General features: G+C 71.0%; 50 protein-coding genes, 1 tRNA gene and 1 other RNA gene (1 of these 52 only partly in view). 17 read left to right on the top strand and 35 right to left on the bottom strand.

The genetic code is table 11. From position 1 onward, the window contains the following. Positions 1-118 precede the first annotated feature (118 nt). The 10 genes from H563_RS0111395 to ffs all read right to left on the bottom strand — a co-directional run bounded on the left by H563_RS0111395 (position 119) and on the right by ffs (position 13864). Positions 119-1834, bottom strand: a complete 1716-nt coding sequence (locus tag H563_RS0111395; protein WP_022882735.1) for a choice-of-anchor G family protein — start codon at positions 1832-1834, stop codon at positions 119-121. Then, positions 1831-2625 (bottom strand): hypothetical protein, encoded by a 795-nt coding sequence (locus tag H563_RS18110; protein WP_162138948.1) that lies wholly within the window; start codon positions 2623-2625, stop codon positions 1831-1833. The genes H563_RS0111395 and H563_RS18110 overlap by 4 nt, the downstream gene beginning before the upstream one ends. A gap of 10 nt (positions 2626-2635) precedes the next feature. Next, positions 2636-3181 carry a signal peptidase I gene (locus H563_RS16355; RefSeq protein WP_022882737.1) on the bottom strand — a complete coding sequence of 182 codons (546 nt, stop codon included), beginning with the start codon at positions 3179-3181 and terminating at the stop codon, positions 2636-2638. 10 nt (positions 3182-3191) lie between these two features. Further along, positions 3192-3890, bottom strand: coding sequence for a SipW-dependent-type signal peptide-containing protein (locus H563_RS0111410; RefSeq protein ID WP_027479373.1), 699 nt, complete (start codon positions 3888-3890; stop codon positions 3192-3194). A 420-nt stretch (positions 3891-4310) separates the two neighbouring features. Next, positions 4311-4910, bottom strand: coding sequence for a recombination mediator RecR (gene recR, locus H563_RS0111415; protein ID WP_022882739.1), 600 nt, complete (start codon positions 4908-4910; stop codon positions 4311-4313). Then, a complete protein-coding gene (locus H563_RS0111420) occupies positions 4910-7558 on the bottom strand; it encodes a DNA polymerase III subunit gamma and tau (RefSeq protein WP_022882740.1) in 2649 nt (882 codons plus the stop codon). The genes recR and H563_RS0111420 overlap by 1 nt, the downstream gene beginning before the upstream one ends. 112 nt (positions 7559-7670) lie before the next feature. Beyond that, complete coding sequence (locus tag H563_RS0111425; RefSeq protein WP_022882741.1) at positions 7671-8858, bottom strand: acetate/propionate family kinase; 1188 nt, start codon at positions 8856-8858, stop codon at positions 7671-7673. 135 nt (positions 8859-8993) lie between these two features. Continuing rightward, positions 8994-11129 (bottom strand): phosphate acetyltransferase, encoded by a 2136-nt coding sequence (gene pta / locus H563_RS0111435; protein WP_022882742.1) that lies wholly within the window; start codon positions 11127-11129, stop codon positions 8994-8996. Positions 11130-11142: 13 nt separating this feature from the next. After that, on the bottom strand, positions 11143-13584 hold the full coding sequence (locus H563_RS0111440; protein ID WP_022882743.1) for a phosphoketolase family protein: 2442 nt from the start codon (positions 13582-13584) through the stop codon (positions 11143-11145). Positions 13585-13767: 183 nt separating this feature from the next. After that, an RNA gene (gene ffs / locus H563_RS17720) (signal recognition particle sRNA small type) lies at positions 13768-13864 on the bottom strand. A 222-nt stretch (positions 13865-14086) separates the two neighbouring features. Here ffs and H563_RS0111445 point away from each other — a divergent pair. From H563_RS0111445 to H563_RS16360, 3 genes are all read left to right on the top strand, one after another. Beyond that, positions 14087-14171: transfer RNA gene (locus H563_RS0111445), tRNA-Ser, on the top strand. Between the two features lie 210 nt (positions 14172-14381). Then, the gene (locus H563_RS17980) at positions 14382-14576 is read left to right on the top strand and encodes a hypothetical protein (RefSeq protein WP_155865205.1); all 195 of its coding nucleotides are present in this window, start codon (positions 14382-14384) and stop codon (positions 14574-14576) included. Further along, positions 14573-15088: a hypothetical protein gene (locus tag H563_RS16360; RefSeq protein ID WP_022882744.1), complete on the top strand. Its 516-nt coding sequence runs from the start codon at positions 14573-14575 to the stop codon at positions 15086-15088. Before H563_RS17980 ends, H563_RS16360 begins: the two co-directional genes overlap by 4 nt. A 180-nt stretch (positions 15089-15268) precedes the next feature. On the opposite strand, the gene H563_RS0111455 is transcribed toward H563_RS16360, so the two are convergent. From H563_RS0111455 to H563_RS0111485, 7 genes are all read right to left on the bottom strand, one after another. Further along, positions 15269-15475 carry a DUF4177 domain-containing protein gene (locus H563_RS0111455; RefSeq protein WP_027479374.1) on the bottom strand — a complete coding sequence of 69 codons (207 nt, stop codon included), beginning with the start codon at positions 15473-15475 and terminating at the stop codon, positions 15269-15271. A 106-nt stretch (positions 15476-15581) separates the two neighbouring features. Continuing rightward, positions 15582-15857: an acylphosphatase gene (locus tag H563_RS0111460; protein WP_022882746.1), complete on the bottom strand. Its 276-nt coding sequence runs from the start codon at positions 15855-15857 to the stop codon at positions 15582-15584. 84 nt (positions 15858-15941) lie between these two features. Beyond that, positions 15942-16463: a hypothetical protein gene (locus H563_RS0111465; protein ID WP_022882747.1), complete on the bottom strand. Its 522-nt coding sequence runs from the start codon at positions 16461-16463 to the stop codon at positions 15942-15944. Between the two features lie 2 nt (positions 16464-16465). Further along, positions 16466-16633: a hypothetical protein gene (locus tag H563_RS17985; protein WP_022882748.1), complete on the bottom strand. Its 168-nt coding sequence runs from the start codon at positions 16631-16633 to the stop codon at positions 16466-16468. Between the two features lie 147 nt (positions 16634-16780). After that, the gene (locus tag H563_RS0111475; RefSeq protein ID WP_022882749.1) at positions 16781-18046 is read right to left on the bottom strand and encodes a multidrug effflux MFS transporter; all 1266 of its coding nucleotides are present in this window, start codon (positions 18044-18046) and stop codon (positions 16781-16783) included. A 276-nt stretch (positions 18047-18322) separates the two neighbouring features. Further along, positions 18323-19501, bottom strand: a complete 1179-nt coding sequence (locus H563_RS0111480; protein ID WP_022882750.1) for an ROK family transcriptional regulator — start codon at positions 19499-19501, stop codon at positions 18323-18325. A gap of 23 nt (positions 19502-19524) precedes the next feature. Further along, positions 19525-20934 (bottom strand): GH1 family beta-glucosidase, encoded by a 1410-nt coding sequence (locus tag H563_RS0111485; protein ID WP_022882751.1) that lies wholly within the window; start codon positions 20932-20934, stop codon positions 19525-19527. A gap of 215 nt (positions 20935-21149) precedes the next feature. Between H563_RS0111485 and H563_RS0111490 the strand changes: the two genes are divergently transcribed. From H563_RS0111490 to H563_RS16380, 5 genes are read left to right on the top strand one after another with little or no spacing between them, the layout of a single operon-like run. Further along, on the top strand, positions 21150-22748 hold the full coding sequence (locus H563_RS0111490) for an ABC transporter substrate-binding protein (RefSeq protein WP_027479376.1): 1599 nt from the start codon (positions 21150-21152) through the stop codon (positions 22746-22748). Beyond that, positions 22748-23845: an ABC transporter permease gene (locus H563_RS16365; RefSeq protein WP_022882753.1), complete on the top strand. Its 1098-nt coding sequence runs from the start codon at positions 22748-22750 to the stop codon at positions 23843-23845. Before H563_RS0111490 ends, H563_RS16365 begins: the two co-directional genes overlap by 1 nt. Further along, positions 23842-24768 (top strand): ABC transporter permease, encoded by a 927-nt coding sequence (locus tag H563_RS16370; protein ID WP_022882754.1) that lies wholly within the window; start codon positions 23842-23844, stop codon positions 24766-24768. The genes H563_RS16365 and H563_RS16370 overlap by 4 nt, the downstream gene beginning before the upstream one ends. Next, on the top strand, positions 24765-25616 hold the full coding sequence (locus tag H563_RS16375; protein WP_051142740.1) for an ABC transporter ATP-binding protein: 852 nt from the start codon (positions 24765-24767) through the stop codon (positions 25614-25616). The genes H563_RS16370 and H563_RS16375 overlap by 4 nt, the downstream gene beginning before the upstream one ends. Then, complete coding sequence (locus H563_RS16380; protein ID WP_033210632.1) at positions 25616-26404, top strand: ABC transporter ATP-binding protein; 789 nt, start codon at positions 25616-25618, stop codon at positions 26402-26404. The genes H563_RS16375 and H563_RS16380 overlap by 1 nt, the downstream gene beginning before the upstream one ends. Here the strand turns inward: H563_RS16380 and H563_RS0111515 are convergent. Beyond that, positions 26401-27111: a type 1 glutamine amidotransferase gene (locus H563_RS0111515; protein WP_022882755.1), complete on the bottom strand. Its 711-nt coding sequence runs from the start codon at positions 27109-27111 to the stop codon at positions 26401-26403. The genes H563_RS16380 and H563_RS0111515 overlap by 4 nt on opposite strands. Before the next feature lie 64 nt (positions 27112-27175). Here H563_RS0111515 and H563_RS0111520 point away from each other — a divergent pair, with 64 nt between their 5' ends. Further along, positions 27176-28159, top strand: a complete 984-nt coding sequence (locus H563_RS0111520; protein WP_022882756.1) for an acetylxylan esterase — start codon at positions 27176-27178, stop codon at positions 28157-28159. A gap of 38 nt (positions 28160-28197) precedes the next feature. Then, complete coding sequence (locus H563_RS0111525) at positions 28198-29178, top strand: NAD-dependent epimerase/dehydratase family protein (RefSeq protein WP_022882757.1); 981 nt, start codon at positions 28198-28200, stop codon at positions 29176-29178. A 41-nt stretch (positions 29179-29219) separates the two neighbouring features. On the opposite strand, the gene araA is transcribed toward H563_RS0111525, so the two are convergent. From araA to H563_RS0111555, 6 genes are all read right to left on the bottom strand, one after another. Then, the gene (gene araA, locus H563_RS0111530) at positions 29220-30737 is read right to left on the bottom strand and encodes an L-arabinose isomerase (protein ID WP_022882758.1); all 1518 of its coding nucleotides are present in this window, start codon (positions 30735-30737) and stop codon (positions 29220-29222) included. Further along, positions 30734-31423 carry an L-ribulose-5-phosphate 4-epimerase gene (locus H563_RS0111535; RefSeq protein WP_022882759.1) on the bottom strand — a complete coding sequence of 230 codons (690 nt, stop codon included), beginning with the start codon at positions 31421-31423 and terminating at the stop codon, positions 30734-30736. Before H563_RS0111535 ends, araA begins: the two co-directional genes overlap by 4 nt. Next, the gene (locus H563_RS0111540) at positions 31420-33033 is read right to left on the bottom strand and encodes a xylulokinase (RefSeq protein WP_022882760.1); all 1614 of its coding nucleotides are present in this window, start codon (positions 33031-33033) and stop codon (positions 31420-31422) included. Before H563_RS0111540 ends, H563_RS0111535 begins: the two co-directional genes overlap by 4 nt. A 72-nt stretch (positions 33034-33105) precedes the next feature. After that, a complete protein-coding gene (locus tag H563_RS0111545; RefSeq protein WP_022882761.1) occupies positions 33106-34125 on the bottom strand; it encodes a LacI family DNA-binding transcriptional regulator in 1020 nt (339 codons plus the stop codon). A gap of 20 nt (positions 34126-34145) precedes the next feature. Further along, positions 34146-35687 (bottom strand): arabinosylfuranosidase ArfA, encoded by a 1542-nt coding sequence (gene arfA / locus H563_RS0111550; protein ID WP_022882762.1) that lies wholly within the window; start codon positions 35685-35687, stop codon positions 34146-34148. A 90-nt stretch (positions 35688-35777) separates the two neighbouring features. Further along, on the bottom strand, positions 35778-36791 hold the full coding sequence (locus H563_RS0111555; protein WP_022882763.1) for a LacI family DNA-binding transcriptional regulator: 1014 nt from the start codon (positions 36789-36791) through the stop codon (positions 35778-35780). Between the two features lie 162 nt (positions 36792-36953). On the opposite strand from H563_RS0111555, the gene H563_RS0111560 reads away from it, so the two are divergent. The 3 genes from H563_RS0111560 to H563_RS0111570 are packed head-to-tail and all read left to right on the top strand — an operon-like array spanning position 36954 to position 40222. Continuing rightward, positions 36954-38294: an extracellular solute-binding protein gene (locus tag H563_RS0111560; protein WP_022882764.1), complete on the top strand. Its 1341-nt coding sequence runs from the start codon at positions 36954-36956 to the stop codon at positions 38292-38294. A gap of 52 nt (positions 38295-38346) precedes the next feature. Further along, on the top strand, positions 38347-39306 hold the full coding sequence (locus H563_RS0111565; protein ID WP_155865208.1) for a carbohydrate ABC transporter permease: 960 nt from the start codon (positions 38347-38349) through the stop codon (positions 39304-39306). A 1-nt stretch (position 39307) separates the two neighbouring features. Next, the gene (locus tag H563_RS0111570; RefSeq protein WP_022882766.1) at positions 39308-40222 is read left to right on the top strand and encodes a carbohydrate ABC transporter permease; all 915 of its coding nucleotides are present in this window, start codon (positions 39308-39310) and stop codon (positions 40220-40222) included. A 55-nt stretch (positions 40223-40277) separates the two neighbouring features. Here H563_RS0111570 and H563_RS16385 read toward each other — a convergent pair whose 3' ends face one another. Both H563_RS16385 and H563_RS0111580 read right to left on the bottom strand, forming a co-directional pair. Further along, on the bottom strand, positions 40278-41459 hold the full coding sequence (locus tag H563_RS16385) for an IS30 family transposase (RefSeq protein ID WP_022882767.1): 1182 nt from the start codon (positions 41457-41459) through the stop codon (positions 40278-40280). A 137-nt stretch (positions 41460-41596) separates the two neighbouring features. Continuing rightward, positions 41597-41965 (bottom strand): VOC family protein, encoded by a 369-nt coding sequence (locus H563_RS0111580; RefSeq protein ID WP_022882768.1) that lies wholly within the window; start codon positions 41963-41965, stop codon positions 41597-41599. Positions 41966-42027: 62 nt separating this feature from the next. On the opposite strand from H563_RS0111580, the gene H563_RS0111585 reads away from it, so the two are divergent. Then, a complete protein-coding gene (locus H563_RS0111585) occupies positions 42028-42486 on the top strand; it encodes a MarR family winged helix-turn-helix transcriptional regulator (protein WP_022882769.1) in 459 nt (152 codons plus the stop codon). A 159-nt stretch (positions 42487-42645) separates the two neighbouring features. Here H563_RS0111585 and H563_RS16390 read toward each other — a convergent pair whose 3' ends face one another. Next, entirely contained in the window at positions 42646-44154 is a 1509-nt protein-coding gene (locus H563_RS16390; protein ID WP_022882770.1) for a basic amino acid/polyamine antiporter, read from the bottom strand. Positions 44155-44253: 99 nt separating this feature from the next. On the opposite strand from H563_RS16390, the gene H563_RS0111595 reads away from it, so the two are divergent. Further along, positions 44254-45735: an aldehyde dehydrogenase (NADP(+)) gene (locus H563_RS0111595; RefSeq protein WP_022882771.1), complete on the top strand. Its 1482-nt coding sequence runs from the start codon at positions 44254-44256 to the stop codon at positions 45733-45735. A 40-nt stretch (positions 45736-45775) separates the two neighbouring features. On the opposite strand, the gene H563_RS0111600 is transcribed toward H563_RS0111595, so the two are convergent. The 8 genes from H563_RS0111600 to H563_RS0111635 form a co-directional block, all read right to left on the bottom strand. Then, positions 45776-46870, bottom strand: a complete 1095-nt coding sequence (locus H563_RS0111600; protein WP_022882772.1) for a Gfo/Idh/MocA family protein — start codon at positions 46868-46870, stop codon at positions 45776-45778. Beyond that, on the bottom strand, positions 46863-47693 hold the full coding sequence (locus H563_RS16395; protein WP_022882773.1) for a ThuA domain-containing protein: 831 nt from the start codon (positions 47691-47693) through the stop codon (positions 46863-46865). The genes H563_RS0111600 and H563_RS16395 overlap by 8 nt, the downstream gene beginning before the upstream one ends. Further along, on the bottom strand, positions 47686-48702 hold the full coding sequence (locus H563_RS0111610) for a sugar phosphate isomerase/epimerase family protein (protein WP_022882774.1): 1017 nt from the start codon (positions 48700-48702) through the stop codon (positions 47686-47688). Before H563_RS0111610 ends, H563_RS16395 begins: the two co-directional genes overlap by 8 nt. Then, on the bottom strand, positions 48699-49856 hold the full coding sequence (locus H563_RS0111615) for a Gfo/Idh/MocA family protein (RefSeq protein WP_027479380.1): 1158 nt from the start codon (positions 49854-49856) through the stop codon (positions 48699-48701). The genes H563_RS0111610 and H563_RS0111615 overlap by 4 nt, the downstream gene beginning before the upstream one ends. Positions 49857-50117: 261 nt before the next feature. Beyond that, positions 50118-52562, bottom strand: a complete 2445-nt coding sequence (locus H563_RS0111620) for a beta-xylosidase/alpha-l-arabinosidase (protein WP_022882776.1) — start codon at positions 52560-52562, stop codon at positions 50118-50120. Next, positions 52559-53440: a carbohydrate ABC transporter permease gene (locus H563_RS0111625; RefSeq protein ID WP_022882777.1), complete on the bottom strand. Its 882-nt coding sequence runs from the start codon at positions 53438-53440 to the stop codon at positions 52559-52561. The genes H563_RS0111620 and H563_RS0111625 overlap by 4 nt, the downstream gene beginning before the upstream one ends. Continuing rightward, a complete protein-coding gene (locus tag H563_RS0111630) occupies positions 53440-54456 on the bottom strand; it encodes a carbohydrate ABC transporter permease (RefSeq protein ID WP_022882778.1) in 1017 nt (338 codons plus the stop codon). Before H563_RS0111630 ends, H563_RS0111625 begins: the two co-directional genes overlap by 1 nt. Before the next feature lie 9 nt (positions 54457-54465). Continuing rightward, entirely contained in the window at positions 54466-55758 is a 1293-nt protein-coding gene (locus H563_RS0111635) for an ABC transporter substrate-binding protein (protein WP_027479381.1), read from the bottom strand. 148 nt (positions 55759-55906) lie between these two features. On the opposite strand from H563_RS0111635, the gene H563_RS0111640 reads away from it, so the two are divergent. Together H563_RS0111640 and H563_RS16400 are read left to right on the top strand one after the other, a co-directional pair. After that, on the top strand, positions 55907-56935 hold the full coding sequence (locus tag H563_RS0111640; protein ID WP_022882780.1) for a LacI family DNA-binding transcriptional regulator: 1029 nt from the start codon (positions 55907-55909) through the stop codon (positions 56933-56935). 78 nt (positions 56936-57013) lie between these two features. Then, on the top strand, positions 57014-57054 hold the 5' end (the start) of the coding sequence (locus tag H563_RS16400; RefSeq protein ID WP_022882781.1) for an endo-1,4-beta-xylanase. It continues 1225 nt past the right edge of the window; 41 of the gene's 1266 nt are visible here — the first part of the coding sequence; its start codon is at positions 57014-57016; the stop codon falls past the right edge of the window.

The raw sequence follows: 57054 nt of genomic DNA on the forward strand, positions 1-57054 counted from the left end.
GCCGCTGCGCGGCTGAGTCGACCAGCGGAGGGGTGGGCCGCTGCGCGGCTGAGTCGACCAGCGGAGGGGTGGCACCCCGCCGGTCGACTCACGCGGAGCGTGAATGGAGACCCGGGGGTCAGGTGGCGGGCGGCATCGTGACGGGGCCCGCCGAGGCGGTGGCCAGCGTCAGCGTCAGGGTCTGGGCCTGATCGACGACGCCGATGCGCAAGGCCGACACCTCGTACTCGGCCGTCGCGTCGTCGGTGGCGGCGACGAACGTCGATCTCGCGGGCGCGCCGGGCTGGTCGGGCTGCACGTTCACCATCAGAGTGAGCAGGTGATCCTCGCTCAGCGGCGCGAGCACCGTGGCGAGGGTCGAGACCACGGGCGCGGTGATACCCGACAGCGTGGTGCCGAGTGTGTCCACCTGATCGAGGAGCCCCTGCAGCAGTGGGGCGACGGTCGTGCTCAACCCGCTGATCAGCCCGCTCACCAGGGTGCCCGCGTCGAGGCTGATCCCGAGGGGGAGGGAGAACGTCGCCGTCACCGCGCTGGTCGGCACAGTGCCGGCGATGATGTCGCCGACGGATGCGTTCAGCCCGATCTCGACGCTGCCCACGTTGCCGAGCACGGAGGTGAGCGCCACGCTGACGTGCGCCACGAGGGTCGCGTTCTTGATCGCCGTCGTGAGCGCATCGGTCACGCTGGTGGTCCAGGTGTTGAGCAGCGACTCGACGCGCCCGACGAGCGCATTGACCACGTCTGCGTCGAGCGCGAGCTCCGTGTTGGGATCCAGATCGTTCAGCCCGTCCGGGTGGTCCATGAGCGCCGCCAGGTCGGCGTAGATGTGCCCGGTGGAGAGGTCGATGGTGACGACGCCGTCGCTCAGCGGCTCCGTCAGCAGCGGATCCACGGCGCCTGCCAAGTCGAGGTTCGAGATCGACACGGTGGTGGAACTCACCTTCACGCCCAGGGTGGACAACAACGAGCCCAAAACGCTCGTGGTCAGGCCGTTCAACGCCGTGGCGATCGCTCCGTTCGAGCCGACCAGCCCGTTCACGGTGGCGTTCAGGCCGTCCACGGCCGAGTCGACGGTGGGCACCAATGTCGCGAGCGGCGGCGCATCGACTCCGAGACCCAGGCTCGCGATGCCGTAGTCGCGCTGCGCCGTGGCCGAACCGTCGCCCCACAGAGCGGACTCCAGCACGTCGCATCCGTCGACGATCGAGCTCGCCGCGACCGCGCCGATCTCGAGCTCGACGTTCGCCACGGTGTCGGCGACGACGGGAAGCAGCGTGCCGAGGCCGATCGTCGCGACGTCGGGCGGCTCGGCGGAGCCCGTGGTCGGGGTCACTCCGATGCCGCCGGAGTTGTCGACCAGCCCGGAGGCCCCGGCCGCCGTTCCCGTGGTCGACGCCTGCACCCACTGGTTGAGCGCGCCGGCCTTCCCGGCCTCGAGGCCCGTGTTGAGGCCGCTGAGATCGACCGCGACGACCCCGTCGAGCGCGGTGACGTTCAGCGGATTCGCGTACGTCGGCGGGTCGTCGACGAGCTGCTGCGCCGTGGCGGGGTCGACCGTCGCCGTTCCCGACGAGTCGAGGTCGAGGGTGACGCCGGAGACCTCGGCGGCCTGGTCGAGGTCGCCGCCGAGCAGCGAGCCGGAGACGAACCGGCCCGACGCCGTCGAGGTGTACCCGGTGTCGGTGCCGCAGTCGAACGACGACGTCGAAACGCCGGAGCCGCTCACCCACTCGCCGTCGGTCCAGGACGCCTGGGACGGGACGATCAGCAGCGGCGCCGCCACCGCTGCGGCGGCGGCGACGGCGGTGACGACGCGGCGGCGGATTTTCATCGTCGGGCCTCGTCGACGCGGCGGGCGGGCAGCGCGCCGCCGTCGGGCAGTGCGCTGCCGGCGGGCGCACGGCGGGCGCGCGCCACGAACCCGGCGCCGAGCAGCACCGCCGTCAGAGCCACGAACAGGGCGAGGCGCGGCAGGTCGCGGCCGGTGGATGCGAGAGCATCCGACCTCGCCGCGCCGTTCTCCTGCGGCGCACCGCCCGAGCCGTCGCCGAAGGCGACCTCGAGCGGCTCGTCGTCGGCGGTGGCCGTCAGCCCGACTCCGAAACGTGCCGTGAGGCCCGCCGGCAACGCATCCGCCGCCGCAGGCAAGGCGAGCGTGACCAGCAGGTTCTCGGACCGCGCCGGCGTCAGTGGCCGGAACTCGAATGACGAGGTGATCGTCTGCCCCGCTGTCGCCGGGGTGCCGGTGCCGACCTGGCGCGCACCCGTGGCGCACTGCGGGGTCGCCTCGCCCGTCCAGCTCGCGTCGCATTCCCGCACCGTCATGGTGAGGCCGAGCGGATGCTGCGCCAGCGCTCCCTCCGTGCGCAGCTGCAGGCTCAGCCGCGCTTCGTCGACGCCCTCGAGCCGGGCGGTCACCCGCCAGTAGCTCGGCTCGCCCGCCGTCAGAGTGAAGTCCGCCGGATCGGGGTCTGCCGACACCACGAGGCGGCGCGGATCATCCGAAGACGCCGCCGTGAGCGCGGCAGCCGGCACGTGAGCCGACGCCGCGGGGGCGGCGGCGAGCACAGCGGCGCCCACGACGGTCAGAGCCGCCGTCGCCAGCACCGCTCGCCGGAGCACGGCTCCTCCGCTAGCCACGAGCGAGGACCCGCGCCGGCGCGCGACCACGGCGCGGTGCGGTCGGCCACAACCCCCACGCGACGATCAGCGCCAGCAGCACGACGCCCGTCACGCTCACGACCGGAGTGCGCGCCCACAGCAGCACCGCTCCGACCCCGGGCACCGACGCCACGACGCGCGGAGTCTCGTGCACGACATACGTCTGGGTGTCACGGGATGCGTTGTCGTCGCCCTTCAGGCGCAGCATCCGTTCGTCGGCCGTCGCACCTGCCTCGATCTCGACGATGCGGTGCGTGACCGGTGCGCCGTCGTGCGCGCGGGGCACGGTCACGACGTCGCCGACGCGCAACTGCTGCGCCGGCACGACGTGGGTCACCGCGAGGGTGCCGGTGGGCATGGTCGGGGCCATCGAACCGGTGACCAGCACCGTGAGGTGCAGCGCGAAGATCCACGACGCCACCAGCCAGAGCACGGTCGCCGCGCCGAGCACGCCGATCGTGGTGACCGCGACTTCGCGCAGCACCGCGACCGCCGCGGTGGCGGGCCGAGTCGTCACGGCGCCGCCCCTAGGACGCGGAGCTGACGGACGTGAACTCCCACTCGGGCTCGACGCCAAGGCCCATGTAGTCCTGCTCGGTGTACCCCGTCGCCGGGGTGAAGTCGGCCGGCAGCGTGATGGCGAAGCAGTAGTACTGGGTCGAGCCGCTCGCGGCCTCGAGGTGCTGCGAGGCCGTCGCGCCCGGGCCGGCGAGCGCACCGCTGACGATCGAGGTCGTCGTCGTTGACGTGAGGGCGGCCTTGTTGCAGGTGAACTCGGCGGAGCTCGTCACGACCTGCAACTGCAGCGCGTTGAACAGGAGGCCGTCGGGGTCGCTCGAGGTGTCGTGCTCCTCCGCGGCACCCAGGGTCACGTCGCCGGCGATGGAGTCCGAAGTGGTCTGCAGCGCGACGGATGCGTACGCGGTGGAGCCCGGCGCGAGCGCGCCGGTGTCGGCGGTGAAGGTGATGCTGCCGGGGTCGTCCTCCGACTCCCTGTCAGTCCACGCGCCGTCTGTGCCGGTGTTCTGCTGCACCTCGAACGTCGAGGTGCTGATCGGTCCGAGGCCATCGCCGTTCTGCGCCTGGCCGAACACCCACTCGTTGTCGGTCCACGCCGCGAGCGACGCCGTCAGCCCGACTCCGAGCGCTGCCAGTGCACCGACGATGGCGAACGTGCGCCGCCGCCGAGTCTTGCGCTGAATCGCGCCCTCTACCATCTCGGACATTCGTCCTCCCCCTTGGCCGGGGCTGAGGCTCTGAGCCTCGACGGGTCCCCCGCACCCCTCAGGGGAAGCGTTATCGACGGCCTATGAAGCGTCAATGAGCCGGCAGTTTTTCACCCCCATATTGGGGGAGAAACCGGCTTCTAGAGGCTCGGTTGGTCGGCTCACGAGCAGCGTGAATGGAGCGCTGCGCGCGCATCGCTGGAGCGGATTCGTGCCCGGCGGAACGCCGGATCGGGCTTTCGGGGTGCCCCTTGTGATTAAGAGTGCCCCTCGTGATCACGCAGGCCTCCATTCAGCCACTGTGCGGCTGAGTCGACCAGCGGAGGGCGTGGGCCGCTGCGCGGCTGAGTCGACCAGCGGAGGCGGCCCGCCGGTCGACTCGCGCAATGCGCGAATGGAGACCAGCGGCCGGCTGCCGCGTCAGCCGACGACGACGCGGCGGCCCTCGAAGGCGCGGCCGAGGGTGACCTCGTCGGCGTACTCCAGGTCGCCGCCGACCGGCAGCCCCGAGGCCAGCCGGCTGACCTTGATCTCGAGGGTCTTCAGCAGGCGGCTCAAGTACGTCGCGGTCGCCTCGCCCTCGAGGTTCGGATCGGTGGCGATGATGACCTCCTCGACGGTGCCGTCGGCGAGCCGCTGCATGAGCTGGCGGATGCGCAGGTCGTCAGGCCCGATGCCGTCGATCGGGCTGATCGCCCCGCCGAGCACGTGGTACAGGCCGCGGAACTCGCGGGTGCGCTCGATCGCCACGACGTCCTTCGCTTCTTCGACGACGCAGATCAGGCTCTGGTTGCGGCGCGGGTCGCGGCAGATCGAGCAGCGGTCCTGCTCGCTGACGTTGCCGCAGATCTCGCAGAATTTCACCTTGTCGCGCACCGCCAGCAGCGTCTCGGCGAGCTTCGTGACGTCGAACGACTCGGTCTGCAGGATGTGGAACGCGATGCGCTGCGCCGACTTCGGACCGATGCCCGGCAGCCGACCCAGCTCGTCGATCAGGTCCTGGACGATGCCCTCGTACATCAGCGGCCCCCGCTCTCAGGCAGCTGCTGCTCCTCGATGAAGCGCGCGTTCAGGATCTCGCGCACCACGGCCTCCCCGTAGCGCTTGGGCTGCTCGCTCGAGAACGTCGGGCCCCTGCGCGGGGCGGGCCGATTGTCGACGGATGCCTCGGGGGCGGGGCTCTTCGCGGGTGTCCCGGTCTCGATACGCGCCTGCGGCGCTACTCGACCAGCGGGGGTCGGCTGCTGCGGCGCTACTCGACCAGCGGGGGCGGGGGGTGCGGCGGGCGGCGCAATCCGTCCGGCGGGGGCCGCGGGAACCGCGTCGGGGTCGTCCTCGAAGGACGGCGCGTCGTCATCGCCCGGCACGTACTCGTCATCGGCGGGCGCGACGGTCGACCAGCCGTCGTCATCGGTGGCGGCCGCGGCGACGGGTGCCGCCTCGCCCTCGACGCGGGCCGGAGCGGCCTCGGCCTCGACGAGCCGGGGGACCGCCTGCAGCTTCGGTCGCGGGGCCGGCTCGGGTTCGACCTCGGGCTTCGCCGCCGCGGCCGCTCCCCCGCTGCCCGGGATCGCCGCGACCGCCCAGCTCGTCACCGGGGTCGACGGTGCACCGCTCTTCGGCGCCGGAACCGCGGCCACGCTCGCCGACGACGGATGCGACTCACCCTGCCCCTCGCGGACGGGAGCCTGCGAAGCGGGCGTCGGACCGCTCGCATTCGGGCGCGCCCCACTTCCCGACCCGACCGTAGGCCGCTCGTCATCGGCCGGAGACCGGGGCGCCGTCGGCGCCGCGGGCATGGCCTGAGGCGCTTCGGCCGCGGCCGGCCGCGCCGGCGGCGTCACCCCGAAACCCTCGCCCTTGAGGCTCTGCGCGAAGTCGGCCGCGGTCTTCGCCACGAACTTCACCCGCACGCCCAGCACCTTCTGGATCGCCTCGCGCAGCACATCGCTCACGTTCTGCGTCGCACCCGGCTGCGGCCGGAAGCTCGCGATGTCGTTCTCGCTCGGGAAGGTCAGCGTCAACACGTCGTTCTCGAACTTGCGCACCGTCGCCGTGACCACGACCATCCAGGCCGTCATCTTCACCGACTTCACCGTGTCGAGGATCTGCGGCCACGAATCCTTGATCTGCTGCACCGTGAGCGGACCGACCGGCTGCGGCGAGGCGGGCGCGGCCGGTTGCGCCGGCTTCGAACCCTGCTGCGCGGGCACGGATGCGCCGGGCGCCGGCTCGTCGTCGTATCCGGTGACCCCCGGGGTCGCCCAGCCGGCGGTGGCCGGGGGCTTCGAGACGGCGCTGCGCGCCTCCTCAGCCGACGGGGTGCGAGCGCTACGCGCCTCCTCAGCCGACGGGGTGGCTGGCACGGCGGGCTTCGAGACGGCGCTGGGCGCCTCCTCAGCCGACGGGGTGCGAGGGACGGCTGGCTTCGAGACGCCGCTGCGCGCCTCCTCAGCCAGCGGGGCGGGAGCGGCCGACCGCGGTGAGGCGGCGGCGGGTGAGGCATCCGTCACGCCGACGCGGCGCTCGAGCCGCTCGACGCGCGCCAGCGAACCCGCCTCGTCGGCGGACGGCACGAGGGCGCGGGCGATCATCAGCTCGAGGTGCAGGCGCGGCGACGTCGCGCCGGACATCTCGGTGAGAGCGTCATTGACGATGTCTGCGATGCGGGAGAGCTCGGCCGCGCCGAAGGAGCGCGCCTCGAGGCCCATCCGCTCGAGCTCGTCGGCGGGGGTGCCGCGCAGCACGGTGGCCGCCCGCTCGGGACCGGCCGCCGCGATGATGATGAGGTCGCGCAGGCGCTCGAGCAGGTCTTCGACGAAGCGGCGGGGGTCTTGCCCGGTCTGGATGACCCGGTCGACCTGCTCGAACGCGCTCGATGCGTCGCGGGCGGCGAGCGCCTCGACCACGTCGTCGAGAAGCGCCGAGTGCGTGTACCCGAGCAGGGCGACGGCCCGCTCATAGCTGATCTCGTCACCCTCGGAGCCGGCGATGAGCTGGTCGAGGAGCGACAGCGTGTCGCGCGGCGACCCGCCGCCGGCGCGCACCACGAGGGGCAGCACGCCGGGGGCGACGCGCATGCCCTCCTCCTCGGTCAGCTTCTGCACGTAGTCGAGCATCAGCGCCGGCGGCACCAGCCGGAACGGGTAGTGGTGGGTGCGCGAGCGGATCGTGCCGATGACCTTCTCGGGCTCGGTCGTCGCGAAGATGAACATGACGTGCTCGGGCGGCTCTTCGACGATCTTGAGCAGGGCGTTGAAGCCCTGCGGCGTCACCATGTGCGCCTCGTCGAGGATGAAGATCTTGTAGCGGTCGCGCGCGGGCGCGAAAATCGCCCGCTCGCGGATGTCGCGGGCGTCGTCGACGCCGTTGTGGCTCGCCGCGTCGATCTCGACGACGTCGAGCGAGCCCTGACCCCCGCGGCCCAGCTCGATGCAGCTGGGGCACTTGCCGCACGGGGTGTCGGTGGGGCCCTCGGCGCAGTTGAGGCAGCGCGCCAGGATGCGGGCGCTCGTGGTCTTGCCGCAGCCGCGCGGACCGGAGAAGAGGTAGGCGTGGTTCACCCTGTCGGTGCGCAGCGCCGTCATCAGCGGCTCGGTCACCTGAGACTGGCCGATCATCTCGGCGAAGGTCTCAGGCCGGTAGCGGCGATAGAGGGCGGTTACCACTCGTCAATGCTAACGGCGGGGTGCGACATCCCGGCCCGCCCGCGCAGGGGTGTGGAATCGGCGCGCGGCGGGGTGTGGAAACGGCCGCAGACGGGACTCAGCGCGCGCCCGCTCAGAGACCGGAGATCACGGAGAGGGTCTGCCGGGCGATCTCCAGCTCCTCGTTCGTCGGCACGACGAGCACGGTGACGGGCGAGGCATCCGTCGAAATCACCCGCGTCTCGTGCGAGCGCACCGCGTTGCGGGCCGGGTCGAGCTCGATGCCCAGCCGCTCCAGTCCGGCGACCGAGAGGGCACGCAGCTCGGCGCTGTTCTCCCCCACTCCCGCTGTGAAGGAGAGCACGTCGAGGCCGCCCAGCACCGCCAGATAGGCGCCGATGTAGAACCGGATGCGGTGGGCGTAGACGCGCTGCGCCAACTCGGCGCGCTCGTCCCCCTCCGCCGCGGCCTGCTGCATGTCGCGCGAATCCGCGTGGCCCGACAGCCCGAGCAGGCCGCTCCTCCTGTTCAGCAGGTCGTCGAGCTCGCGGAAGTCGAGGTGGCCGCGCCGGGCGAGGTGCAGCAGCACCGACGGATCCACGTCGCCGGAGCGCGTGCCCATCACGAGCCCCGCGAGCGGCGTCATGCCCATGCTCGTCTCGACGGACTTGCCGCCGTCGATCGCGCAGGCGCTCGCCCCGTTGCCGAGGTGCAGCACGATCTGCTTCAGCTCCGCAAGCGGCCGGTCGAGGAACGCCGCCGCCTGCTCGGAGACGTACTTGTGCGAGGTGCCGTGGAAGCCGTAGCGCCGCACCCGGTAGCGCTGCGCCACCTCGGTGTCGATCGCGTAGGTATATGCCTCCGGCGGCATGGTCTGGTGGAACGCGGTGTCGAAGACGGCCACCTGCGGCAGCCCGGGGAACGCCTTCTCAGTCGCCTCGATGCCCTGCACCGCCCCGGGGTTGTGCAGCGGCGCGAGCTCGGACAGGTCGGAGATGTTGATCTTCACCAGGTGGTCGATCAGCGTCGGCTCGAAGAACCGCGCCCCGCCGTGCACCACGCGGTGGCCGACCGCGGCGAGCGCGTCCAGCGACGGCCCGTGCTCGCCGAATGCGTCGCGCATCACCGCCGAAGCCGCCTCGTGGTCGGCGACGTCGACGTCGCGCTCGAAGGTCTCGCCGCCCGCCGTGTGCTTCGCGTGGCCGTCGGGCAGGCCGATGCGCTCGATGAGGCCGCTCGCCTGCGTCTGCTCGCTGTCGGTGTCGATCAGCTGGTACTTCAGCGAGGACGAACCGCTGTTGACGACGAGGATCATGGGCATCGGATGCTCCGTTCCGTCGCGGCTTCGAGACGCGCTGCGCGCTCCTCAGCTATCGGGGGCGTCACGGCTTCGAGACGCGCTGCGCGCTCCTCAGCCACCGGGGGTGCGCCGGCTTCGAGACGCGCTGCGCGCTCCTCAGCCATCGGCGCCGACCGCCTGCGCCTGGATCGCGGTGATCGCGATGGTGTTCACGATGTCGTCGACGAGCGCCCCGCGGGAGAGGTCGTTCACCGGCTTGCGCAGCCCCTGCAGCACCGGTCCGATCGCCACGGCGCCCGCCGAGCGCTGCACTGCTTTATAGGTGTTGTTGCCGGTGTTGAGGTCGGGGAAGATGAACACGGTCGCGCGGCCGGCGACCTTCGAGCCGGGCATCTTCGCCGCCGCCACGACCGCGTCGGCGGCGGCGTCGTACTGCAGCGGCCCCTCCACGAGCAGTTCCGGCGCGCGCTCGCGCACCAGCTCGGTCGCCGCCCGCACCTTCTCGACGTCGGCCCCCGAGCCCGACTCGCCGGTCGAGTACGACAGCATCGCCACGCGCGGTTCGATGCCGAACTGCTCGGCGGTCGCGGCCGAGGAGACGGCGATGTCGGCGAGCTGCTCGGCGGTCGGGTCGGGGATCACCGCGCAGTCGCCGTAGACGAGCACCCGGTCGGCAAGCGCCATCAGGAACACGGAGGAGACGACCGACACGCCTGGCTTCGTCTTGATGATCTCGAACGCCGGCCGGATCGTGTGCGCGGTCGTGTGCGCGGCACCCGAGACCATGCCGTCGGCGAGGCCGAGCTGCACCATCATGGTGCCGAAGTACGAGACATCCGTCACCGTGTCGAGGGCGCGCTCGAGCGTCATACCCTTGCTCGCGCGCAGCCGCGTGTACTCCTCGCCGAAGCGCTGCCGCAGCTCGGAGCTCACCGGGTCGATCACCGCCGCGGCGTCGAGGTCGAGGCCGAGCGCCGAGGCACGCCCGCGCACCGCGTGCTCGTCGCCGAGGATGGTCAGCTGCGCGATGTCCCGCTCGATCACCCGCGACGCGGCGTGCAGGATGCGGTCGTCGCCGCCCTCGGGCAGCACGATGTGCCGGCGCTGCGCCCGAGCCCGCTCGATCAGCCGGTACTCGAACATCAGCGGGGTGACCACCGGCGAGGCCTCGACCTCGAGGGCGTCGAGCAGCTCGATGTGGTTCACGCTGCGGTCGAACAGGTCGATCGCGCGCTGCTGCTTGCGCGGCGAGTCGGCGCCGAGCCGCGTGCGCGACTGGTTCACCCGCACGGTCGTGTCGTAGGTGCCCCACGGCGCCTCGATGATCGGCAGCGGCGATCCGATGCCGGCCAGCAGCCGGCGCATCGCCTCGCTGAGCGCGAAGCCGCCGTTCATCACGATCGCGCTCACGGAAGGGAAGGTGCCCGCCTGGTAGGCCGATAGCACCGCGAGCAGCACCTCGCTGCGATCGCCGGGGACGACGACCACGGCGCCCTCGATGAGCCGGGTGAGCACGTTCTCCATCGACATGCCCGCGACCACGACGCCGAGCACCTCGCGCTCGAGCAGCTGCGGGTCGCCCGAGATGAGCCGGCCGCCCACCGAGGCGAGCACGGCCTGCACCGTCGGGGCGACCAGCAGCGGGTCCTCTGGCAGCACCCACACGGGCCGCGCGGGCAGGCCGGCCGCGTCCGGCGACGAGCCGACGGATGCCTGCACGGCGGCTCGGATCTGCGTCAGCTGCTCGGGGTCGGCCCGGTTCACGACGAGCCCGAGCAGCGCGGCGTGCTCCTGCTTGAGCTCCCCCATCGCCACCTCGGCCAGCTGCCGCACCTGCGCGGGCGTGCGCGCCGACGACGTGCCGAGCAGGTCGCCCTCGGCGGCGCGGCCGCCGACGACGAGCAGCACCGGGGCACCGAGATTGGCGGCGATGCGGGCGTTGTAGCTGAGCTCGGTCGGCGCCCCGACATCCGTGTAGTCGCTGCCCACGATCACGACCGCGTCGCAGCGCGCCTCGACCGCTTTGTAGCGCGCGACGATGCGGGAGAGCGCCGACTCGGGGTCGGCGTGCACCTCGTCATAGGAGACCCCGACCGCCTCGTCGTAGCCGAGCTCGGCCGTCTGATTGGCGAGCAGCCACTCTAGCACGTAGTCGCGCTCCGCGGTCGAGCGGGCGATGGGGCGGAACACCCCGACCCGCGCGACCTGCCGGGTCAGGGCGCGCAGCACTCCGAGCGCGACGGTGGACTTGCCCGTGTGGCCCTCCGCCGAGGTGATGTAGACCTGCTTCATCCGGCGGTGCGGCCTACTCGTTGTCGCCGCCGGTGTCGTTGGTCGCCGCCTTCGTGCTGCCCTTCCACGACCAGGTCGCGACCTCCGGGATGTCCTCGCCGTGCTCGCGCGTGTACAGCCGGGCCTTGAGGCGCGTGTCGATCATCTCCTGCCGCAGCGCGCCGTAGCGGCCCGCGAGGCCCGGCACCCGATCGATCACGTCGATCACCAGGTGGTAGCGGTCGAGGTCGTTGAGCATCACCATGTCGAACGGGGTCGTGGTGGTGCCGTTCTCCTTGTATCCGCGCACGTGCAGGTTGACGTGGCCGCGCCGACGGTAGGTGAGCCGGTGGATCAGCCACGGGTAGCCGTGGTAGGCGAAGATGACCGGTTTGTCGGTGGTGAACAGCGCGTCGAAGTCGGCGTCGGAGAGCCCGTGCGGGTGCTCGTGCTCGGGCTGCAGCTTCATCAGGTCGACCACGTTGATCACGCGGATCTTCAGCTCGGGGATGCGCTGCTGCAGCAGCTCGCTGGCCGCGAGCACCTCGAGGGTCGGGATGTCGCCGGCCGCGGCGAGCACCACGTCGGGCTCCTCGCCGGGCACCTCGGTGCCGGCCCACTCGAAGATGCCGAGGCCGCGCGTCATGTGCGCCACGGTCTCCTCGACGGTGAGCAGGTTGGGCTGCGGCTGCTTTCCGGCGACCACCACGTTGACGTAGTTCACCGACCTCAGGCAGTGGTCGTAGGTCGACAGCAGCGTGTTCGCGTCGAACGGCAGGTACACGCGCACCACGTCGGCCGACTTGTTCACGACGTGGTCGATGAAGCCCGGATCCTGGTGGCTGAAGCCGTTGTGGTCCTGCCGCCAGACGTGGCTGGAGAGCAGGTAGTTGAGGCTCGCGATCGGCCGGCGCCACGGGATGTGCCGGGTGACCTTCAGCCACTTGGCGTGCTGGTTGAACATCGAGTCGATGATGTGGATGAACGCCTCGTAGCTCGTGAACAGCCCGTGCCGGCCGGTGAGCAGGTAGCCCTCGAGCCACCCCTCGCACTGGTGCTCGGAGAGCACCTCCATCACCCGCCCCACCCGGGCCAGGTGCTCGTCGATGGGGCGGATCTCGCCCGCGAACTGCTTGTCGGTGACCGAGTAGACCGGCGGCGCGAGCCGGTTCGAGGCGGTCTCGTCGGGGCCGAAGATGCGGAAGTTGTGCGGGTTGTCCTCGATCACCGTGGCCAGCCACTCGCCGAGCACGCGCGTTGCCTCGCTGTTCGTCGCGCCCGGGCTCGGCACGTCGACGCCGAACTCGCGCCAGTCGCGCAGTTTGAGATCCTTGCGCAGCAGGCCGCCGTTGGTGATCGGATTCGCGGACATGCGGCGCGTGCCGGAGGGGGCGATCGCCGTGGCATCCGCCACCGGCTTGCCGGCCTCGTCGAACAGTTCCTCCGGCTTGTACGAGCGCAGCCACGCCTCGAGCAGCGCGGTGTGCTCGGCCGTGTCACGCGCGTTGGCGAGCGGCACCTGGTGCGCGCGCCAGGTGTTCTCCACCGGCAGGCCGTCGATCTCGGGCGGGCAGGTCCAGCCCTTGGGGGTGCGGAAGATGATCATCGGCCACTTCGGGCGGCCCTCGAGCGTGCCATCCGCCGCCTGCTGTTTGATCTCGGCGATCTCGTTCAGCACCTGGTCGAGCACCTCGGCGAACCGCTTGTGCACCGCGATCGGGTCTTCGCCGTCGAAGCCGCCCTCGACGAGGTACGGGTGGTGCCCGTAGCCGCGCATCAGGTCGAACAGCTCCTCCTGCGGGATGCGGTCGAGCACGGTCGGGTTGGCGATCTTGTAGCCGTTCAGGTGCAGGATCGGCAGCACCACCCCGTCTTGCAGCGGGTCGACGAACTTGTTCGAGTGCCAGCTGGTCGCCAGCGGCCCCGTCTCGGCCTCGCCGTCGCCGACGATCGCGGCGACGAGCAGGTCGGGGTTGTCGAAGGCGGCGCCGTAGGCGTGGCTGAGCGAGTAGCCGAGCTCGCCGCCCTCGTGGATGGAGCCGGGGGTCTCGGGCGCCACGTGGCTCGGGATGCCGCCGGGGAAGGAGAACTGCTTGAAGAGCTTCTTGAGGCCCGCCTCCGACTGGTCGATGTCGGAGTACACCTCGGAGTAGGTGCCGTCGAGGTAGGCGCTCGCCACCAGGCCCGGGCCGCCGTGGCCGGGGCCGGTGACGTAGATGGTGTTCAGATCGCGCTCCTGGATGGCGCGGTTCAGGTGCGCGTAGAGGAAGTTCAGACCGGGCGTGGTGCCCCAGTGGCCGAGCAGCCGGGGCTTGATGTCGTCGATCGAGAGGGGGCGGCGCAGCAGGGGGTTGTCCAGCAGGTAGATCTGGCCGACGCTCAGGTAGTTCGCCGCCCGCCACCACGTGTCGATCAGGCGGATCGTCTCATCCGAGACGGGAGCCGGCTCGCGAAGCTTCCAGGCTGATTCAGACATTGACGTCCTCCCCTTGAGGAAGGCACCGTCGACCGGCGGCACCATCGCCAGCCTAGGGAGGCGCGAGAGGCGGGCGCTAGTGATTTCTGGCCCGCCCGACCCGGGCTCGAATGTGATAACGGATGCCTCGTGCCGGGGTTCCTGGGCGCGGTCAGCGCTGCGGTCGCGCAGCGGCCGGCGCAAAGAAAAGACCCCTCGCGCACCCGCCAGAGCCCGGTTACCCTTGCTGCGTTTCCGCCCTGGGGGAGTTGGCCTGGATGGCGCCACGCGAGGAGCCGAAGACCATTGTACGGGACGTGCGGCGGGCTGCACGCTTGGGGCGATTGCGCTACTCGCACCGACACCCGCTACCGCCACAGCAGTCGCGCGTGTCCGAATGAGTAGCGCAACGTCTCCGCGGGTCGACTCGCGCGCAGCGCGAAGGGAGACCGCGACCGGGGGCGGGCGGGAGCATTCGAATCGTCCGGTAGAATCGTCGGGTTGCCCGCCGCGGCGGGTGCACGGAGGATTCGCCTAGTGGCCTATGGCGCACGCTTGGAAAGCGTGTTGGGTGAAAGCCCTCGGGGGTTCGAATCCCCCATCCTCCGCCGAATACTTCTTTGACCGCCTGCGCGCTACATCGACCCGTGCGGCCGCGAGAAGCGCGGCCCCGACAGCGGCGCTACTTCAGACAGTGGCTGCTTGGGCAGGGCACAGTTCCCACCTTGCGCCTCGCGATCGCTTCGCGTCTCCCCCGCACCGCGCACGCCTCGTACTGGGGCTACAACCGCAATGTTGCACGGCGCTACAAACGTTAGTTGGGGCTCGACAGAGCACCCGGCACCCCCGCGCTCGCCACCGCACTGGCAGCACTCGTCGACCCGGACGTCCACATCGTCGCCGGCTTGGTCGATGCGCGCGAACGCGCCGCGCTCGGCAACGGCCCTCGCGTGGACAAGGCGTGCCGATTTCGCCAACGGACCACGCACAGCCTGGAGAAAACACGCACATGAGCAAGCCGCTTCCCACCCTCGCCGCAGTTCTGCTGGCATCCCTCGCTCTGACGGGCTGCACCGTAAACGTCAACGAGGCGTCCGCCGCGAAACACAGCGCAACAGCGACGGCGGAGCAGACACGCCAGGCGAGCCCAACCCAAACGGCGACATCCGACGCCGACACAGACACCGACACCGAGACGGATGCGGGCGCGACGACGTCCGACGACAGCGCGAGCAGCGCTTCGAAAGATGCTGCGTTTGACGCAGCGCTCACCACGGCGGTCGACGGCATCGATGCCACGAACTACGTCGACCTCACTCAAATGACCAGCTACCAGTCCGCGGCGAAGTTGCTATGCGTCAAGCTCAACGACGGAGTCTCAATCGATTCACTCATCGGCACGGCTTCGCAGTCGAACGAGACGGAGGTGTTGATGCTGCTGCTGCTTGCTTCGGCCACCGCCGACGATTCCTACTGCCCCGGTTACCAAGACGCCGTTCGGGCTTACGCAGACGCCAACAACTGACGTACCAGGAGTCGGTGCCGGGCATCGACGATTCGGCCGCGCACAGGAGGCGCTCGAAGACCGGCGCGGCTCCAATACGATCGGCGGTCGGTGTCCACGTGTCGCCCGGGCACAGACGGTGCGATCGGGCACAACTGCTGCAGCATCCGTATGCCCGATCGCAACACCTACCGCGAATCGCTACGGCAGCTTCTCGAAGACCATCGTCGCCTGGATCCGGTCGCCACCGCCGAAGCCCTTGCTGCCCGACGCCACCGTCGAGATGGTGTGCAGTCGGTAGCCGCGATCCGCCTGCGCGTTGATCGCCTTCTCGAGCTCCGTCAAATTGCCGGATCCCGTGCCCCACAGCTTCTCCTTGAGAATCACTTGAAGCACCACGTAATTCATGCCGTCCACCCCTGACCTTCCTCGTTGAGATTCCTGCCACGGTACGTGGGCCGGGCGATCCGGCTCTCGGCCGAGTTCGGGGGACACGCGAAGCAGGCGCACGCCGTCAGGGGCGGATGTCGAAGCGGCCGTGGTCGAGGTCGTGGGTCGGCACCTCGGTGGTGTCGACCGAGGCGACGGCGGCGCCGGCCGGCCCGCGGTCGAGCCAGGCGAGCATCCGTTCGACGGCGATCTCGTCGCCCTGCACCTCGGCCTCGACGGCGCCGTCGGGGCGGTTGCGGACCCAGCCCGTGACTCCGAGTTCGCGGGCCCGGTCGCGCGCCGCCATGCGGAACCCGACCCCCTGAACCTGCCCGGTCACCACCGCGTGCACGCGTCTCATGCCCTCGATTCTGCCGCGTGCACCGGGCGCCCGCGCTACCCCGGGCGCGCCGCGGTGGCCCGGCCGCCCGCCTGCACCGAGCCCCTACCCCGCCGGCGCCTGCTTCGCGCACAGGCCGGAGAGCGTGAGGGTCGCCGTCGCGCTCGTCCACACCGCGTCCACCTGCTTGTCGGAGCCGACCAGCGGAATCTGCCCGCGCCCCGGCCGCTCCGGCGCGACCTCGAGGCCGAGCTTGCGCCACGCGGCGCCGATGCGCGACTCGACCCTGCGACCCGCGTCGGCGGAGAGCCCCGAGTTCCCCGCCACGTGCAGCGTGAGCGTGGGCCGCTGCCCCACCGTCTGCACCGGCGCGCCGAGCTGCGTGGCCGAGCAGTCCGCGGTGTCGGCGAACGACTCCTGCGCTCCCCCGCTGAACGCGACGCCCGAGCCATAGCTCCACGAGCCGAAGCCCGACGCCGTCATGGCGGCGTCGGCCACGACGATCATGCGGTCGAGCGACGCCTGCGACTCACTGGCGGTGGCGAGCGACGGATGCTGCGTGCATCCGCTCACCGCGACGGCCACGGCACACGCGACGGCGGCGAGCGCCGGCCGCCGCCCGCGCATCGTCAGCTCTTGCTGAAGACGTGGATCGGCAGCGCGAACGAGAGCGCGATCGCCAGGATGCCGCAGAAGAACAGCAGCGACTCGACGCCCTGCACCTCGGGGGCGATGGCGAACAGCACGAAGCCGCCGACGAAGAAGATTCCGGCGATGACGAGCTTGATGACGGTCATGGATCCTCCTTCCGCCAGCCTACCGGCCCGGCGGCGGGCCGGCCGACGAGGGATCCGCAGGGACCACCCTTCGAGACGCGCCCTGCGGGCGCTCCTCAGGGACCACCCTTCGAGACGCGCCGTGCGGGCGCTCCTCAGTGAGCGAGGCTAATGCGCGAGCTCGGGGACGGTCTTGGGGCGCACCACGAACCAGAACGCGACGACCGAGACGACGGAGGTGCAGATCATCACCTCGCCCATCGGTGCGCCGGACGAGACGCCGAGCAGGCCGACGATCGGCGAGATGAGCCCGGCGAGCACGAACTGGCCGGCGCCGAGCAGCGAGGCGGCCGTGCCGGCCTCGTGCGGGTGCGAGTTCATCGCGAGCACTCCGACGCAGGGGAACCCGAAGCCGCAGGCGCAGATGAAGAACCACAGCGGCACCATCACGCCCCACTCGCCGAGGCCGAGCGCACTGTCGACGTAGATGGCGGCGGATGCGAGCAGCATCGCCGCCGTCGAGAACGCGAGGATCCACTGCGGGCCGACCCAGCGGGTGATCCGGCCGGCGGTCTGCACGCCGATGATGATGCCGATCGAGTTGACGGCGAAGAGCAGGCCGTACTGCTGGGCGGAGAATCCGTAGACGTCCTGGAACAGGAAGGTGCTGGAGGACAGGTAGCAGAACAAACCGGAGAAGTTCATCGCGCCGACGAGCACGATGCCGACGTAGACCCGGTCGGAGAGCACGGCCTTGTAGCGCTGGCTCGTGGTGGAGTGGCCGGAGTCGTGGCGGCGCTCGACGGGCAGGGTCTCGACGATCCAGAGCCACACGCACAGGACGACGAAGGCGCCGTAGGCGGCGAGCACCCAGAAGATTCCGCGCCACGGCATGATCAGCAGGAACTGCGAGCCGAGCACCGGCGCGAGGACAGGGGCGAGGCCGTTGACGAGCGCCAGGTTCGAGAGCATCTTGACCAGCGGCCGGCCGCCGAACAGGTCGCGCACCATGGCCTGCGCGACGACGCCGCCGGCCGCGGCGCCGAAGCCCTGCAGGAAGCGGAAGGCGCCGAGCACCTCGACGTTCGGCGCGAGCGCCGCACCCAGGCACGCGGCGATGTGCAAGGCGGTGGCGAGGAGGAGCGGCAGGCGGCGGCCGACCCGGTCGCTCCACGGGCCGACGAGCAGCTGGCCGACGCCGAAGCCCACCGTCGTCGCGGTGAGGGTCAGCTGCACGATCGCCGTCGTCGTGTCGAAGTCGGTCTGCAGCGTCGGCAGCGACGGCAGGTACATGTCCATCGTGAACGGCCCGAGCGCGGTCAGCGCGCCGAGGATCAGGATGTACGAGAGCCGCTGGCGCCCGGTGAGCGAGTCGCCCGGGTGGACGATCTTGATGGAACCGGTGGGCGTGAGGGGTGCGGTGGCGGTGGTCAACGAAAGGTCCTCGAAGCGTGCGTGAGTGAGCGTTGTGCGTAGCGCCCCGACGCATTCTCCTTCGAATCGATTCGACGGCGTGCTTCTATGCTACCGGTGCCGCCGGGCGGTTCGTCACGAAGTGCTCATTGCTATCGGCAATAGGTGCATTGCCGACGATTGGGGCGGGGCGGCCCCGACGACTCGTCACGAAGTGCTCGCCGGATCGAGAAACGCGTCGAAAAGCGACGAATGCAAAAGCGACGAATGCAAAAGTGACGAATGGGCGCGAGGGCGTCAGGCGAGAACGGATGCCGGGTCGGTCAGCACCGGCTCGAAGGCGAGCTCCGCGGCGCCGATCAGCAGGATGTCGCTGCCGAGGCGCGTGCGGGTGATCTGCACCCCTTCGAGGGTCTCGGGGAGGGTGCCGGCGGCGACGGCGCGGTCCAGCAGCGGGGCATCCGCTTGATACAGGGTCGCGAGGAAGCCGCCGAGCACCACGAGCCTGGGGTTCAGCAGTGTGAGCGCGGTGCCGAGCGCAGTGCCGAGCAGCCCGAGCTGGCGGCGCACCTCGGCCCGCAGCTCGGGATCGGTGGAGCCGAGCACCGCCGCCGTGAGCCCGTCGGCATCGATCGAGTCGATGCCGAGCAGGGCGAGCAGCCGAGCGCGGCTGACCTCGGCCTCCAATGTGCCGGCGAGGCCGCCGGAGTCGGTGGCGCCGCCGGGCGAGACGCGCACGTGGCCGAGCTCGCCGGCGTGGCCGGCCGCGCCGGTGAACGCGGCGCCGCCCGCAATGACGCCGCCGCCGATGCCGCTGGAGCCGCCGTTGACGTAGATCAGGTCGTCGACCCCGACGCCGGCGCCGAAGACGTGCTCGGCGTAGGCGCCCAGCTGCGCGTCGTTGGCGGTGCGGGTGGGCAGGCCCGTGGCATCCGTCAGCATGTCGGCCAGCGGCACGTCGACCCAGCCGAGGTGGGGGGCGCGGCGCACGAGGCCGTCGGAGCCGCGGACGAGGCCGGGCACGGCCACGCCGATTCCGACGATGCGGTCGACGGATGCGGTCTCCCGCAGCCCCTCGATCGCGTCGGCCGCGGCCGCGACGGCCTCCTCGGGGCTCGGCACGTGGTCGAGTTCGACGCGGCGGTGCTGCTGCACCCGGCCGTCGAGCCCGACCAGTCCCACGGTGACGGCGTCGATCTCGGGGTTGACCGCGAGCGCGGCCACGCGCGGGTTCGGCGAGATCACCGGGCTCGGGCGGCCGACGCGGAAGTTCGCGTTGGGGCCGGACTCGGAGACGAGCCCGAGCTCGACCAGTTCGGCGACGAGCGCGCCGATGGTGGAGCGGTTGAGGCCGGTCTCGCGCGTCACGTCGGAGCGCGAGACGGGGCCGACGTGGTGGGCGATGGTGAGCACGGTGGAGAGGTTGTGCCGGCGCACGCTGTCGAGGTTGTTGCCCCGTCCGGTCGGTTTCGCCACCCGCTACTCCGCGTCGATTCGCCTCACTCGGGGATGATCCCCGACCCGGCCAGCTTGGCATACCAGCGGGCGCTGTCCTTCGCGATGCGCTCCTGCGTCTCGTAGTCGACGTAGACGAGGCCGAAGCGCTTGCTGTAGCCGAAGGCCCACTCGAAGTTGTCCATCAGCGACCAGACGAAGTAGCCGGTGAGCGGCACCCCGGCCCGGATGGCGCGGTGCGCGGCGACGAAGTGGCGCTGCAGGAAGTCGATGCGCAGCGGGTCGTGCACGCGCTTCTCGCCGCCCTCCACCACGACCTCGTCGGCGAACGCGGCGCCGTTCTCGGTGATCACGAGGTCGTACTCGGGGTAGGCCTCGTGGGTGGCCACGAGCAGGTCGTACAGCCCCTGGGGTGCGATGTTCCAGCCCATCTCGGTGAACGGGCCGGGCTGGTCCACCCACTCGACCCGGGTGGCACCGGGGAACGGCGTGCCCTCGGTGGAGTGCTCGGCGCCGCGGCGCACCGTGTCGGTGTTGTAGTAGTTGATGCCGACGAGGTCGATGGGCTGGTGGATCAGCTCGAGGTCGCCGTCGCGCACGAAGGACCAGTCGGTGATGTGCCTGGTGTCCTCGATCAGGTCCTGCGGGTAGAAGCCGCGCAGCTGCGGGTCGGTGAAGGCGCGGTTGCGCAGCGCCTCGATCTGCCGCTTGGCGTCGACGTCCTCGGGGTTCTGGGGGTCCGCGGCGTACACGGAGGCCAGGTTGTTGGTCACCGAGTACTTCGCGTCCGGCTTGGTCACGACCTCCCGCAGGGCGCTGACCGCCAGTCCGTGGGCGAGGTTGAGGTGGTGCACCGCCTTGAGGGCCGCCTCTTCGTCACGGATGCCGGGGGCATGCTCTCCCGACGCGTAGCCGAGGTAGGCCGCGCACCACGGCTCGTTGAGGGTGGTCCACACGCCGACCCGGTCGCCGAGGCGCTCGCCGACCACCCGCGCGTACTCGGCGAAGGCGTAGCCGGTCTCGCGGACGGTCCATCCGCCGCGGTCCTGGAGCGGCTGCGGCAGGTCCCAGTGGTAGAGGGTCACGACCGGCTCGATGTCGCGGGCGATCAGGCCGTCGATCACCCGCTCGTAGAACTTCAGGCCCGCCTCGTTCACCTCGCCCGTGCCGGCGGGGATGATCCGCGGCCACGCGATCGAGAGCCGGTACGCCCCGAGGCCGAGGCTCTTGATCAGGTCGAGGTCTTCGTCGACACGGTGGTAGAAGTCGTCGGCGACGTCGCCGGTGTCGCCGTTCAGCACCTTGCCGGGGGTGTGGCTGAAGGCGTCCCAGATGCTCGGGCCGCGGCCGTCTTCGGCGACGGCGCCCTCGATCTGGTAGGCCGCGGTGGCCGAGCCGAAGGTGAAGCCCTCCGGGAACCGCAGGCCGCTCTCGCGGAAGTCGTCGGTGGTCATGACGGTGCTGCTACCTCTCCATCGATGGCGACCGGTGCGAAGCTGAACCGGTTAGGTTCACTCTAGCGTGCGCCGCCCGACGCCCCGCGGTTCGGGCGCGCCGGTCAGGTCGCCGGAGCCGAAACGCACCCGCCCTGGGATCGAAACGGGGGTGTAACAGCTCGCTGCTTTGCTCGGTGCACAGGGTCTGGGATAGACCCGCCGAAGGAGGCCTCGTGAGTGTGAAGAAGCGCGGCATCGCCGCCGTCGTTCTCGGTTCCATCGCCGTGCTGACGCTCGCCGCCTGCGGCTCCGGCGGCTCGGGCAGCGCATCCAGCGCGAAGTCCCTCGTCGTCGACACGAACTACGACCTGGTCACGCTCGACCCCGGTCGCGACTTCGAGTTCACCGGCAACCTGATCGACGCGCAGATCTACGAGACCGCGCTCACCTACAAGGGTGACGACCTGTCCAAGCCGGTTCCCGAGCTCACCACCTACCAGGTGTCGTCGGACGACAAGACGGTCACGCTCAAGCTCAACGGCAAGCACTACTTCTCGGACGGCAAGCCGGTCACGGTCGACGACATCGTGTACTCGTATCAGCGGATGCAGGGCATCGCCGGCAACCCGTCGTTCCTGCTCCTCGACCCGGCCGGGAAGCCGATCACGATCACGAAGGTGGACGACTCCACCCTGACGCTGACCAGCTCGACGGCCAACCCGGCGCTCCCCTTCATTCTGCCGAACCCGTCGCTCGGCATCGTGGAGAAGGCGACGGTCACCGCCCACGGCGGCACGACCGACGAGAAGGACGGCGCCCAGTCCTGGCTCGACACCCACTCGATCGGCTCCGGGCCGTACATGATCTCCTCCTCCGACATCAAGTCGCGGGTGGTGCTCACGGCCAACCCGCACTACGCGGGCACGAAGCCGAGCTACACGAAGGTGGTGGTCAAGAACGCGACGAGCGCCACGCAGAAGGTCGACCTGCAGTCCGGGCAGGCGCAGCTGGCCGACGGCATCTCCCCGCAGGACGCCACGAGCCTGAAGTCGTCGGGCAAGGCCGGCGTCACCTCGGGCGCGTCCCTGTACACCCTGTACGCCTGGTTCAACCAGATGCCCGACTTGGGCGGTCCGGTCGCGAACGAGGACTTCCTGAACGCCGTGCGGCACGGCATCGACTACGACGCGATCCTGAAGCTCGTCGGCGCCGGCTCCGTGCAACCCGGCGGCGTCGTGCCGCAGGGCCTGTTCGGTGCGCTGAAGTCGGATCCGAGCAACACCTACGACCTCTCGGAAGCCAAGGCCGACCTCGCGAAGTCCGGCTATTCGGGCCAGACCGTCAAGTTCCTCGTCGACAGCGAGGCTCAGGCGGGCAACGCCTCCTTCTCGAACATCGCGCAGACGCTGCAGGCGCAGCTGAAGAAGGTCGGCATCAACCTCCAGCTCGTGCCGCAGCCGAGCGCCACTGCGCTCGACACCTTCCGCTCCGGGAAGTTCCAGGCGGGCATGGCGCAGTGGGGGGCCGACTACCCCGACGCATCCGATTACATCGCCTTCGCGCCGGATCAGAACGTCGGCCTGCGCGCCGGCTGGGCCACGGGCAAGGGGATCTCGAGCGCGGAGCAGCTGAAGCCGCTGTTCACCAAGGCGATGACCACGACCGACGACACCGCTCGTGAGAAGGCGTGGCAGGAGGTGCAGACCGAGATGAACAAGGTCGGCCCGTTCATTCCGATCGTGCAGCCGGGCGCGCAGCTCGTGTACGCGACGTCGGTGAAGGGTGCGGTGTACAACCCGCTGTGGACCGTCTCCTTCGCCGACCTGAAGTAGTGACGGCGAGCGGCACCGCCCCGACGAGGCGCAGACTCGGGTACCCGTCCGGCACCGCCGGCCGGGCGGGCGCCCACCCCCTGCTGCGCTACATCGCGGTGCGGTTCGGAATCAGCGTGCTGCTGCTGTGGGGCGTGACGCTGATCACCTTCATCCTGACCAACCTGGTGCCGGCGAACCCGGTCGCGGCGGTGCTCGGCGAGACGGCCATGAACAACCCGCGGATCGTGGCCGCCACTGAGCACCGGCTCGGCCTCGATAAACCGCTGCCCGTGCAGTACGGGCTCTACCTGTGGCGCCTGCTGCACCTCGACTTCGGCACCTCGAACCAGACCCAGCAGCCGATCCTCGACGACCTCAAGGTCGCGTTCCCGGCCACGATCGAGCTGGCCCTGTACGTCATGATCCTCTCGGTGGTCATCGGCCTGGGCCTCGCGATCTGGGCCGCCCTCACCCGCGGCTCCGTCACCGATCTGGTGATCCGCCTCGGCAGCCTGGCCGGCATCTCGGTGCCGCTGTTCTGGCTGGCGATGGTGCTGTTCTACCTGCTCTCGGTCGTGCTCGGAGTGCTGCCCGGCTCCGGGCGCCTCGACCCCACCCTGGAGCCGCCGCCGCAGGTCACCGGCCTGTACACGATCGACGCCGCCATCGCCGGGCAGTGGGACGTGCTGGCGAGCGCGTTCGAGCACCTCGCGCTGCCCGTCCTCGTGCTCACCCTGTACACCCTCGCCACCCTGGTGAAGTTCTTCCGCTCCGCGCTGCTCGACGTCGTGAACCAGGAGTACGTGGTCGCCGCCCGGGCCAAGGGCCTGCCGGGCCGGCAGGTGGTCTTCGGCTACATCCTGCGCGGGGCGCTGCTGCCCATCCTCACCATGACCGGCCTCGCCTTCGGCTCGCTGCTTTCCGGGGCGGTGATGACCGAGACCGTGTTCTCCTGGCAGGGGCTCGGGCAGTACGCGCTGCAGGCCTCGACCCACCTCGACATGCCCGCGATCATGGGCGTCGGCATCGTGATCGGAGCGGTCTACATCGCCATCAACTTCGTCATCGACCTGCTCTACGGCGTCATCGACCCGCGGGTGAGGAGGCGCGCATGAGCGAGAGCCTCTCGCCGGAGGCATCCGTCGCCGCCCCGCCGCCCGGCACGAGCGCGTTCGACGCGCTGCCCCGCCGGCGGCGCACGCTGCCGCGCGCCTGGCGCAGCCCGTTCGCGATCGTCGGCGCGGCGGTGATCGTGCTGTGGGCGATCGTGGCCGTCTTCGCGCCGCTGATCGAGCCGCACGACCCGCTCGGGCAGGTCGCCCAGGCCGTGCAGCCGCCGAGCGCCGCGCATCCGTTCGGCACCGACCTGCTCGGGCGCGACATCCTCTCCCGTGTGATCGCCGGCTCGCGCATCTCACTGCCCGCGCCGGTCATGCTGGTCGTCGCCTCGCTCGTGATCGGCGTCGTGCTCGGGCTGATCGCCGGCTACTTCGGCCGGGTCGTCGACGAGGTGATCATGCGGATCACCGACCTCGTCCTCGCGTTCCCGTCGATCATCCTGGCCATGATCATCGTGGCGGCGACCGGGCCCGGCATCCAGCACGCGATGATCGCCATCATCATCGTCAACTGGCCGCAGTACACCCGCGTCACCCGCTCGCTCGTGCTCGGCGCCCGGTCGAGCGAATACGTGGTCGCCGGGCGGCTGATGGGGGCGAACTGGTTCACGAGCCTGACCCGCGACATCCTGCCCAACATCGCCTCCCCGGTGCTGGTGCTCGCGACGCTCGACTTCGGCAACCAGATCCTCGCCCTCGCGGGGCTGTCCTTCCTCGGGCTCGGCGCGGTGCCGCCGCAGGCCGAGTGGGGCTCGATGGTCTACGACGGGCTGCAGAACTTCTCCGCCTGGTGGATCGCCGCCTTCCCGGCGCTCGCGATCTTCACGCTGGTCATCGCCTTCAATCTGCTCGGCGACGCGCTGCGCGACGCGCTCGACCCGCGCATGCAGGAACGGCTGCAGGAAGGCGGGGCGCTGTGAGCGACGACCTGACGACGACGGATGCCGCGGCCGGCGCCGCCCCCGCGGTGCGAATCCGCGACCTGCGGCTCACGATCGACGGCCGGCAGATCCTGCGCGGCCTGGACCTCACCCTGCCGAAGGGCAAGGTCACCGGGCTCGCCGGCGAGTCCGGCTCGGGCAAGACGATGACGGGCATGGCGCTGATCGGGCTGCAGCCCGAGGGCGCCGTCGTGGAGGGCGCCATCGACTTCGGCGGCCTGAACCTGCTGGCGCTGTCGCGGCGCGAGTTCAACCGGCTGCGCGGCGCCCGGATCGCCATGGTGTTCCAGGACCCCACCTCGAGCCTGCATCCCATGCTCTCGATCGGGCGGCAGCTGACCGACCACCTGCGCCACCACCTGCGCATGTCCCGAAGGGAGGCGCTCGACCGGGCCGCCGAGCTGCTCGCGCGCGTCGGCGTGCCCGACCCGCGCGGCGCCCTGCGCAAGTACCCGCACGAGTTCTCGGGCGGGCAGCTGCAGCGCATCGCGATCGCCGGGGCGATCGCCTGCGAGCCCGAGCTGCTCATCGCCGATGAGCCGACGACCGCCCTCGACGTCACCGTGCAGGCCGGCATCCTGCGCCTGTTGCGGGAACTGTGCGACGAGCTCGGCCTGACCGTCGTGCTGATCACGCACGACTTCGGCGTGCTCTCCTCGCTCGCCGACGAGATCGCGGTGATGCGCCGCGGCGAGATCGTCGAGCAGGGGCACCGCTACGAGGTGATCCGCAACCCGCGGCATCCGTACACGCGCGAACTGATCGAGTCGCTGCCCATGCACGAGCTCGCGCCCGCTGAGGGGCCCGCCGAGGGAGGCGAGGGCTGATGGGGCGCGAACTCGTCGTCGACGACGCCCGGGTCACGTACTCGGTCGCCGGGCGCGGGCAGCTGAATGCGGTCGACGGGGTGTCGTTCACGCTCGAGCCGGGCACCGTGCTGGGGCTGGTCGGCGAGTCGGGGTGCGGCAAGTCGACGCTCGCCCGGGCGCTGTGCGGTCTGACGCCGCTGTCCGGCGGCGGCATCCGCTTCGGCGACAAGCCGGTCGCGCCCATGCGGCTGTCCCGGCGCGAGCCCGAGCTGCTGCGGGTGCAGATGGTCTTCCAGAACCCGTACGCGTCGCTGAATCCCCGGCGCCGCATCGGCAAGCAGCTCGAGGACGCCCGGCGGATCCACCCCGGGCAGGCGCCCACCGTCGGCGAGCTGCTCGATGAGGTCGAGCTGCCGCGCAGCACCGCGGCCGGGTTCCCGTACCAGTTCTCCGGCGGCCAGCGGCAGCGCATCGCCATCGCCCGCGCGATGGCCACCGGGCCCGAGGTGCTGATCGGCGACGAGCCGATCGCCTCGCTCGACGCCTCGCTGCAGTCGAAGGTGGCGCAGCTGATGCGCCGCGTGGCCCTCGACTCGGGCGCCGCGCTGCTGTTCATCAGCCACGACCTCGCGATCGTGCGCACCATCGCCGATCGGGTGCTCGTGATGAGCGCGGGGAAGATCGTGGAGTCGGGGCCGACGCAGCGGGTGTGGCAGCAACCGGAGCATCCGTACACCAAGCGGCTGCTCGGGGCGATCCCGGCCGTGGACGGGCTTGGGCGCATCCCGCTCGTCGAACCGCGCTAGGCGACCGTCGCCGCCACCACCCGGGCGAAGCCGTCGGCGAGGGCCCGCGCGACGGATGCCGCGCGCGGCTCGGCGGCGTCGGCCTCGCGCCGCAGCCGGTCGAGGTCGAGGCCGCCCGCGGCGAGTTCCGCGGCGTTCCAGCGGGCGAGCTCGGCGGCGGCCACCTCGGGGTGGAACTGCAGCCCCCACGCGTGCTCCCCCACCCGGAACGCCTGGTGCGGGTGATCCCGGCTCGAGGCCAGCAGCACCGCGCCGGCGGGCAGCGCCGTGATCGAGTCCTCGTGGTTCTCGATCATGCGGACGGTGCGCGGCAGGCCGGCGAAGAGAGGGTCATCGGATGCCGCATCCGTCAGCCCGATCGTCGTGGAGCCGCGCTCGGGCCGCCCGTGCCGCGCGGTCACCCGGCCGCCGGCGACCTCGGCGAGCAGCTGGCCGCCCAGGCAGATGCCGAGCGTCGGCAGCCCTCGCTCGAGCGCAGCGGCGGTCAGGGCCCGCTCGGCCGGCAGCCACGGCGCCCGCTCGTCGTCGGAGGGCAGCAGGCCGCCGCCGAGGAGCACGAGGCCGTCGTATCCGTCGGGCGTGCCGGGCAGCCCGTCGGCGCCCTGCCGCACGTCGAGCCGGAGGCCGGACTGCCGCCACCACGTCTCGAAGCGGCGCAGCCCGCTCGTCGCGGAGTTCTGCACGACGAGGACGGCCGGTGCGCTCATCTGCTCAGTCTGCCGCCCCCGATAGGGTCGAAGGGACGCCGTCGTCTTTTCCCGAAAGAGAGCCATGCCGTTCACCGACCTTCCCCTGGCCGAGCTTCAGACCTTCTCCCCCGCGGTGCGCGAGCCGGCCGACTTCGACGGGTTCTGGCGCGAGACCGTCGCCGAGGCACGGGCCGCCGCCGACCTGAGCGGCGCCGAGGCGGTGCGGGTTCCCGCCGAGACGCCGATCACCGAGTTGATCGTGGAAGACCTGACCTTCCCCGGCTTCAATGCCGAGCCGGTCAAAGGCTGGGTGATCCGCCCGAAGGGCCGTGACGGCGAGCGGCTGCCGACGGTGGTCGAGTTCAACGGCTACAACGGCGGCCGCGGCATCGCCGGCGAGCGCGTGGGCTGGGCACTCGCCGGGTACGTGCACGTGTTCATGGACACCCGCGGGCAGGGCTCCGGCTGGGGCACGGGCGGCGAGACACCTGACCCGCACGGCTCGGGACCCGCTGTGGCCGGGTGGATGACCCGCGGCATCCTCGACCCGCGCGAGCACTACTACCGCCGCGTCTACACGGATGCGGCCCGGCTGCTCGACGCGGTCAAGCGCTGGGAGTTCGTCGATCCCGCGCGCCTCGCCGTCACCGGCGGCAGCCAGGGCGGCGGCATCGCGATCGCCGCGGCCGGCCTCGACCCGGAGGTCAAGGCTCTGATGCCCGACGTCGCGTTCCTGTGCGCGTGGGAGCACGGGGCATCGGTCGCCCTCAGCGACCCGTACCAGGAGCTGGTGCGCTACCTCGCCGCGCACCGGGAGCACGTCGAGACCGTGTGGAACACGGCCGCGTACTTCGACGGCGTCAACTTCGCCAAGCAGATCGCCGCGCCGGCGCTGTTCTCGGTGGCGCTGATGGACGACATCGTGCCGCCGTCGACCACTTTCGCCGCGTTCAACGCGCTCGCATCAGCGGATAAGCACATCGAGGTCTACCCCTACAACGGCCATGAGGGTGGGCAGACCTACCAGTGGCTGAAGCAGGTCGCGTTCCTGCGGCACCGCTTCTGAGCATCCGTCTCACTCATCGCCGACAAGGGAGGCACACCATGCGCATCGTCGTGATCGGGGCGACCGGGCACGTCGGCGGCTACCTGGTGCCGCGACTCGTGAATGCGGGCCACGAGGTCGTCGCCCTCAGTCGTGGCGGAACTCCGCGCTACCGGGACGACCCGGCCTGGCAGCGGGTGACGAGCGTGCAGGTCGATCGCGCCGCAGAGGAGGCGGCCGGCGCCTTCGGCTCTCGCGTCGCCGAGCTCGGCGCCGACGTCGTCATCGACATGATCTGCTTCACGCGCGAGTCGGCGGCACAGCTCGTCGACGCGATCCGCGGCCGGGTCGGCCTGCTCGTGATGTGCAGCACCATCTGGGTGCACGGCACACTGACCGCGCTGCCCGCCGAGGAAGACGACGACCTGGCGCCGTGGGGCGAGTACGGCACCGGCAAGCTCGCGATCGAACGGATGCTGGCGCAGGAGTCCGCCGCACCCGGCGGCCTGCCCGCCCTCAGCCTGCGGCCAGGGCACATCAGCGGGCCCGGCTGGCCCGTGATCAACCCCGCGGGCAACCTCGACCCGGCGGTGTGGCGGAAGCTCGCCCGCGGCGAGCGGCTGGTGCTGCCCGACTTCGGCCTCGGGCTGCTGCACCATGTGCACGCCGACGACGTGGCGCAGGCGTTCCAGCTGGCGGCCGAACTGAGCCCGGACCGCCGCCGCGAGCTCGCGGGCCGCAGTTACCACGTCACGTCGGAGCGGGCGTTGACGCTGCGGGGTTTCGCCGCCGCCGTGGCCGGCTGGTTCGGGCAGGAGCCGCAACTCGGCTTCGCCCCATGGGACGAGTTCGCCGCGTCGACCACCCCGGAGTTCGCGCAGACCACCCTCGAGCACATCTCGCGCAGCCATGCGGTGTCGATCGAACGAGCCCGCGCGGAGCTCGGCTACCGGCCGGGCCACACCTCGCTCGAGGCGACCCGCGAGGCGCTCGCCTGGCTGATCGAGCACGGCCGCGTCGACGCCCCGCCGCTTCCGTGAGAGTCCGGCGACGCGGGCCCTCGGATGCCCGGCCAGGCGGACTAGATTCCGGAGGCGAGCCTCCAGTAGGCCTGGTTCCAGCGCACCTCGTTCTCGACGTCGCGGGCGCGGGTGTGCTCATTGATGACGAACAGCTCGATGCCGACCATGCGGGCGAGGTCCTCGAACGCCTCGAGGCCCACGGCGGTCGACATCACCGTGTGGTGCGCGCCGCCGGCGGTGAGCCAGGCGGTCGCCGAGGTCTCGAAGTCGGGGCGCGGATGCCACACCGCACGGCCCACCGGAAGGTGCGGCAGCGGCGCACGGGGCTCGATCACGTCGACCACGTTGGCGGTGAGGCGGAACCGGTCGCGCAGGTCGGCCAGCGACACCACCACGGCGGGGCCGGGGTCGGCCGTGAAGACGAGGCGCACCGGGTCGTCCTTGCCGCCGATGCCGAGCGGGTGGATCTCGAGGCTCGGCTTCGCCGAGGTCAGCGCGGGCGAGACCTCGAGCATGTGTGCCCCGAGGATCGCCTCCTTCCCCTCGACGAGGTCGTAGGTGTAGTCCTCCATCAGGCTCGCCCCGCCCGGCAGCCCCGCGCCCATGGCGTTCGCGGCGCGCACCAGCACCGCGGTCTTCCAGTCGCCCTCGGCGCCGAAGCCGTAGCCGTCGGCCATCAGCCGCTGCACCGCCAGGCCCGGCAGCTGTTTGAGGCCGCCGAGGTCTTCGAAGGTGTCGGTGAAGGCGCCGAAGCCGCCCTGCTCGAGGAACGCCCGCAGGCCGACCTCGATCGCGGCGCCGTCTCGCAGCGATTGGTGGCGCTCGCCGCCGGGCCGCAGCTCGGGCACCACGTCGTAGCGCTCCAGGTACTCGTCGACGAGCTCCGAGACCTGCGCATCCGTCGCCTGGTCGACCAGGGCGACCAGCTCGTTCACCGCCCAGGTGTTCACCTCGACGCCCAACTTGGCCTGCGCCTCGGTCTTGTCGCCCTCGGTGACGGCGACCTGCCGCATGTTGTCGCCGAAGCGCGCCACCTTGAGCGTCGCGAGCGCGTGCCGGCCGACCGCGGCGCGCACCCACGTGCCCACCCGCTGCTGCACGCGCGGGTTGGTCACGTGGCCGACGACCGTCTTGCGACGGATGCCGAGGCGGGTGAGCGCGTAGCCGAATTCCCGGTCGCCGTGGGCCGCCTGGTTGAGGTTCATGAAGTCGAAGTCGATCTCGCCGTAGGGCAGTTCCACGTTCGCCTGCGTGTGCAGGTGCAGCAGCGGCTTGGCGAGCTCCTGCAGGCCGGCGATCCACATCTTCGCCGGGCTGAAGGTGTGCATCCAGGTGATCACGCCGATCACCCGGTCGTCGGAGTTGGCGTCGAGCACCGCGCGGCGGATCGCCTCGGCGTCGGTGAGCACGGGCTTCCAGACGATCCTCACCGGCACGGCGTCGGCCGCGTCGAGCGTGGAGACGAGGCGCTGGGACTGCTCGGCGACCTGCCGCAGCGTCTCCTCGCCGTACAGGCCCTGGCTGCCGGTGAAGAACCAGATCTCGAACTCGGAGTAGTCGGTGAAGGGGGTCGTCATTTGTCTGCCTGCTTCTGTCCGTAGACGTTCTGATAGCGGTCGAAGAGCGCGTCGATCTTGTCGGCGGCGATGGGAAGGGGCTCGCCCAGCTGGCGCGAGATGTGCACGGTGCGGGCGACGTCTTCGGCCATGACGGCGGCCTTGACGGCGTCGCGCGCGTCCTTTCCGATGGTGAAGACGCCGTGGTTCTGCATCAGCACCGCCCGGGAGCGATGGCCGGAGAGCGTGGCGACGATGCCGCGGCCGATGGAGTCGTCGCCGATGATCGCGAACGGCCCGACCGGGATCTCGCCGCCGAACTCGTCGGCCATCGCCGTCAGCACGCACGGGATCGCCTCGCCGCGCGCCGCCCACGCGGTCGCGTAGGTGGAGTGGGTGTGCACCACCCCGCCCACCTCCGGCATGTTGCGGTACACGTAGGCGTGTGCCGCGGTGTCGCTCGACGGAGCGCGCTCCGAGCCGGGGGTGCCGGGCACGACGCGGCCGTCGAGGTCGCACAGGATCATGTTGTCGGGTGCGAGCTCGTCGTAGGAGACGCCGCTCGGCTTGATGACGAACAGCTCCTCCCCCGGCACGCGGCCCGACACGTTGCCGCCCGTCCACACGACGAGCCCGTATCGCACGAGCTCCGCATGCAGCGACGCCACCTGTTCGCGGATGGCCCGGATCGTCTCATCCGTCGTCATGCCTGTCCTTTCTCTGAGGTCTGGAGCGCGCCCGCCGCGGCGCGCTCGATGTCGAGGCCCGCGGTGAAGCGCTCGAGGAACGCCGTGAAGCCCGCGACGTCGGCGGGGTCCGGGTCGACGACGCTCTGCGCGTCGCCCCGGAAGACGCGGGCGCCGAGGAACTCGGCGAGGCTCTGCTCGGGCGCGGCCTCGAGGTAGGCGGCCAGCAGCGCCATGCCCCAGGAGCCGCCTTCGCCGGCGGTGCGCTCCACGGCGACGGGCACCTCGAGCGCGGCGGCGAGCAGGCGCTGCGCCACGCCGGCGGTGCGGAAGATGCCGCCGTGGCCGACGAGCCGGTCGACGCGCACGCCTTCGCCGTCGAGCACGCGCATGCCGAGCGCCAGGGTCGCGAACACCGCGTAGAGCTGCGTGCGCATCAGGTTGGCGAGGGTGAAGCTGCTGTCGGGGGTGCGCACGACGAGCGGCCGACCCTCTTCGAGCCCGGCGACCGGTTCGCCGGAGAGGTAGTTGTAGGCGAGCAGCCCGCCGCCGTCGGCGTCGCCCGCGAGCGCCTCGTCGAGCAGCGCGCGGTAGACCGTGTCGCCGTCGGCGCCCGCGCCGATCGTCTCCGCGAAGCGCGTGAACACGCCCGCCCAGGCGGCCAGCTCGCTGGCGCCGTTGTTGCAGTGCACCATCGCCACCGGATCGCCGGCCGGCGTGGTGACGACGTCGATCTCGGGGTGGATCGCGGCGAGCGGCTGCTCGAGCACGACCATCGCGAACACGCTCGTACCGACGCTGACGTTGCCGGTGCGCGGCGCGACCGCGTTCGTGGCGACCATGCCGGTGCCGGCGTCGCCCTCGGGCGGGCAGAACGGGATGCCCGGTCGCAGCTCACCGCGCGGGTCGAGCAGCGCCGCGCCCTCGGCGGTGAGTTCTCCCGCCTGGGCGCCCGCGGGCAGCACCTCGGGCAGCAGGCCGCGCAGCGAGAGCCCGGGCGCCCGCCGGCCGACGAGCCGCTCGGCCGTCTCGAGCTTGCCCTGGTCGTAGTCGCCGGTGGCGGGGTCGATGGGGAACATGCCGGACGCGTCGCCGACGCCGGCGACGAAGCGACCGGTGAGCCGGCGGTGCACATGCACGGCGAGCGTCTCCAGCGAGGCGAGGCGCTGCACGTGCTCCTCGCCGTCGAGCACCGCCTGGTAGAGATGCGCGATCGACCAGCGCAGCGGCACGTTGAAACCGAGCGCCTCGGTCAGCTCCGCCGCCGCAGGGCCGGTCGAGGTGTTGCGCCAGGTGCGGAACGGCACGAGCAGTTCGCCGCGCTCGTCGAAGGCGAGGTAGCCGTGCATCATCGCCGACACCCCGATGGCGCGGAACGAGGCGGGCCGCACCCCGTGCTCCCGCTCGGCGTTCGCCGCGAGGTCGGCGTAGCAGGCCTGCAGCCCCGACCACACGGCCTTGAGCGGGTAGGTCCAGCGCCCGTCGACGTACTCGTTCTGCCACTCGTGGCTGCCGTCGGCGAGCGGGGTGAAATCGGGCCCGATCAGGCTCGCCTTGATGCGTGTGGATCCCAGTTCGATGCCCAGCACCGCCTGGCCGCTCGCGATCACCTCGGCCGCTTCAGTCGCCATCGACTGCTCTCCCTCGCTCGCTTTGTTACCGGTAACAGCGTAGTGGCCCGCCGCCGCGGCGCAAATCCCGGGTTATCGGATGCCGCGCGTCGACGCCCTCACGATCAGCTGCGGCGCAGGCGCCGGTCCGGGCTGCGCCGCCACACCCAACCGCGCGAGCAGGGTGGCGATCGCCCGCCGCCCGAGGTCGGGGAAGTCCTGCCGCAGGGTGGTCAGCGCCGGCGCGTAGTGCACGGCCTCGGGCACGTCGTCGAAGCCGACCACGCTGAGCTCCTCGGGCACGGCGATACCCGCCTCGCGTGCGGCGTGCAGCAGCCCGAGCGCCATCTGGTCGTTCGCGCAGAAGACGGCGGTGAACCCGCCGCCGGCGAGCATGCGTTTGCCGGCGGCGTAGCCGGAGTCGGGCGTCCAATCCCCCGCCTCCACGCGCACGGGTTCGAGGCCGGCCCGGGCGAGCTCCGCGGCGAAGCCCTGCGCCCGCGCCTCCGCCTCGAGCCAGCCGGACGGCCCCGCCAGGTGTGCGATCGCCGTGTGACCGAGGTCGAGCAGGTGCCGCGCGGCGCTCCGGCCCCCGGCGGCCTGGTCGGCGGAGACGGACTCGGCGCCGCGGGCGGCGTGCATCGCGACGAAGGGGACGCCGGGTGCGGCATCCGTCATCACCTCGCCCGCCCGCGCGCCCGGCCCGACCACGATGATGCCCACGGCCCCCTGGTCGAGCAGGTGCTCCACGGCGGCGACGGCGTCCTCACGCCCGCCGTCGCCCACCGCGATCATCACCGAATACCCCTGCGAGCGCGCCGCGTCCTCGATGGCCGCGATCGTCGAGGCCGGCCCGTAGAGCCGCCCGCCGCTCGCCTCGAGCACGCCGATCACCCGCGAACTGCCGTGCGCGAGCGCCCGCGCGGTGCGGCTCGGGCGGAAATTGAGGCGCGAGATGGCCGCCTCCACCCGTTCTCGGGTGGCCGGGCTCACGTTCGGGTGCTGGTTGAGCACGCGCGACACCGTCATGTGCGAGACCCCGGCGATCCGCGCCACGTCACGGATGCTCGCGCCGGCGCGCCCCGGCTGCATCTGCTCCTCGGCCGGCGGCATGCCCCCATTATCCCGGGGGCTCAGGACTCGGTGACGGCGAGCTCGACGAACGCCCAGGAGAGGGCCGGCAGCACGAGGCGCACCTGACCGGACTCGTCGATGTGCACGTTCTCGAGCCGCCTCATGCCGACCGCGTCCTGCGACTCGAGGGTGTTGGCCGTGAAGCGGTCGCCGCCCTCGGGCACCGTGAGCACCTCGGCGCGCGTGACGGAGCCCGCCGCGAGACCGCGCAGGGCGAAGGTCACGTCGGCCTCCTCGTCGAGTCCGCGGTTGGCGAGGAACAGCACGAGGCGCCCGCGGTCGGCGTCGTAGGTCGAGCTCGCGTCGACGAACTCGGCGTCGCCGTATTCCTTCGACTCGAACTTGTCGCCGACGGCGGCCACCCGCAGGATCTCGCCGCTGGCGAGCTCGGCCATGCGGGCGAACGGCCAGTAGATGGTCTGCCGCCAGGCGGGGCCGCCCTCCTCGCTGCGGATAGGGGCGATCACGTTGACGAGCTGGGCCTGGTTGGCGATCGTCACCCGATCGCCGTGGCGCAGCAGCGAGTTCAGGTAGGTGCCGACGACCACGGCATCCGTCACGTTGTAGGTGTCTTCGATCAGCCTCGGGTGCTCGCGCCACGGCTGCTGCTCGACGACGTGCGGCTGGTCCTCGGTCTCGAGCCCGCGCTGGTACCAGACGTTCCACTCGTCGAAGGAGAGGTTGATCGTCTTGGAGGTCTGGCGCTTGGCCTTCACCGCGTCGACGGTCGCGATGACCGACTCGATGAAGTAATCCATGTCGTTGGCGCTCGCGAGGAAGGACAGCGCATCGCCGTCGTGCTCCTGGTAGTAGGCGTGCAGCGAGACGTAGTCGACCTCGTCGTAGGCGTGGGAGAGCACGGTGTACTCCCACTGCCCGAAGGTCGGCATGTGCGCGCCCGAGGAGCCCACGGCGACGAGCTCGATGGTCGGGTCGACGAGCTTCATCGCCTTGCCGGCCTCCTGGGCGAGGCGGCCGTACTCGTCGGGGGTCTTGTGCCCGATCTGCCAGGGGCCGTCGAGCTCGTTGCCGAGGTTCCACACCTTGATGCCGAACGGCTCCTTCGCGCCGTTGGCGATGCGCAGGTCGGACCAGGCCGTGCCGCCCGGGTGGTTCGCGTACTCGACGAGCGCGCGGGCCTCGTCGACGCCGCGGGTGCCGAGGTTGATCGCCTCCATGATCTCGACGCCCGCTTTCTTGGCCCAGCCGGCGAACTCGTGCAGGCCGAAGGCGTTGGTCTCGATGGTGTGCCAGGCGCCGTCGAGGCGGCGGGGCCGCTGCTCGACCGGGCCGACGCCGTCCTCCCAGCGGTAGCCGGAGACGAAGTTGCCGCCCGGGTAGCGCACGATCGAGACGCCCAGCTCCCGGGTGAGCTCGAGCACGTCGGTGCGGTATCCGTTCTCGTCAGCCGTCGCGTGGCCGGGCTCGAAGATGCCGGTGTAGACACAACGGCCCATGTGCTCGACGAAGGAACCGAAGAGGCGGCGCGGGACGGGCGCGATCGTGAAGTCGCGATCAACCGTGATGCGCGCTGAGGTCATGGGGCGCTCCTTTGCGACGGATGGGTTCCCCGCAAGCGTTACATCGTTGTAACGGTGGCGCAAGTCCCCCGTCGCGCCGACCGCGCCGGCTCAGCCGCGCACCGCCACGCTCTCGCGGTGCACGATCTCGCACGGCACCACGGTGACGGTCTCGGGCGCGGCCCGGTCGGCGATGCGCCGCTCGAGGGCGGTGAGGGCGGCATCGGCGATGGCGCGCTTGTCGATGCGCATGGTCGTCAGCGGCGGGATCGAGAACGACGCCTCGGCGATGTCGTCGAAGCCGACGACCGACACCTCGGCGGGCACACGGATGCCTCGGGCCGCCAGCACGTGCAACACGCCGAGCGCCATGGAGTCGGTGAAGCAGAACACCGCGTCGGGCAGCGCCTCTCTGCGGTCGAGGAACGCGGCGAACTCGGCCGCGGCGGCCGCGGGGGTCCACTCGTCGACGACGAGCTGCAGAGCCGGGTCGACCGGAAGGCCGGCCGCCTCGAGCGCGTCGTGATAGCCGTCCTCGCGCAGCATGCTCGTGGCCGAGCGGAAACGCTCGTCCGAGGCGCCGACGATGGCGATCCGGCGGTGGCCGGTGGCGATCAGGTGCCCCGTCATCGCCCGCCCGGCACCGCGGCTGTCGATGTGCACCTGGTCGACGCCGCGCGGCTCTACCTCGCCGATCACGACCGTCGGCGGCAGGTCGGTCGCGCCGGCGACGGCACTGCTGTCGAGCAGCACGGGGTTCAGCACGAGCCCGTCGACGAGGTGGGTGCGGGCACGGGAGAGCAGCTCGGCCTCGCGCTGGGGGTCGTGGCCGCTCTGCTCGATCTGCACCGCCCAGCCGCGGTCGTGCGCGAGCTCGACGAACCAGCGCGCGAGCTCGGCCGAATACGCCGTGCCGAGGTCGGGCAGGGCGAGCGCGATGTTGCCCGAGCGGCCGTTGCGCAGCCCGCGCGCCGACAGGTTGGGGACGTAGTCGAGCTCGGCGAGCGCCGCCTCGACCCGGCGCCGGGTCTCGGGGCGCACGGGCACGCCGCCGTTGACCACGTTCGAGACGGTCTTGGGTGACACCCCGGCGAGGATGGCCACGTCCCGCACCGTTGCACGCATCGTGCGCAGAGCATATCGCCGCGCGCATCCGTCACGCCGCCGGCTGTGGAAAGCGGGCGCAGAACACGTCGCGCGAGGGGTGTTGCGAAACGATTCCAACGATGTAAAGTGCGGCAGCAGGTGGCGCGAAGAGGCGCCGCGCGCACGACGAGGAGGTCGACCATGGCGACGGCAACCGGGCTGACCAGACGCGGGTTCCTGACTGCGGGTCTCGTGGGGCTCACCCTTCCGGCGCTCGCCGGCTGCGCCGACACGGTGAGCGCGGGTCTGGTGGGATCGCAGCTGAACCCGAAGACGCTCGTGTACTGGAATCTCTTCGGCGGCGGCGACGGCACGCGCATGCAGACGATGGAGGCCGGCTACCAGAAGACCCACGGCGGCGCCGCCTCTCTGCAATCCACGACGTTCGCCTGGGGCAATCCGTACTACTCGAAGCTGACCCTCGCGACCGTCGGGCACAAGCCGCCCGATGTCGCGATCTCCCACCTCACCCGCGCCAAGCCGCTGTACGACGGCGGCATCCTCGAGCCCATCACCGAGGAGCACCTCGCGCTGGTGGGCCTCAAGGCCTCCGACTTCAATCCCACGCCGTGGAACGCGCAGAAGACGGACGGGAACAACATCGCGGTGCCGCTCGACACGCATCCGCTCGTCATGTTCTACAACGTCGCGGTGCTCAAGAAAGCCGGGCTGATCGGCGGCGACGGGCAGGTCGTGAACCTCGACTCGATGGACACCTTCGAGGCGGCGCTGGCCGAGATCAGCAAGGTCACCAAGGGGCCGGCGATCACGAGCGCCAACGTCGGCGGCGAGACGGCTACCGAGTGGCGCGTGTTCTGGACCCTCTACAACCAGAACTCCGCGGCGACGCCGTTCCTCTCCCACGACGGCGCGGACCTCACGGTGAACTGGGACGTCTTCGAGGACGTCACCTCGCGCCTCCAGCGCTGGGTCAAGCAGGGCTGGCTGAACAGCGGGCTCGACTATGCGACCGCCCAGTCGTACATGTTCACGGGGAAGGCCGGGATGTACCTCGAGGGCGAATGGGAGCTCACGACGGCGCAGCTGATCAAGGGCCTCGACTTCGACATGGCGCCGCTGCCGACCCTGTACGACCGGCCCGCGGCCCAGGCCGACTCACACACCTTCGTGCTGCCGAAGAAGGACCGCACGCCCGAGCAGCTCGAGCAGGTGATGGGCTTCATCAAGTCGATGCTCGAGCAGAGCATGACCTGGGCGAAGGGCGGTCACATCCCCGCCTACCTTCCCATCGCGAACAGCGCGGCGTACCACAAGCTGCTGCCGCAGGCGCACTACGCCTCGGCCGCCCAGCATGCGGTGTACGACGACCCGGCCTGGTACGGCGGTTCCGGCTCGACCTTCGAGGGCATCGTGGGCGCCCAGCTCGGCCTCGTGCAACAGCGGGCGATCACGCCGGCCCAGGCACGGCAGGCCATCACCGACCAGCTCAAGGTGTACCTGAACACCCCGAGCCCGCTCTGATCCTCACCTCACTCGCCCAAGCGACGACTCGCCACCTCGGAGGGACAACGACGTGACCACCGCAGCACCGCCCATCGTCCGAGAACGCCCCCGCCCCGCGCCTGCGCCGGGCGGGCCCTCCCGCTCGCCGTTGCGGCGCGGCGACCCGGGGCCCGCGTGGCTCTTCCTCGCCCCGTTCGGCATCTTCTACCTGGCGTTCCTGATCGGCCCGACGATCTTCATGATCGTCGCGAGCTTCTTCAACACCTCGCTCGTGCACACCGACCTCGGATCGTTCGCCGGGTTCAAGAACTACGCCGAGATGCTCACCCGGGCGGACTTCTGGAGCGCCATGTGGCACACGCTCCAGTTCACGATCTACACGACCCCGCCGCTGGTCATCCTGGCGTTCATCTTCGCCGTACTCACCAACCGGGTCCGCCGCGGGCAGTGGTTCTTCCGGCTGGCGTTCTTCATGCCCTACGTGCTGCCGAGCGCGACGATCTCGCTGATCTGGGTGTTCGTGTTCACCCCGGCGACCGGGCTGTGGGCGCTCGTGGAGAGCTGGTTCGGCATCACGCCCGGCAACGGGGTGCTCGCGAACCCGAACACCGCCATGATCGGCATAGCGATCGCGACCGTGTGGTGGACGCTCGGCTTCAACTTCGTGCTCTACCTCGCCGGATTGCAGGAGATCCCCCGCGAGCTGTACGAGGCGGCGGCCGTCGACGGGGCGTCGAACTGGGCGCAGATCCGCTACATCACGCTGCCGCTGCTGAGCCGCACCACGACGCTCGTGATCCTGCTGCAGATCATCGCCAGCCTGAAGATCTTCGACCAGGTCTACCTGATGACCGGCGGCGGACCGGGCATCTCGACCCAGGTGGCTCTCGGCCTGATCACCGGCACCGCATTCACCGACGACCGCGTCGGGGCCGCGTCCGCGGCATCCGTGCTGCTCTTCATCGTCATCGTCGCCGTGGCGGTCGTGCGCCAACTGTTCGACCGCTCGGCGGCCCGGAAGGAGGCCTGAGATGACCACCGTGACCGACTCGACCGACGTGCGGCGGCCGCAGCGCGTCGTGACGGGCGCGGCGCCCGCGGCGAACGGCGCCCGCATCGGCACCAGCGGGAGGGGCTTCCAGATCGTCTCGGCGATCGTGCTCATCGTGTTCGCGATCATCTGGCTGATCCCGAGTCTGTTCGCGCTGAAGACCTCGCTCACCGACAACGGGGTGGCGGCGCTCGGCGCCGGCTCGATCCTCAAGGACTGGAACCCGACGCTGCACTCGTACGCGTCGTTCTTCCACGCGGGAGACATCTGGAACTGGTACATCGCGAGCGCCATCACCTCGGTCATCACGGCGGTGCTGACCGTGTTCTTCGCTTCGATGGCGGCGTTCGCGCTCTCGCGGTTGCGCTTCCGAGGGCGCAACTTCACGCTTCTGCTGATCGTGCTGGGGATCATGATCCCGACGCAGGTGCTGATCGTGCCGATCTTCCAGGAGCTCAACGCGATGAACCTGCTGAACACCTACTGGTCGGTGATCTTCCCGCAGGTGCCCGCCGTGATCGCGGTGTTCATCTTCAAGCAGTTCTTCGACGGCATCCCCGCCGATCTGGAGGAGGCGGCGCGCATCGACGGCGCCGGGCGGTGGCGGGTGTACTGGTCCGTCATCCTGCCGCTGTCGCGGCCGGTGCTCGCGGCGGTCACGATCCTCACCTTCGTCGGGGTGTGGAACAACCTGCTGCTGCCGCTGTTCGTGCTGACGAACCCAGACCTGATGACGATTCCGGTCGGCCTCGCCACGGTGCAGAGCAGCTACGGGCAGCGCTACGCCGACATCCAGGCGGGCGCGATCCTCGCCGCGCTGCCGCTGATCATCCTGTACCTGGTGTTCCAGCGGCAGATCGTGGAGGGGGTCACCGGCAGCGGGCTGAAGGGCTGAGGGCCCGGCTCGGTGGGGCGAAAGGTGCGAATTCACCGTTCAATCGCAGGCGGTTTCAGCCGGTGAGTGCAACACCGGACTTGATGTGTTCGTCGAGTCTTTCGGCTGGGGTGGCGTAGTTCAAGGTCATGCGGGGTCGCATGTTCAGGAGCCGCTGCATCTCGGCGATCTCGGCATCGGTGATCGTGTTGAAGTTGGTGCCTTTGGGGTAGAAGTCGCGGATGAGGCCGTTGAGGTTCTCGTTCGATCCGCGCTGCCAGGGTGAGTGCGGGTCGGCGAAGTAGACCGCGCAGCCGGTGGCGATGGTGAATTTCGCGTGCTGGGCCATCTCGGAGCCCTGGTCCCAGGTGAGCGTCTCGAACAGTGCGTGCGGCAACTGCTGGATCATGCGGGTCAGGCCATCGATGACGGTCTCGGAGTCCCGCATCCCCGGCAGCCGGCTGATGAGCGCGAACCGGCTGGAGCGCTCGACCAGGGTGATCAGCCCCGAGTTGCCGGGACCGACGACCAGGTCGCCTTCCCAGTGCCCGGGCACGGCACGGTCTTCGGCTCGGGCCGGCCGGTCGCTGATTCGGGCTCCGTCCAGCCAGGGTCGGCTGGAGCGGGGCGGCAGCTTCGATTGCGGCACCCGCCCGGTACGGCCGGATCTGAGTGCTTTGTGCACAGTCAGCTCGTGCCGTAAGGCGCCTTTGCCCTGCACGTACAGGGATTGGTAGATCGCCTCGTGAGACACCCGCATATCCTCCCGCGCCGCAAACAGCAGCGGCAGGCGCCCGGCGACCTGCTGCGGAGAGAACTTCTGGTTCAACTGCCGCACGACCGCGGCCCGCAGCTCGGGGTGCCCGTCGAGCTTGCGGGCCTTCGGGCGCCGGCGCCGATCCGCGGCGATCTGGTGGGCGATGCCCGCGTCGTAACGGGACTCGGACCGGTACACCAGCTGCGCGGCGGCGATCTCCCTGGAGACCGTCGATGGTGCGACCCCGATCAGCGCGGCGATCGCCCGCCTCGACTTGCCCTCGGCCAGCCCAAGCTGGATCACCGCCCGATCACCGAGAGAGAGCCTGCGGCCGTGACCGGAGACCGCGCCGAGCACGGCCGGCGGGTCCGGGTCAAGCAGGCCGGGCGCGGAGCCGGGAGCGAACTTCATGCCAGCCAGCCTCGCCCACTTCTCGACCGTGTTGCGCGACAACCCGAAGTGCTCACGAACCCGAACCGCTGACACCCCGGTCAGCAGCATCCTCAACGCCTCAACACGGGTATCCAACGACGCATGCGACCCCACGACAACCTCCCGAAAACCGGGGCGTTGCACTCACCGGCTGAAACCGCCGCATCCTGAAGGGTGAATTCGCACCCCTCGATGCCCGGCTCGGGTCAGGCGCGGTCGTGCAGGGTGATCTGGTAGCCGTCGGGGTCGGCGAAGGTGAAGGTGCGGCCGAAGGGTCCGTCGATCGGGGCCGCGACGATCGTGTGGCCGTCGGCGGCCAGCTCGTCGTGAATGGACTGGACGTCGGTGGCGTGCAGCCAGACGGCGACGCCGAGGCCGGGCTGGGGCGCCGCGTCGAGGTCGGTGCCGGGAACGAGGTCGCGGAGCGCGAAGGCGATGGGCGTGGTGTCGAAGACGACGGCGTGCGGCGGCCCTGCCGGCGAGCGGACGAGGCCGAGGTAGTGCTCGTAGAACGCCTGGGAAGCGTCGAGATCGCGCACTTGGAGGGAGACGAAGTCGGGACCGGTGACGGGCATGGGGTGCTCCTTAATCGCGTGTCAGGTTTCTGACATCCGTCACCATATGTCAGACTTCTGACATGAGTCAAGGTTCTGACGCCATCGATCTGCAGACCTCGCTGGGCTACCTGCTGAAGGAGGCCTCCAGCGCGCTGCGCGCGGCGATGGAGGAGGTGCTGCGGCCCCTCGGCATGACGATCACGCACTACTCCTGCCTCGAACTGCTGGCGCAGCGGCCCGGCCTGTCGAACTCCGAGCTCGCGCGCGGAGCATTCGTGACGCGGCAGTCGATGAGCGTGCTGCTGCAGGCCCTCGAGCGGGACGGCTACGTGACCCGGGCGGCGCAGCCGTCCGTCGGCAAGGCGCTCCCCACCCGGCTGACCCCCCGCGGCCGCCGGTCGCTCGAGAAGGCGAGCAAGGCCGTGCGCGCCGTCGAGCTCCGGATGCTCGCGGGCCTGAGCGAAGACGAACAGGCGGCGGCGTTCCGCATCCTCACGAGCATGACGCACTCGCTGCGCGACGGCGGCGCGCAGGATTGAAGGTGAGCGCGAAGTGGCGCGCAAAACTCCGGTGGAAACGGCGAATCAGTGGCACGTCGGCCCGAAAAGCCGGGGTCCGGAGCGGGATCACCCGAAAATCACCGGAGTTTTGAACGAGGAGGCTGGGCGGGAAGCTGGGCCGGAGGCTGGCCGGGGCGGCTAGATCGAGATCCAGCCGGCCGCGAGGGCGACGACCCCGGCGACCGCCGCGGCGGTGACGAAGGCGGCGAGCGCCGCCTCCCACGGGCGGAAGACCCGCAGACCCCGCGCGCGACGGGCCCGGGCGAACAGCAGCGACGCCGGCGCGTAGACGATCGCCGAGATGAGCAGGTAGGTCACCCCGGTCGCGTAGACGAGGAACAGGGTGTAGACCAGCGCGAGCAGCGCGAGCACGACCGGACGAACGGATGCCTGCGCCGACGCCCGGGCCGCCACCGCCTCGCGCACCGCGAAGCCCGCCGTCAGCACATACGGCACCACGGCGAGCGAGGCGCACAGCAGCAGGCAGAACTGGAAGGCGTCCTGCGAGAAGAGCGAGACCACGACGAGCGCCTGCACGGCGAGGGTCGTGAGCAGCAGCGCGTGGTGCGGCACACCGGCCCGGTTGGTGCGGGCGAACACGGCGGGGGCGTCCCCGCCCTTGGCGGCATTGAAGAACACCTCGGCGGCCATCAGCGTCCAAGCGAGGAAGGCGCCGAGCACCGACACCAGCAGCCCGACCGAGACGAACACGCCGCCCCACGGGCCGACGACGACCGAGAGCACTCCGGCCATCGAGGGCTGGTGCTCGCCCGCGAGCGTCGCGACGGGCAGCGCCGCGTAGGCGACCAGCGTGACGAGCATCAGGATGACCAGCACGCTTCCGAAGCCGAGCATGGTCGCGCGGCCGACGTCGCTGCGGCGGCGGGCATAGCGGGAGTAGACCGACGCGCCCTCGACCCCGAGGAACACGAACACCGCCACGAGCATGGTCGAGCGCACCTGGCCGAAGAGCGCCCCGGCCGAGGGGGCACCGCCCGAGGCATCCGTGCCCGACGCCCACAGATTGTCGGCGAACAGCTGCCAGTGCATGCCGAGCAGCACGAGCAGCACGATGAAGACGACGATCGGCACAATCTTCGCGATCGTGACGACGGTGTTGACGAGGGCGGCCTGGCGCACTCCGCGCACGATCAGCAGGTGGAACGCCCACAGGATCGCCGTGGACAGCACCGCCGAGGCCGGCGTGTTGCCCTCGCCGAGGATCGGGAACGCCTGACCGAGGGTCGAGCCGATCAGCACCACATAGGTGCCGTTGCCGGCCACCGCGCTCGCCCAGTAGCCGAACGCCGAGAAGAACCCGACGTAGTCGCCGAAGCCCGCCTTGGCATAGGCGAAGATGCCCGAGTCGAGCTCGGGGCGCGTGACGGCGAGTCGCTGGAACACGAGCGCGAGCATGAGGGTGCCGAGCCCCGAGACGATCCATGCGATGAGCGTGCCGACGACGCCCGTCGAGGCGGCGAAGTTGGCCGGCAGCGAGTAGACGCCCGCCCCGACCATGGTGCCGACGACCAGGGTCGCGAGCGCGACGACCGGAAGGGTGCGGGCCGGGCCGCCGGGAGCGGAGGTCGCCGGGCTTGCGGCGGTCGACGGTGCGGAGGATGCGGCGGATGGGGCAGAGGGTTGCACGACCGAACATTCTCCCATGCGCGCCTGGGAACCCCTGCCGCGGGGCGCCCCGGGCGAGCAGACTGGGTACGGCAACCGCGACGGCTGAGAGGTGACCAGATGACGGACACGACCGAGAACACCCACGTGGCGACCGACCTCGAGACGGCGATGACGGATGCCGCGGCGGCGGCCCCCGCGCTCGCGGCCTCCCTCCCCGCCGACCGCGCCGCCTGGCTGCGCGCGATCGCCGACCGGCTCGACGCCGACGCCGACTCCCTCGTCGAGCTGGCGGTGCGCGAGAGCCACCTGACCGGGCCGCGGCTCTCCGGCGAGCTGGTGCGCACGACCTTCCAACTGCGGCTCTTCGCGCGGCTGGTCGAGGAGGGGCGCTACCTGGAGGCGACCATCGACCACGCCGACCCGGACTGGCCGATGGGCGCCCGCCCCGACCTGCGCCGCATGCTGCGACCGCTGGGCCCCGCGGCCGTGTACGCGGCCAGCAACTTCCCCTTCGCCTTCTCCGTGGCCGGGGGTGACACGGCCGCGGCCATCGCGGCGGGTGCCCCGGTGGTCGTCAAGGCGCACCCCGCGCACCCCGAGCTCAGCCGGGCGGTCGCCCGCCACGTGCAGGCCGCGCTCGAGGCATCCGATGCCCCGCGCGGCGTGTTCGCGCTCGTCGAGGGCCACGAGACGGGGCGCGAGCTCGTGCTCGACCCGCGCCTGACGGTCGCGACCTTCACCGGGTCGCTCACCGGCGGCCGCGCGCTGTTCGACCTCGCCGCGTCCAGGCCGGTGCCGATCCCGTTCTACGGCGAGCTCGGCAGCGTGAACCCCGTCTTCGTCACGCGCGCGGCCGCCGAGGCCCGCGCGCAGGAGATCGCCGACGGGTTCGCCGCGTCGATGACGCTCGGCGTCGGCCAGTTCTGCACCAAGCCGGGCGTGCTGCTCGTGCCCGACGGCTCGGAGCTCGGCGAGCGCGTCGCCGCCGCCGTGGCGGGGGCGTCGGGCGGCACGATGCTGTACGACGCGATCCGCGACGGATACTTCGCGAGCCTCGCCCCACTCGCCGAACGGTCGGACGTCGAGCTGCTGGCCGGTTCGCCCGAGCCGGCCGACACGCCCACGCCGACGCTGTACGGCACGGATGCCGCGACCTTCGCCGCCCACATCGACGAGCTGCTCGAGGAGCACTTCGGCCCGGCCGCGCTGCTCGTGCGCTACCGCTCCGACGCCGAGCTGCTCGAGGTCGCCCGCGCACTCGACGGGCAGCTGACCGCGACCATCCACGGCGAGGAGTCGGACGCCGCGGACGGCCCGGCGGCGCGGCTCGCCGAGGTGCTGGCCGACAAGGCGGGCCGGGTGCTGTGGAACGGCTGGCCGACCGGCGTCTCGGTGACCTACGCGCAGCAGCACGGCGGGCCGTACCCGGCGACCACCGCGCCGCACTTCACCTCGGTGGGCACCGCGTCGATCGGCCGGTTCCTGCGCCCGGTCGCCTACCAGGACACCCCGGACGCGCTGCTGCCGCCCGCGCTGCAGGAGGCGAACCCGTGGCGCATCCCGCGCCTCGTCGACGGCGAGTTGGTTCTCCCCGCCTAGCGCTGCGCGGCCAGGCGGAAGGTCGCACATACCTGCCCCGTCACGGCGTGTCGGCGAGCGGCACCGGGGCGGGGCGCGGCGCCGTGCTGGCGAGCGTCACCGTCGAGCGGGAGGCCGAGGCGGAGAGCACCGCCTCCATGATCTCCAGCACGTGGAACGCCAGCTCAGCCGAGGCGCGGTGCGGGGTGCCGGCCGCGATCGCCGCCGCCATGTCGGCCAGCCCGTACCCGCGGCCGGCGTCGCGGTAGCCCGCCGACTCGGGCACGGTGCGCCACGCTTCCGACCCCGCCGCGAACACCTCGACCGGGTCCGAGAAGCGGTTCGGGTCGGGCACCGCCAGCGTGCCCTCCGTGCCGTACAGCTCGAACAGCGGCGCGCGGGACGCCCACACCTCGAAGCTCACGGTGACCGTCGAGATCGCGCCGCCCTCGTGCTCAAGCAGGGCGGTGACGTGCGTGTCGACGTCGACGGGCAGCACGGTGCCGGCGAGGGGGCCCTTTCCGACGACCCGCTCGCGCCCCGAGCGCGAGGCGAGCCCCGACACCTTGACGACCGGCCCGAGCAGGGTCACGAGGCTGGTCAGGTAGTACGGCCCCATGTCGAACAGCGGGCCGCCGCCGGGCTGGTAGTAGAACCCGGGCGCCGGGTGCCAGCTCTCGTGGCCGGGCGACGACCAGTGCACGGATGCGCCGACCGGCTGCCCGATCACCCCGTCATCCACCAGCTTGCGGGCGGTCTGGATGCCGGTGCCGAGCACGGTGTCGGGCGCGCTGCCGACCCGCAGCCCGCCGGTCTGTGCGTCGAGCAGCGGCCGCGCCTCGGCCGTGGAGAGCCCGAGCGGCTTCTCTGCGAAGACGTGCTTGCCGGCCGCGAGTGCCCGCAGCCCGATCTCGACGTGGGCGGCCGGGATGGTCAGGTTGATCACCGCGTCGACGTCGTCGGAGGCGAGCAGCTCGTCGACCGTGCGCGCGTCGACGCCGTGCTCGGCGGCCACCGTGGCCGCCCGCGCCTGGTCGAGGTCGGCGACCGCCGTGAGCTTCAGCTTGGGCAGCTTCTCCAGGCTCGCGAAGTACTGGGCGCTGATGACGCCCACCCCGATCATGCCGACGCGGAAGGGGCGCTGCGGCTCAGGCATACGTCGCCCCCTTCGAGACGCCGCCACGCGGCTCCTCAGGGAACGCCTTCGAGACGCCGCCACGCGGCTCCTCAGGGGACGTGGCGCGCGCGGCCCAGAGCATGCCGCGCTCGATGATGGCGCGCACGTGCGGCTCCTGCACGATCTCGAGCCGGTGGCCCGGGGCCGAGACGAAGATGCGGCCCTTGCCCCACTGCCGGGTCCAGATCGCGGGCGAGGTGACCGGGCGGTTCCACGCATCCCACGGCCGCACCGCCTGGGTCGTGGTCGCCAGCACGTCGTTGTATTCGTCGGAGAGCACCCAGTACTGCTCGGTGACCAGGTCGAAGTCGCGGACGCCCTGCGTGATCGGATGCGTCTTGCCGAGCTCGGTGATGTGCACCGTGTACGGCAGGTAGTTGTCGGACTGCTCGCCCTTCCGCAGCTCGGGGGCGATGCCGGCGTGGTGGGCGAACTGGCCGCCGATCATGTGCAGGTAGTCGGCGTTGTCGCGGTACGAGTCGGCGATGCCGCCGTGCCATCCGGCCATGCCGGTGCCGTTCAGCACCGCGCGCTGCAGGCCCGCGAACTCGTCGCTGCCGATGGTGCTCATGGTGTTCACCTGCACGATCAGGTCGACCGTGTGCATGAACGTCTCGTCGGCGTAGATCGCGGTGCCCTCCTCGACGCGCACCTCGAAGCCGTGCTCGGTCAGGAACGGGATGAAGAACTCGGTCGTCTCGACCGGCTGGTGGCCGTCCCAGCCGCCGCGCACGATCAGGGCCTGGCGCGTGGGCTCGGTGGCGCCGGTGGGCACGGATGCCGGCGTCGTCGGCTCACTCATTCGGCTGCGCCTTCGTGCTGAAGGCCGCGTCGAAGGCCGCGGCGGGGGCGTCGAACGCGAAGCGGCGCACGAAGGCGAGCGCCTCCGGCGCGCCGACGAGGCGGTCCATGCCGGCGTCCTCCCACTCGACCGAGAGCGGGCCCTGGTAGTCGATGGCGTTGAGCATCCGGAAGGCGTCCTCCCACGGCACGTCGCCGTGCCCGGTGTTGATGAAGTCCCACCCGCGGCGCGGGTCGGCCCACGGCAGATGCGAGGAGAGCCGGCCGTTGCGGCCGTTCAGCCGGCGCTTCGTGTCCTTGCAGTGCACGTGGTAGATGCGGTCGCGGAAGTCCCAGAGGAAGCCGACCGGGTCGAGGTCCTGCCAGACCATGTGCGACGGGTCCCAGTTCAGGCCGAACGACTCGCGGTGGCCGATCGCCTCGAGGGTGCGCTGGGTCGTCCAGTAGTCGTAGGCGATCTCGCTGGGGTGCGGCTCGAGCGCGAACTTCACGCCGACCTCGTCGAAGACGTCCATGATCGGGTTCCACCGGTCGGCGAAGTCGCGGTAGCCGGCCTCGATCAGCTCCTCCGACACGGGCGGGAACATGGCGACGTACTTCCAGATCGACGAGCCGGTGAAGCCGGTGACGACCTTCGCCCCGAGGCGCGCCGCGGTGCGGGCCGTGTTCTTCAGCTCTTCGGCGGCGCGCTGCCGCACCCCCTCGGGGTCGCCGTCGCCCCACACCGTGTCGGGCAGCATGTCGCGGTGCCGCTGGTCGATCGGGTCGTCGCAGACCGCCTGCCCCTTCAGGTGGTTCGAGATCGCGTAGACCTTCAGCCCGTTCTTCTCGAGAACGGCGAGCTTCTCCGCGATGTAGTCGTCGTCGGTGGCGCCGCGGTTCGGGTCGAGGTGGTCACCCCACGCGGCGATCTCGAGGCCGTCGTAGCCCCACTCGCCCGCGAGCCGGGCCACCTCCTCGAAGGGCAGATCGGCCCACTGGCCGGTGAACAGGGTGACGGGCCTCGTCATGCGCGTGTCTCCTCGGTGACGGTGATCCAGGTGGAGTCTGCGGCGGCCGAGCGTTCGACGGCGTCGAGCACGCGCTGCACGTGCAGCCCCTCGTCGAAGCCCGGCTCGGGGTCGCGGCCGGCGGCGATGTCGTTCAGCAGGTCGACGACCTGATGCGAGAACGGATGCTCGTAGCCCAGCCCGTGCCCGGTCGGCCACCAGGCGGCGGCGTACGGGTGCTCGGGCTCGGTGACGAGGATGCGCCGGAAGCCCTGCTCGCCCGCGGCATCCGTGCCGTCGTAGAACTCGAGCTCGTTCATCCGCTCGAGGTCGAAGACCACCGCCCCGCGCGAGCCGAAGATCTCGAGCTTGAGCCCGTTCTTGCGCCCGGTCGCGTATCGGGTGGCCTCGAAGCTCGCGACGGCGCCGTCCGAGAGCTGCCCGGTGAACCAGGCCGCGTCGTCGACGGTGACGGTGCCGCGCTCGCTCGACGCGGTGCCCGACAGGCCGACGGTCTCGGCCAGCAGCGGCCGCTCGGTGACGAAGGTGCGCAGGTAGCCGGACACCTTCTCGACCCGCTGCCCCGTGATGAACTGAGTCGCGTCGACCGCGTGGGCGCCGATGTCGCCGAGCGCGCCCGAGCCGGCGAGCTTCTTGTCCAGCCGCCAGGTCATGGGGCCGTTCTCGTCGACGAGCCAGTCCTGCAGGTACGCGGCGCGGATCTGCCGCACCTCGCCGATGCGGCCGTCGCGCACGAGGTCGCGGGCGAGGCTCAGCGCGGGAACGCGGCGGTACGAGAACCCGACCATGGCACGGATGCCCCGGGCGGCCGCCGCCCTGGCCGCATCCGCCATCGCCTCCGCCTCGGCCACAGTGTTGGCGAGCGGCTTCTCGCACAGCACGTGCTTGCCGGCCTCGAGGGCGGCGATCGCGACCTCGGCGTGGCTGTCGCCGGGCGAGCAGATGTCGACGAGGTCGATGTCGTCGCGGGCGACGACCTCGCGCCAGTCAGTCGCCGCCTCGGCCCAGCCGTACTTCTCGGCGGCGGCGCGGGTCTTCTCGGCGTTGCGGCCGACGACGACCGTCATCTCGGGGGCGAACGGCAGGTCGAAGAACCGGGGGGCGACGCGCCAGGCCTGGCTGTGGGCGGCGCCCATGAAGCCGTAGCCGATCATCGCGACGCGCAGGGGCTGTGCTATCACGAGGACTCCTTCGTCTCTCATCCGAACGTATCGCACCCGTGCGCAGCACGGGCACCCTCGGCCTCACCCGGCGCCGTCTGCGCAGAACTCCGGTGATTTCAGCCGCCACGCACCGGCGGGGCCCGGGATTCCGCGGGTGCGGATCAGAGCGAAGCCGAAATCACCGGAGTTCTGAACGCGTCAGGGGTGTTCTGAAGGCGGGAGGTGCGGGCAGCTCACGAGAGCTGCCCGCGCTCAGCCGGCGACCGACTCGGCCGGCTCGGCCTCGCGCACCTGCGCCGTCACGAGACGCGGGTCGGCCGACGTCACCTCGTACACAGGCCCGGTGAGTGCCACGATCGCGCGCGGCGTCGTCGATCCGGGCAGTTCCCGGCGGGCCGCGCGCTTGTCGCTGACGATCGCGCCGCCGGTGCTCTCCGTCGTGTCGGCCGCCTGCGTCATGCCGGCGTGCGAGGCGACCCACACCTCGACGTCGCCGGGCTCGACCACCTTGCGCATCCGCCGGTCGCTGAACGCGAAACGCGTGGCCGGCACGGTGAACTCGACCCGCTTCGACTCGCCGGCGGCGAGCTCGACGCGCTGGTAGCCGAGCAGCTGCACGACCGGCCGGGTGATGCTCGCGTGCACGTCGTGCCCGTAGAGCTGCACGACGTCGGCGCCGGCGACCTCGCCCGTGTTGGTCACGGTGACCGCCGCGGTGAACGCGCCGCCGGTGGCGGCCTCCGAGTCGACCGCGAGGTCGGAGTAGGCGAATCCGGCGTAGCCCAGGCCGAAGCCGAACGGGCGCAGCGGCGTCGAGTCGGTCGAGGTCACGTCGCTCGGGCCCCCGAGGATCGGGTGCAGGTAGCTGTACGGCTGCGCACCGGCCCCTCGGGGCAGCGACACGGGCAGTCGGCCGGACGGGTTCACCCGGCCGGTGAGCACGTCGGCGATCGCGAGCCCGCCGCCCTCGCCCGGGAAGAACGCCTGCAGCACCGCAGCCGGCGCTGAACGACCGATCCCCGAGGCATCGAGCGCCCACCCGATCGCGTACGGCCGCCCGGTCAGCAGCACCATCACGGTGGGGGTCCCGGTCGCGACGACGGCCTCGACGAGCGCGCGCTGCACGCCGGGCAGCTCGAGCGACTCGGCGTCGTTGCCCTCGCCGACCGTGCCGCGGCCGAACAGTCCGGCCTGGTCCCCGACGACCACGATGGCGACATCGGATGCCGCGGCGGCGGCCGCAGCATCCGCGATGCCCGACGTGTCGTCGCCCTCGACCGTGCACCCTTCGGCGTAGACGAGCTCGGGCTGCGGCATGCCCGCCGCCTCGAACGCCCCGCCCAGCGCCTCGTACACGGTGGGGATCTCGAAGCCGAGCGGCACGCCGGGGTGGTGCGCCAGCACGTGGTTCGCGAAGGAGTAGCAGCCCTGCAGCGCCTCGGCCCGGTGCGCGTTCGGCCCGATCACGGCCACCTTGCCGGGCGAGGCGAGCGGCAGCACGCCGTCGTTGGCCAGCAGCACGACCGACTCCTCGGCCAGGCGCCGCGCCAGCTCGCGGTGGTGCGGCGAGTCGAGGTCGATCTCGGTCGGCGGCTCGTCCTCGTAGGCGTCGGGCTCGAGCAGGCCGAGCTCCTCCTTCTGCCGCAGCACGCGCAGCACGGCGCGGTCGACGTACGCCTCGTCGAACTCGCCCGAGCGGATGCGCTCGGCCAGCGGCTCGAGGTACGCGTCGCCCGTGGGCAGCTCGACGTCGATGCCGGCCTCGAGGGCGAGCGCGGCGGCCTCGCCGCGGTCGGCGGCGACGGCGTGCATGACCTCGAGGAACGCGACCGCGAAGTAGTCGGCGACCACGACGCCGTCGAAGCCGAGCCGCTCGCGCAGCACCCCGGTCAGGTACTCGGTGTTGGCGGCCATCGGCACGCCGTCGAGGTCGACGTAGGCGTTCATGACCGACTTGGCGCCGCCCTCGGCGATGGCCATCTCGAACGGCGGCAGGAACACGTCGGCGATCTCGCGGGGGCCGGCGTACACGGGCGCGTGGTTGCGGCCGGCGCGGGAGCGGGAGTAGGCGAGGAAGTGCTTCAGGGTGGCGTGGATGCCGGCGTCCTGCAGCCCGCGCACATAGGCGCTGCCGACGGTGCCGACGAGGTAGGGGTCTTCGCCGATGCACTCGTCGACGCGGCCCCAGCGCGGGTCGCTGATCACGTCGAGCACGGGCGCGAGGCCCTGGTGCACGCCGAGCTGCCGCATCGAGTCGCCGATGGCGCGGCCGATCTGCTCGACCAGCTCCGGGTCGAACGCGGCGCCCCAGGCCAGGGGCGTCGGGAAGGTCGCGGCCTGCCAGGCGGCCAGCCCGGTCAGGCACTCCTCGTGCACGAGCGCGGGGATGCCGAGGCGGGTCTCGCGCTTCAGCCGGCGCTGCTCGTTCCACAGCCAGGCGGCCCGCTCGGCCGGCTCGACCGGGCGGGTGCCGTACACGCGGGTGTAGTGGCCGAGGCCGTGCCGGGTGACCTCGGAGAGCGCATCCGAGCCCTTCTGGCCCGCGGCCATCTCGCTCTGCATCGGCGCGACGACGCCGTTCTGGTCGAGCCAGTAGCCGACCAGCTGGGCGAGCTTCTCCTCCAGCGTCATCTGCGCGAGCAGCTCGCGCACCCGCTCGGAGGCGCGGGCGAACTCCTGGTCCGCGACGCCGCTCATCCCTTCACCGCTCCGGTCAGGCCGCCGACGATCCGCCGCTCGAAGAGCGAGAAGAAGATCAGGGCGGGCAGCATCGACAGCGAGGTGAAGGCGAGCACCTTGGCGGTGTCGACCGAGTACTGCGAGGAGAACGCCTGCACGCCGAGCGGCAGGGTGAACGTGGACTGGTCGTTCAGGATGAACAGCGGCAGCAGGTAGCTGTTCCAGCTGGCGACGAAGGCGAGGATGCCGACCGTCACGACGCCGGGCAGCGACAGCGGGATCACCATGCGCCAGAAGAAGCCGAGACGGCTGGCGCCGTCGATCGACGCGGCCTCCTCGATCTCCTCCGGGATCGCCTTGAGGAACGGCACCAGGATGATGACGGTCGTCGGCAGGGAGAAGGCGATCTGCGGCACGATGACGCCGGCCAGGCTGTTCATCATGCCGAGGTCCTTCACCAGGATGTACAGCGGCGTGATCGCCACGGTCATCGGGAACATCAGGCCCGCGGCGAACAGGGAGTACAGCGCGCCCTTGCCCGCGAAGTCGTAGCGGGCCAGCACGAAGCTCACCATGACGCCGAGCACGACGACGCCGATGGTGGTCGCGAGGGAGACCACGGTGGAGTTCGCGAACTCGCCCCAGAAGGTGGCCGACTTCAGCACGTCGAGGTAGTTGCCGAACTCCCACGGGCTGGGGAAGGCGGCCGGATGCTTGGTGATCTGCGAGTTGGTGCGGAATCCGCCGAGCACGATGTAGACGACGGGGGCGAGGCAGATCGCGATGAACACCAGCGCGATGAAGTAGGTCAGCGGGTTGCCCCAGCTCACCTCGCGGCTGCGGCGCGGCTTGACCGGCTTGCCGCCGGGGGCCGCTTCGACGGCGATTGCGGACATCACTTGCGTCCTTCCGTGACGGCGCCCTGCATGTCGCGGCGCAGAACGAAACGCTGATAGATCAGCGCGATGATCAGCGAGATGAGGAACATCACGACGGCGACGGCGTTGCCGTAGCCGTAGTTGCCGGCGCCGCGGCCCTCCTGCACCATGTAGGTCGCCATCGTCGAGGTGCCCGCGGTGGACGCCACGTACTGGCCCCAGATGATGTAGACGAGGTCGAACAGCTGCAGCGATCCGATGATCGACAGGAACGCCCAGATGCGGATGGTGGGGCCGAGCAGCGGCAGGGTGATGCGGCGCTGGATCTGCCAGTAGGAGGCGCCGTCGATGGCGGCCGCCTCGAACAGCTCCTCGGGGATCGACTGCAGGCCGGCCAGCATGAGGATGACCGCGAAGCCGATGTACTTCCACGAGATGATGCCCATCAGGGTCCACAGCGCGATGTGCGGATCGGACAGCCAGCTGGCCTTGAGCGCGCCGAGGCCGATGTGCTGCAGCAGGTCGTTGACCGCGCCGCTGTCCTGCAGCATCAGGCTCCAGCCCGTGCCGACGATGACCTCGGAGATGACGTAGGGGACGAAGATCAGCACGCGGATGACCGAGCGTCCGCGGATCTTCTGGTTCAGCAGCAGGGCGAGCGCGACAGCGATCGGGCCCTGGATGATCAGGGACAGCACCACGATGAAGAGGTTGTGGTACAGCACCTGGTGGAACTGCGGGTCGGCCAGGATCAGCTTGTAGTTGGTCAGGCCGATGAAGTCGGTGGGGGCTCCGTATCCCTTCCAGCGGAAAAAGCCGTAGTACGCGGCCAGGATGACCGGGAAGATCACGAAGGCCAGGAAGACGATGACCGCGGGACCCGCCAGCAGGAGGATCTCGAGCCGCAGGCGCGCCCGGCCGGCCCGGCGCCGGGCCGGCCGCGGCGAGGCCGGGGACGCGGTCCGCGCATCCCCGGCCTCGGACGTGCCCTGCAGCGTCCGGCCGGCGTGGTCGGTGCTCAGGGTTTCGCTCATGATGCTCTATCAGCCCTTCGCTGCGGCGTCGTTCGCGGCCTTGACGATGTCCTTCGCGGTGCCCTTGCCCGCGAGCAGGTTGACGACCGCGGTGTTCATCGCGTTGCCGACGTTGGAGCCGTACAGGGTGTCGAGGTACTGCGACACGAAGCCGGCCTTATTGAAGGCGTCGAGCGCCGACTTGTTGTACGACGCAGTCACGACCTCCTGCGCATCCTTGTTCACCGGGATCGAGTCGAACGCCTTGGCGTAGGCCTCCTGCTCGTCCTTGGTGAGCAGGAACTCGAGGAAGTCGGTGGCCTGCTTCGGCGCGTCCTTCGACAGGGAGTAGCCGTCGATGCCGCCGAGCAGCGCCGTCGGGTCGCCCTGGCCGCCGTCGATGGTCGGGAATGGGAACCAGCCGAGGTCGGACAGCGGCTTCTGGTCGGGGGTCAGCGACGCGATCACGCCCGGGTCCCAGCCGCCCATGAGCTCCATGGCCGCCTTGTGGTTGGCCAGCAGGCCGGCGGAGGAGCCGGCGCCCTGCTGGGCCGGGGTGGTGAGGAATCCGTCGTTGAACGGCTTGGTCTTGATGAAGTCGGCCACGTCCTGACCGGCCTTCGTCCAGCAGGAGTCGTCGAACTTGAGGTCCTTCGCGGTCGACTGCATGGTGTCGGCGCTGCACTCGCGCAGGGCGAAGTTGTAGTACCAGTGCGCCGCGGGCCAGGCGTCCTTGGCGCCGACGGCGACCGGCGCGATGCCGGCGTCCTTCAGCTTCTGGATGTCGGCCTCGAGCTCGTCCAGGGTGGTCGGCGTCTGCGTGATGCCGGCCTTCTTGAACAGGTCCTTGCTGTAGTAGATGCCCTCGGGCAGGAAGTCGAGCGGCACGGCGTAGACCTTGCCGTCGATGGACTCGCCCTCGAGGGCGGCGTCGCCGGCGTTGGCCTTGGCGGTGTCGGACAGCTTGATCTCCTGCAGCTGGCCGGCGTCGACCATGTCCTGCATCTTGCCGCCGCCGCGCTGCAGGAAGATGTCGGGCGCCGAGCCGGAGTTCAGTGCCGTCTGCAGCTTGCCGTCGAGGTCCTCGTTCTGCACCGACTGGATGTCGATGGTCACGTTGGGGTGGTCGGCCTCGTAGCTCTTGGCCGCGTCCTTGAAGAACTTCAGCCCCGGGCCCGTGGTGGAGTTGGTCCAGAGGCTCAGGGTGACTTTGCCACCATCCGAACCGCCGGCGTCGTTGCTGCTGGGGGCGCAGCCCGCAGCTGCGAGCGCGATCCCCGCGCCGAGCGCGAGCACTGCCGCGCCGCGCAATTTCCTCGTCATCGTGGAAACTCCTTGGTCGTCATTGACGGGTATGGCAGGTGCCTGCCGACAGGAACCCTGTCACGCCGCCGACCGGGTTGTCAAACGATATCGATAACGTTTTAGTCGCGCACCCCCAGGGGCGCCGCATTCCGGTACGGTTGCCGTCATGGGGACCGACGCCGACCTCTCCGCGCCCACCGCGCGCTCGACCATCACCGACGTCGCCCGCGCGGCCGGAGTCTCGGTCGCCACCGTGTCCAAGGTCATCAACGGCCGCGACGGCGTCGCCCCGGCCACCTTCCAGAAGGTGATGCGCGTCGTCTCCGAGCTCGGCTACGAGACCTCGCTGGTGGCCAGCAGCCTGCGCCGGCGCCGCACCGGCGTCATCGGCATCCTGGTCGCCGAGTTCGAGCCGTACTCCTCCGAGCTGCTGAAGGGCATCTCCGCAGCGGCCCACGGCACGGGCTACGAGCTGCTGGCCTACTCCGGGCCGCTCGCGGCCGAGCCGCCCGCCGGCTGGGAGCGCCGCTCGCTCTCCCGACTGGCCGGCACCCTCGTCGACGGCGCGATCGTGGTGACCCCGACGGTGCTGATGCCCGACACCTCGATCCCGGTGGTCGCCATCGACCCGCACACCGGCCGCGGCGGGCCCAGCACGATCGACTCCGACAACGTCGCCGGCTCGCACCTGGCCATGCGCCACCTGCTCGAGCTCGGCCACCGCCGCATCGCGCACATCAGCGGCCGCGGCGACCTCGAATCCTCGCACCTGCGCGAGCGCGGCTACCGCGAGGCGCTCGAGCAGGCCGGCCTCCCCTTCGACCCGGACCTCGTGCGCGACGGCGAGTACCGCAGGCAGGAGGCCGCCGCAGCGGCCCGCGAGCTGCTCGCCCGCCCCGATCGGCCCACCGCGGTCTTCGCGGCCAACGACCTGTCGGCCTTCGGCGTGATCGAGGTCGCCCACGAGCTCGGCCTGCGCGTGCCCGAGGACCTGTCGGTGATCGGCTTCGACGACATCCCCGACGCCTCGCGCTCGACCCCGCGGCTGACGACGGTCGCCCAGCCGCTCGGCGAGATGGGCGCCGAGGCGCTGCGCATGCTGCTCGCCCTGCTCGACGGCAACGAGGCGGAGCGGCACATCCGCCTCGACGCCTCGCTCGTGGTGCGCGACAGCACCGCGCCGGCGCCCGCCTGAGCCCCGCGCCCCTTCCGGACCGGACCCGCGGCTGATAAGTTCCGAACCGCAACAATTCCCCGAGCGAGGTCGACGACGATGCACCACGTTTCCGGCGCCCCTGCGGCGCCCGCGCACCG

Origin of the sequence: Gryllotalpicola ginsengisoli DSM 22003, from assembly GCF_000419445.1 — a bacterium.
Lineage (GTDB): Bacteria > Actinomycetota > Actinomycetes > Actinomycetales > Microbacteriaceae > Gryllotalpicola > Gryllotalpicola ginsengisoli.

What these genes read in the sequence shown, in the direction of transcription:
- H563_RS0111410 (WP_027479373.1), bottom strand. Translation starts at nt 3,890, where the DNA reads ATGTCCGAGATGGTAGAGGGCGCGATTCAGCGCAAGACTCGGCGGCGG.
- H563_RS0111635 (WP_027479381.1), bottom strand. Translation starts at nt 55,758, where the DNA reads ATGACGAGGAAATTGCGCGGCGCGGCAGTGCTCGCGCTCGGCGCGGGG.
- H563_RS0111640 (WP_022882780.1), top strand. Translation starts at nt 55,907, where the DNA reads ATGGGGACCGACGCCGACCTCTCCGCGCCCACCGCGCGCTCGACCATC.
- H563_RS0111515 (WP_022882755.1), bottom strand. Translation starts at nt 27,111, where the DNA reads ATGAGCGCACCGGCCGTCCTCGTCGTGCAGAACTCCGCGACGAGCGGG.
- recR (WP_022882739.1), bottom strand. Translation starts at nt 4,910, where the DNA reads ATGTACGAGGGCATCGTCCAGGACCTGATCGACGAGCTGGGTCGGCTG.
- H563_RS0111555 (WP_022882763.1), bottom strand. Translation starts at nt 36,791, where the DNA reads ATGCGTGCAACGGTGCGGGACGTGGCCATCCTCGCCGGGGTGTCACCC.
- H563_RS0111520 (WP_022882756.1), top strand. Translation starts at nt 27,176, where the DNA reads ATGCCGTTCACCGACCTTCCCCTGGCCGAGCTTCAGACCTTCTCCCCC.
- H563_RS0111540 (WP_022882760.1), bottom strand. Translation starts at nt 33,033, where the DNA reads ATGGCGACTGAAGCGGCCGAGGTGATCGCGAGCGGCCAGGCGGTGCTG.
- H563_RS0111620 (WP_022882776.1), bottom strand. Translation starts at nt 52,562, where the DNA reads ATGAGCGGCGTCGCGGACCAGGAGTTCGCCCGCGCCTCCGAGCGGGTG.
- H563_RS0111585 (WP_022882769.1), top strand. Translation starts at nt 42,028, where the DNA reads ATGAGTCAAGGTTCTGACGCCATCGATCTGCAGACCTCGCTGGGCTAC.
- H563_RS0111425 (WP_022882741.1), bottom strand. Translation starts at nt 8,858, where the DNA reads ATGCCCATGATCCTCGTCGTCAACAGCGGTTCGTCCTCGCTGAAGTAC.
- H563_RS16380 (WP_033210632.1), top strand. Translation starts at nt 25,616, where the DNA reads ATGGGGCGCGAACTCGTCGTCGACGACGCCCGGGTCACGTACTCGGTC.
- H563_RS0111580 (WP_022882768.1), bottom strand. Translation starts at nt 41,965, where the DNA reads ATGCCCGTCACCGGTCCCGACTTCGTCTCCCTCCAAGTGCGCGATCTC.
- H563_RS0111395 (WP_022882735.1), bottom strand. Translation starts at nt 1,834, where the DNA reads ATGAAAATCCGCCGCCGCGTCGTCACCGCCGTCGCCGCCGCCGCAGCG.
- H563_RS16395 (WP_022882773.1), bottom strand. Translation starts at nt 47,693, where the DNA reads ATGAGTGAGCCGACGACGCCGGCATCCGTGCCCACCGGCGCCACCGAG.
- araA (WP_022882758.1), bottom strand. Translation starts at nt 30,737, where the DNA reads ATGACGACCCCCTTCACCGACTACTCCGAGTTCGAGATCTGGTTCTTC.
- H563_RS0111525 (WP_022882757.1), top strand. Translation starts at nt 28,198, where the DNA reads ATGCGCATCGTCGTGATCGGGGCGACCGGGCACGTCGGCGGCTACCTG.
- H563_RS0111625 (WP_022882777.1), bottom strand. Translation starts at nt 53,440, where the DNA reads ATGTCCGCAATCGCCGTCGAAGCGGCCCCCGGCGGCAAGCCGGTCAAG.
- H563_RS0111535 (WP_022882759.1), bottom strand. Translation starts at nt 31,423, where the DNA reads ATGACGACGGATGAGACGATCCGGGCCATCCGCGAACAGGTGGCGTCG.
- H563_RS0111610 (WP_022882774.1), bottom strand. Translation starts at nt 48,702, where the DNA reads ATGACGAGGCCCGTCACCCTGTTCACCGGCCAGTGGGCCGATCTGCCC.
- H563_RS17985 (WP_022882748.1), bottom strand. Translation starts at nt 16,633, where the DNA reads ATGACCGTCATCAAGCTCGTCATCGCCGGAATCTTCTTCGTCGGCGGC.
- pta (WP_022882742.1), bottom strand. Translation starts at nt 11,129, where the DNA reads ATGAAGCAGGTCTACATCACCTCGGCGGAGGGCCACACGGGCAAGTCC.
- H563_RS0111485 (WP_022882751.1), bottom strand. Translation starts at nt 20,934, where the DNA reads ATGACCACCGACGACTTCCGCGAGAGCGGCCTGCGGTTCCCGGAGGGC.
- H563_RS0111595 (WP_022882771.1), top strand. Translation starts at nt 44,254, where the DNA reads ATGACGGACACGACCGAGAACACCCACGTGGCGACCGACCTCGAGACG.
- H563_RS0111455 (WP_027479374.1), bottom strand. Translation starts at nt 15,475, where the DNA reads ATGAATTACGTGGTGCTTCAAGTGATTCTCAAGGAGAAGCTGTGGGGC.
- H563_RS16360 (WP_022882744.1), top strand. Translation starts at nt 14,573, where the DNA reads ATGAGCAAGCCGCTTCCCACCCTCGCCGCAGTTCTGCTGGCATCCCTC.
- H563_RS0111615 (WP_027479380.1), bottom strand. Translation starts at nt 49,856, where the DNA reads ATGATCGGCTACGGCTTCATGGGCGCCGCCCACAGCCAGGCCTGGCGC.
- H563_RS0111630 (WP_022882778.1), bottom strand. Translation starts at nt 54,456, where the DNA reads ATGAGCGAAACCCTGAGCACCGACCACGCCGGCCGGACGCTGCAGGGC.
- H563_RS0111560 (WP_022882764.1), top strand. Translation starts at nt 36,954, where the DNA reads ATGGCGACGGCAACCGGGCTGACCAGACGCGGGTTCCTGACTGCGGGT.
- H563_RS0111440 (WP_022882743.1), bottom strand. Translation starts at nt 13,584, where the DNA reads ATGTCTGAATCAGCCTGGAAGCTTCGCGAGCCGGCTCCCGTCTCGGAT.
- H563_RS0111570 (WP_022882766.1), top strand. Translation starts at nt 39,308, where the DNA reads ATGACCACCGTGACCGACTCGACCGACGTGCGGCGGCCGCAGCGCGTC.
- arfA (WP_022882762.1), bottom strand. Translation starts at nt 35,687, where the DNA reads ATGACCTCAGCGCGCATCACGGTTGATCGCGACTTCACGATCGCGCCC.
- H563_RS0111465 (WP_022882747.1), bottom strand. Translation starts at nt 16,463, where the DNA reads ATGCGCGGGCGGCGGCCGGCGCTCGCCGCCGTCGCGTGTGCCGTGGCC.
- H563_RS0111545 (WP_022882761.1), bottom strand. Translation starts at nt 34,125, where the DNA reads ATGCCGCCGGCCGAGGAGCAGATGCAGCCGGGGCGCGCCGGCGCGAGC.
- H563_RS16370 (WP_022882754.1), top strand. Translation starts at nt 23,842, where the DNA reads ATGAGCGAGAGCCTCTCGCCGGAGGCATCCGTCGCCGCCCCGCCGCCC.
- H563_RS0111600 (WP_022882772.1), bottom strand. Translation starts at nt 46,870, where the DNA reads ATGCCTGAGCCGCAGCGCCCCTTCCGCGTCGGCATGATCGGGGTGGGC.
- H563_RS16385 (WP_022882767.1), bottom strand. Translation starts at nt 41,459, where the DNA reads ATGCTGCTGACCGGGGTGTCAGCGGTTCGGGTTCGTGAGCACTTCGGG.
- H563_RS0111460 (WP_022882746.1), bottom strand. Translation starts at nt 15,857, where the DNA reads ATGAGACGCGTGCACGCGGTGGTGACCGGGCAGGTTCAGGGGGTCGGG.